Origin of the sequence: Streptomyces sp. Ag109_G2-15 (assembly GCF_900215565.1) — a bacterium.
GTDB classification, from domain to species: domain Bacteria; phylum Actinomycetota; class Actinomycetes; order Streptomycetales; family Streptomycetaceae; genus Streptomyces; species Streptomyces diastatochromogenes.
Genome location: NZ_OCNI01000001.1, coordinates 7,590,578 through 7,646,773, shown reverse-complemented (window position 1 = coordinate 7,646,773; position 56,196 = coordinate 7,590,578). Strand labels below are relative to the sequence as shown.

Here is a 56,196-nt window from a genome sequence, read left to right as displayed (position 1 = left end):
GCGAGCATGCCCTGGATCAGCTGGTACGACGCGATCGGCGCCCCGAACTGCTCCCGCTCCACCGCCCAGTCGCGCGCCAGTTGCAGGGCGCGCTCGGCCGCGCCGACGGTGCGTGCCGCGATCATCAGGCGTTCGTCGGTGAACCACTCCTTGGTCAGCTCGTAGCCGTTGCCGACACCGCCGAGGACGTCCTCGTCGGCCACGAAGACGTCGGTGAAGGTGAACTCGGGATGCCCGTTGACCGCGGAGTGCATGAAGTGCGGGACCCGTGTCATCTCGACTCCTGGTGCGGCCTTGTCCACGAAGAACAGCGTGGGCAGCCGCTCGGGGCCGGCGTCCGCCTGCACCAGCAGGAAGTCGGCGATGTCTCCGCAGGTGACGAACCACTTCTCCCCGTTGAGCAGCCAGCCTCCGTCGGTGCGGGTGGCCGTGGAGGTGCCGGCGGACGGGTCCGAGCCCGCGCCCGGCTCGGTGACGGCGAACGCGTCGAACTTCTCCGCGCGGATCACCGGCAGCAGGTACTTCTCGCGCTGCCGCTCGTCGCCGTACGCCAGGACGTTGGCGGGCCGCCAGGGAATGTCCCAGAGGCAGTTGGTGACCTTGCCGAACTCCTCCTCGACGATGACTTGGTCCAGGAGGCTGAGGCCGGCGCCGCCCCACTCGGCGGGCATGTTGATGGCGTAGACACCGGCGTCCATGGCGGCGCGGGTCAGTTCGGTGACGAGCTGCTGCGGCAGGGGCCCGCCGGCCTGCTCGGACTGGTCCTCGTAGCGCATGAGCAGGCGCGCGTACTCGGCGGCGCGGCGCTTCAGGTCGACCTGTTCGGGGGTGTAGCGCATGTCCATGGGGGCCTCTTCGGTCGGTGGGCGGCGTGCGGGTGGGTCAGGCGAGTACGGCGCGCGAGTCCAGGGCGAGGACGCCGCCGGGCTGTACGAGAAGGGGGTTGACCTCGATCTCGGCGATCTCGGGGTGGGCGGCTGCGAAGGCGGTGATCGTCTCGACGGCCGCCGCGGCCGCGGTGACGTCGACGGGCGGCCGGCCACGCACTCCGTCGAGCAGGGCGGCGGTGCGCAGTCCGCGCAGCAGGCTCAGGGCGCGGTCGGCGGGTACGGGGGCCAGGGTGAAGGCGACGTCGTGCAGTGCCTCGGCCAGTACTCCGCCCAGGCCCACCATGGCGACCGGGCCGAAGCGCGGGTCCCGGTTGACGCCGACGATCAGCTCGATGCCGTCGGTCAGGTCGGCCATCGCCTCCACGGAGTAGGAGGAGGCGCCGAGCCGGGCGTGCATCTCGCGGAACGCGGCGAGCAGTTCGCCGGGGCCGGCCAGGCCCAGTGCCACGCCGCCCGCGTCGGACTTGTGCAGCAGGTGCAGGGCCTTGAGGACGTAGGGGCCGGTGAACACGCCGGTGGCGGCGAGTAGTTCGGCCTCGTCGTGGATCTCCCGGGCGGCCGGGAAGGCGAGTCCGGCCGCTTCGAGGGCCCTGCGGGTCTCCATGTAGCCGCTCTCATGGAGCGGTGACGCGGCCCGGGGAAGCCGTGTGACACCGGTGTCCGGTGTTCCGGGTGCCGTCGCGGCGAGGGCGCGGGCGGCGTCCTCGGTGGCGGCGAAGACCGGGATGCCGGCCGAGGTGAGGGTGCGGCAGCTGGGGGACTCGGGGTACATCGACTGCACCACGAGGGGTTTCGCGGTGGCCCGGTGGCGGGCCGCGATGAGGCGCGCGGCCGCCTGTTCCCCGTCCGCGAGTACCGTACCGCCTCCCCCGAGCCCGCCGTCGGCGGCCGTGTAGCCGCCGAAGTAGCCGGTCATCAGGACGGCGTCGACCTCCTCGGCCGCGAGCAGCGCGGCGACGGTCTCCGCGTACGAGCCGGGGTCCTGCTCCCCCATTCCGGCGAGGTCCACCGGATTGGCGACGGCCGACTGTGCCCACAGGGCCTCCCGCAGGAGCTGCCGCGTCGGCTCCCGGAGTTCGGGCACGGTCAGGCCCGCCGCCTCGACGGCGTCGGCGGCGACCACGCCGTGGCCGCCGCCGTCCGTGAGGACGGCGACCCGGCGGCCGGCCGACCGCCGTGCGCTGTTCAACGCGGCCAGGACGACGGTGAGTTCACGGGGCGTGGCGACCAGTTCCACACCGGCGTCGCGGCAGGCCGCGGTGACGACGTCGGCGGAGGTGGTGAGCGCGCCGGTGTGCGACTGCGCGCTGCGTGCGGAGGCGTCGCCGCGTCCGGCGGTCAGCAGCACCACGGGCTTGCCGGCGTCGGCGGCCGCCTCGGCGAAGGCGCGTCCGTCGGCGAAGTCCTCCGCGTAGACCGCGATGGCGTGCGTGCCCTCGTGCCGGGCGCAGTCGGCGAGCAGGTCGACGAGGGTGACGTCGGCCTGGTTGCCGAGCGAGACGAAGCGGGAGAAGCCGAGGCCGTGCGGGCGGAAGCGGAGCTGGAGTTCGAGGGCGAGGTTGCCGCTCTGGCTGAGGAGCGCGATGCCGCCGGGTGCGAAGGTGTCGGAGGCCAGGAAGAGGTCGGTGGTGTTGTCGGCCAGGCCCAGGCAGTTGGGGCCGATCAGCACGGCACCGGCGGCGCGCACGCGTTCGGCGACGGCTCGCTGGCGGGTGCGCCCCGCTTCGCCGGTCTCGGCGAACCCGGCGGTGATCGCGACGATCGCCCGGGCCCCGCACCGCAGCGCCTCGTCGACGGCGTCCTCGAAGCCGGCGGCGGGCACGGAGACCACCGCCAGGTCGACGGGCTCGCCGATCGCGCTCAGGCTGGGGGCTGCGGTACGGCCGAGCACGGTGCCGCCACGCCGGTTGACCAGGTGCACGGGGCGGTGGCCGTTCGCGCGGATGGCCTGGGCGGCGATGGCATGGCCGTACTTGGCCGGGTCGTCGCTGGCTCCGACGACGGCGACGGAGACGGGGTCGAAGAGGGCCGACAGGTCACGTCCCATGTCACTTCACCAGCCGCAGCGCGGAGTTGGGGCAGGCGGCGACGGCTGCTTCGGCGGCGTCCGCGCCGCCCTGCGGGACGTCGTGCTCGCGCACCCGCGCGTAGCCCCACTCGTCGAGTTCGATCAGCTCGGGCGCGGGTTCCTGGCAGAGGCCGTAGCCCTGGCAGCGGGTGGAGTCCAGCAGGAGTTTCATGGTGCGGTCCTTTCGATGCGGCGGGGTGCGGGGGCGGGGCGGGGGTCCGGATGCGGCTCAGGAGGCCGGATGGGGCTCAGGCGTCCGGACGCGGCTCAGGGCCCGGAAGCGGCTCAAGGGCCCGGACGCGTCTCAGGGCACCGGCACCGTGAACCGGCGCCCGTCCTCGGGTGCCGCCTCTGCGCAGGCGGGGCAGGCGGAGCGGCGGTGGGCGTCGACGCGGTCGGGGAAGTGGGCGAGCAGGGTGGCGACGATGCGGGCGGCGGCGTCGAGCAGCCCGCAGGCCCCGCGGCCGGGCAGCTGCCGCGACCAGCGGTGCAGCTTGTCCGCCGCCTCGTCGCCCGCCTGGCCGCGAGCGACGGCCGTGAGGGTGCGGGCCAGTGCTCCGGTGCCGGAGACGCACACCCCGCACTGTCGGGCGCTCTGTGCCGCGAGGTAGGCGGCGGCCTCGGTGGCCACGGCGACCGGGCAGTCCTCCGGATGCAGGAAGTGCAGCGCCCCGCAGCCGAGGCCTCCGCCGGCCGCCCGCAGGCGGTCATGGTCGAGGGGGAGGTCCGTCCAGCCGGTGCCGTGCAGGCCGCCGAAGAGGCCGCCCAGCAGGACTGCCGGGGCTCTGCCGTGCCCGCACAGGTCGGCGAGGACCTTCAGGTGGGTACCGGCGGGCACCTCGGCCAGTGCGGACGCGCCACGGACCCCCGAGAGGGTCACCAGATGGGTTCCGGCGACGGCGCCCGCGGCCTCGGGACGCGAGTACATCAGCGCGATGCGTGCCAGCGTCTCGACATTGGCCACGAGGGTGGGCGCGCCGCCGACACCGCGCTCGTAGGGGCGCGGGGGTTTCGCCGTGGGCAGCGCCGGGCCGCCGTCGATGCGTCGTACGACCGCGGTCTCCTCCCCCGCGACGTAGGTGTGCTCCGTACGTACGACGTCGATGCGCAGCCTGGGGGGACACTCGGCGAGGGCCCGGCGCACGGCCCGCTCGGCGGGACCGTCGGAGAGGTACACACAGCCGCGCTCGGCGCCGGTCATGGCCGCGACCAGGCGGATGCCGTCCAGGACCACGTGCGGCCGGTGCCGCAGCAGCCAGCGGTCCTTCACCGAGCCCGGCTCGCCCTCCTCACCGTTGGCGACGACGACGGGCGGGCCCGGTGCGTCGCGGACGGCGTGGATCTTGACCGCGGTGGGGAACCCGGCCCCGCCGCGGCCGCGCAGCCCCACGGCGGCGATCCGGTCGAGCAACCGGTCGAGCAATCGGTCGGGCGCGGTCAGGGGTGCGTAGCCGCCCGCGGCCAGGTACCGGGAGGCGTCCTCGCTGCCGCCGGACAGCCAGGCGCCGGACAGCAGCGGGGCGAGGAGGCCCGGCCGGCCTTCGGGGAGGAGGGAGAAGACGCCGGTCATGCGGTGCTCCTGGGGTCGCGGTGGCTGGAGGGGACGGTGTGGTCGCGGTCTCTCAGCCGCACCAGCGCCCGTTCCAGATCCCGCCGTTGCGTGGCGGTGCGCACGTATCCGGCCCCGGGCAGGCCGATCAGCATGCGGTGGTGGTCGAGGACGACCTCGCCGGCCACCAGTGCCGGCCGCGGGTCGGCGGTGGCGGTCGGCGCGGCGGCCTCGACGACCAGGTCGGTGACCTCGCGGAGGTAGCGCAGCCAGCCGCGTTGCGTGCCGCGCAGCACCAGCCGCTCGACGCGGTGCCGCTCGGCGGCGACGAGGGCCGCCGGCGGGCGGTCGTCCACCGGGGCGCGCAGGGCGGCCACCGCGGCGGGCAGTTCCTGTTCGGGCTCCGGCGTGAGACCGAGCCAGACGAGACTTCGGCGAGCGCTCATGGGTGCCTCCGGGGGCGCACCGTCTCCGGGTGATCCGAAGAGCGGGGTGGCGCGGCGACGGCGTGGACGGGGATGCTCCGGCACCGCGACGTGAGGGGTGGGGAGCTGTGCGGGGCCCGGCCGGGACCGGGCAGGGCGTGGGCGGTGACGGGGGGTGTCCGGACCGGTGCGAGATGCACGGTCGTCGGCCCACCACGACACTAACTAACTAATTAGTCAGCCCACAAGTCTTGACTTGATCCCGCCGCGGTCGCACTCTGACTAACCAATCAGTCAGCCGGATCCCGGCAGGTCCTGACGGCTCAGCCGATGCGTACGCCTCGCCTGACCCGTACGCCTCGCCCGACGCCGTACCTGCCGTCCGTTCCGGGCACAGCCTCACCGCCCATCGCCGCCGCCGCGGCGCGGAGGAGGACCCCATGCACCCCTCGCCCACCCGGGCAGCCGACACCGTCTCCGCTGCCCCGCCGGAACCGCCCCCCGAGCACCCCGGGGAAGCCCTGCCGGCCCGCTACTACACGGATCCGGCCGTCGCCGAGGCCGAGACCGAGCGCATCTTCGCCAAGTCCTGGCAGCTCGTCTGCCACGAATCCGACCTCCCCGGACCCGGCGCACGCCTCACCGCAACCGCCGCCGGCCGGGAGGTGCTGGTCGTCCGCACCGAGGACGGCGGCCTCGCCGCCCACCTCAACGTCTGCCGGCACCGCGGCACCCGCCTGGTCACAGCCCCGGAGCCGTCCGGCAAGGCGATCCGCTGCCCGTACCACGGCTGGACCTACAAACTGGACGGACGCCTCGTCGGTGCCCCCGAGGCGCGCCGGATCCCCTGCCTGGACAAGCCCCGGCTCGGACTGCACCCGGTCAACGTGGAGTCCTTCCTCGGGTTCGTCTTCGTCAACCTCGACATGGAGGCGACCCCGCTCGCGGAGAGCTGCGCCGGGCTCGCCCAGGCCGTCGGCCACTACGCGGACCCCGGCCTCATCCCCGTCGGCAAGCACCGCATCCACGACCTGGCGGGCGGCGAGCAGCAGAACGCCAACTGGAAGGTGATCGTCGACAACTACCTCGAGGGCTACCACGTCCCCGTCGCCCACCCCGCGCTCATGCGGCTGCTGGACTACCAGGCGTACACGGTGGACGTTCAGGAGAACTACGTCCTGTTCGAGTCCCCGCTGCGCGACAAGGCCTCCTCAAACTGGACCGAGCGGCTCTACCAGCGCCTCGCGACCCCGATGCCAGGACTGACCGAGGCCGACCGGCGCGTGTGGCGGTACGCCGTGATCTATCCGAACACGCTCATCGACTTCTACCCTGACCACGTGCTCGCGTGGACCGCCCTGCCCACCGCCCAGGACCGGGCGGCGATCCCCGGCGGCTTCTACACCCGGCACGGGGAGAGCGTCCGCACCCGGCTGGCCCGGCGGCTGAACATCCACATCGGCTGGGTCACCAACGACGAGGACGCCGAGCTGGTGGAACGCGTGCAGGCCGGCCTGACCACGCCCGGTTTCGAGCCGGGACCGCTGTCGCAGCGCGAGGCCGCCGTCGGCTGGTTCGCCCGCCGGGTCCGGGACGACCTGGAGGGGGACACCCGGTGACGCCCTCCCGCACGCTGTACGCCGTACGCCTTCCGTCGGGCTTACCCCTCCCCTTCTGACGCACACCAGCACCCTCCCCAGACCGGTCTTCACTACGGAGTCAGGGCCTCCGTGAGCCGACCAGCCGGTCCGCCCTGGACTTGTGCCGTTCCTCGACGGAGAGGACGCTCCATGTCCCCCGAGGTATCCCCACCCCCGCCCCGCCGCGCCGTGCTACAGGCAGGCGCCTACGGCCTGCTCGGTGCGGCGGCCGCGGGCTGCGGGTTCATGCCCGCGAAAACACCCGACGCCCAGCAGCTCGCCCCGGTCAAGGCGCGCGTCGACGGCGATCTCGTCTACTTCAACTGGGCCGACTTCGTCGACCCGTCCGTGTTCAAGGGGTTCGAGAAGGAGTACGGCGTCAAGGTCATCCAGTCGAACTTCGACTCGATGGAAGGCATGGTCGCCAAGCTCAACGCCGGCAACCGCTACGACATCGTCTTCCCCACCGCCAAATGGGCTCAGCGCCTGGTCCGCGGCGGCCGGCTGCGCCGTATCGACCACTCCCAACTCACCAACGCACACGCCATATTCGGCACGTACGCGTACTTCGCCGACCCCTGGTACGACCCCGGCTCCGCGCACACGGTCCCCTTCACCGCGTACAAGACCGGCATCGGCTGGCGCCGCGACCGGATCGGTGAACTGACCGGATCCTGGCGGGACCTGTGGAGCGACAAGGCCGAGGGCAAGGTCTTCCTGCTCGACGACCGCGACGAGGTCCTCGGCATGGGCGCCCTCGCGCTCGGTCTGCCCGTCAGCACCGGGGGCACCGGTGACCTCGACCGCATCACCTCCCTGCTGAGCACGCTGCGCCCGCGGCTGCGCGGCTTCTCCAGCGACAGCTACAACAACCTCCTCAACGGCAACGCGGTCATCACCCAGGCCTGGAGCGGCGACATGGCCGCCATGCTCAACCAGGCCAAGGACCCCTCCGTGTTCGGCTTCGAGGCCCCGAGGGAGGGCACGCCGATCAACTCCGACTGCTACGCCATCCCCTGGAACGCCCCGCACCCCGGCACCGCGATGCTGTTCATCGACTACATGCTGCGGCCGGAGAACGTGAAGAAGAACATCGAGTACATCGGCTACCCGATGCCGGTGGCCGGCTCCGAGAAGACCTACGCCGAGCTGGTCAAGCCGTTCCCCGAGTGCCTGGTCACCGAGGACGACCTGAAGGCGGACCTGTTCTTCCGCAACGGCGGCCGCGCGGCGGAGGACGCCCGCGACACCGCCTGGACACATGTGAAGGCGGGCTGACCATGGCACTGTTGCGCCCCTCTTCCCGCACCGGCCGCCGGGACACCACCGGAAACCGGATGTGGGTCTGGTTCATGCTGCCGGGCACGCTGTGGATGACCGGCTTCCTGATCGCCTCGCTGGTCCTCGTCGCCGTCCTGGCGGTCGGCACCACCGACGACCTCGGCAACCCGCGCTTCGGCTTCGACCTGTCCGGCGTACGCGCCCTCGCCGATCCCGCCTACACCGAGGTCCTGGCCCGCTCGCTCGGCTACGCCCTGCTCACCTGCGCGATCTGCCTGCTGATCGCCTACCCGGTGGCGTACACCATCGCCCTGTACGGCGGACGGTACAAGCACGCGCTGATCGCCGCGATCGTGGTGCCGTTCTTCGCCAACTACCTGGTGCGGATGTACGGCTGGTCGGTCGTCCTCTCCGACGACGGGCCCGTGCTGCGCGCCCTGCGCGCGGTGGGGCTGGCCGACGGGAGCACGAAGATTCTCAACACCGGCGTCGGCGTCGTCGCGGGACTCGTCTACGGCTTCGTCGTCTTCATGATCATCCCGCTGTACGCGGCCCTGGAGCGGCTGGACGTCTCCCTCATCGAGGCCGGCCGCGACCTGTACGGGGGCCCGGTCCGCACCTTCCTCTACGTCACCCTGCCCGCCACGCGGCAGGGCGCGGCGGCCGGACTCGTGCTGGTCTTCCTGCCCGCCATGGGCGACTTCGTCAGCGCACAGCTCATGGGAGGACCGGACCAGATCATGATCGGCAACCTCATCCAGGACAAGTTCTTCCAGGGCCAGAACTGGCCGCTGGGCTCCGCGCTCACCATGCTGCTGATGCTGGTGCTGCTGATCGGGATGTTCGGCTACCTGCGGCGCACCCGCAAGGACGAGGCGGAGGCCCGCCGATGACCATGGTCAAGCTGCCCTCCGCCACCACCCCTTCCCGGCCGACCGCCCGTATCCGCACGCGGCGCGGCCGCGCCGACCGCAAGCCGCGGATCCTGATCGCCGTCACCGGCCTCTTCTTCGCCCTGCTCTATCTCCCCATCGCCGTCGTCGCCCTCTTCTCCCTCAACTCCAAGAAGTCCCTGACCGTCTTCGGCGGGTTCAGCCTGCGCTGGTACCGGGCCTTCGTCCACGACGACGTCCTCATCTCGTCGCTCGGCACCAGCCTGCGGATCTCCCTGGTGGCGATGGCCGGTTCGGTCGTCCTCGGCGTGGCGCTGGCGCTCGGTCTGGTCCGCTGCCGCACCCGGCTCGGCTCGCTGGCCGGCCTGATCATGCTGGTGCCGCTGATCACGCCGGAGATCGTCACGGGCGTGGCGTCGATGCTGCTGTTCAAGGGCCTGGGCGTGGCCCTGTCCACCGGCACGGTGATGCTCGCCGAGATCACCTTCTCGATCTCCTACGTGACGGTCATCCTCCGGTCCCGGGTGGCCGCGCTGAACCCGGAGGTGGAGGAGGCCGCGATGGACCTGGGCGCCACCCGCTGGCAGGCGGTCCGTCTGGTGACCCTGCCGGCCCTGCTCCCGGCCGTACTGGCCAGCGCCGTGCTGATCTTCGCGCTCGTCTTCGACGACTTCGTGCTCGCCTACTTCACCACCGGCGTCGACCCCCAGCCGCTGTCGGTGCGGATCTACTCGGCGATCCGCTTCGGGGTGCAGCCCACGATCAACGCGGTCGGCACGCTGATGCTCGCGGGATCGATCGCCCTGATCGCCCTGGCCCTGTTCATCCCGCGCCTCTTCGGCCGCCGCGGCGGCCTCGACATCCTCTCCGGAGAGTGATCCATGGACGCGACCCCCGCCGTCCGGCTCGACGGCGTCTCCAAGCGGTTCGCCGACTCCTACGCCGTCCACCGTCTCGACCTCGACATCGAGGCCGGCCACTTCTTCTCCCTGCTGGGCCCCTCCGGCTGCGGCAAGACCACCTCGCTGCGCATGATCGGCGGGTTCAGCGACCCCAGCGAGGGCTCGGTGCTGCTCGCCGGTGAGGACGTGACCGCGCTGCCGCCGAACCGGCGCAACGTCAACACGGTCTTCCAGAGTTACGCGCTGTTCGACCACCTCAGCGTCGCCGACAACGTCGCCTTCGGGCTGAAGCGCCAGGGCGTCGCCAAGGCCGAGATGCGGCAGCGGGTCGGCGAGATGCTGGACCTGGTCCAGCTCGCCGGCCTCGCCGACCGCAGACCCCGTACCCTCTCCGGCGGCCAGCGGCAGCGCGTCGCGCTCGCCCGCGCGCTCGTCAACCGTCCGGCCGTCCTGCTCCTCGACGAACCGCTGGCCGCCCTCGACCTGAAGCTGCGCCGGCAGATGCAGGTCGAGCTGAAGCAGATCCAGCGCGAGGTCGGCATCACCTTCGTCTTCGTCACCCACGACCAGGACGAGGCGCTGACCATGTCCGACCGGATCGCGGTCATGAACGAGGGCCGCATCGAACAGTGCGGCACCCCCGAGGACGTCTACGAACACCCCGCCACCCGCTTCGTCGCCTCCTTCATGGGCACCTCGAACCTGATGACCGGCACCTACCGGGGAGGTGAGGTCGCCCTGGAGCAGGGGCCCGCCCTGCCGGTCGGCGCCCGGACCGGCATCGCGGACGGCACCGCCGTGAGCGTGTCCGTGCGCCCCGAGAAGATCTGGCTGTCGGACTTCGAACCGGGCATGTCGATGCTGCGCGGGGTGATCCGCGAAACCGTCTACAGCGGCCCGACCACCACGTACCTGATCGAACTCGCCCCGGGCGTCACGCTGTCGGTGCTGGAGCAGAACACGGCCCGTGCGCGCATGGAGGACCGCTGGAGCGGCGGCGAGACGGTGGAGTTCGGCTGGCGGCCCGAACACTGCCTGGTCCTGGCCTGACCCCGTCCCTGACGAAAGCGAAGCTGATGCATCACGACGTGATCGTGCTCGGCGCGGGTCTTGCCGGGCTCGCCGCCGCCCGGGACCTGGCGGCCGCAGGCACCGACGTGCTCGTCCTGGAGGCCCGGGACCGCGTGGGCGGCCGGGTCGAGCAGACCCGCACGCCCGACGGCCGTACCGTCCAGCTGGGCGGCGAAGTGGTCGGCCATGCCCACACCGCATACCTGCGACTCGCCAAGGAACTCGGCCTGGAGCTGGTCGCGAGCTACGTCGCCGAACCCGGCCGTATCACCCGTTCCACACCCGAGGGTCTCTCGGCCGGCGACCCACCGCACTGGTTCGGCCCCGGCGACCTGGCCCGACACGAGGAACTCGGCAAGGAGTTCAGCGAACTCGCCGCCACGGTCGACCCCGACGATCCCTGGTCGCACCCGGAGGCGACCGCCCTGGACCGGCTGTCCGTGGCCGACTGGCTGCGCTCCCGCCACGCCACACCCGCCGTGGTGCGACTGTGGGACATAGGTCAACTGGCCCTGGCGGGAGGATCGTACGAGCGCATCTCGCTCCTGGCCGCGCTGCGCAAAAGCGCGGCGGTCCCCGGGACGGGCGACTACGACTACGACAACTGGGAGGGACTGCGACTGGCGGCAGGGTCGGCCACCCTCGCCGAGGTCATGGGCCGCGAGCTGGGGCCGCGCATACGCCTCGGCTCGCCGGTCGCCGCGCTGGACATACGCCCCGGCCACTGCGCCGTACACCTCGTCACCGGCGAAGTCCTCACCGCGGCGGCCGTGGTGAGCGCCCTGCCCGTGGGACCGCTGCGGTCCGTCGCCGTCAGCGGTGTGAGCGAGGCCCGGCTTGCCTCCCTGCACCGGCAACGCCAGGCGGTCGCCGCCAAGTTCGCCGCCGTGTACGACCGTCCCTTCTGGCGCGCCGACGGGCTCAACGGCCTGTCCGAGACCGAGGGGGTCCTGGGCAGCACCTGGCCACAGAACGAGGGCGTCCTGTCCGCGCTGATCCCGCCCGAGCGCTACGGCTTCCTGCTCGGCACCCCGCCCCAGCTGCGCACGCCCGAGCTGCTCGCCGAGATGGCCGCCATGTTCGGCGACGAGGCACTGCGGCCGACGGCCTGCCATCTGCGGTTGTGGGGCACCGACCCGTGGACCCAGGGCTACGTCACCCAGTGGCCGCCGGGCGAGGTCATGGCGGTCGGACCGCTGCACGGCACCCACGAGCCGCCGTTCTACGTCTGCGGCTCGGACCAGTGGGTCGCCGGATACATGGAGGGCGCGGTCCGCACCGGCCGCGCCGCCGCCGAGGAGGCGCTGCGCCGTGGCTGACCACGCCCGTCTCAACCACATCGACGGCAAGGAGGTACCGGCCGCCTCCGGAGCCACCGTGCGGCTGGTCGACCCGGCCACCGGACTCCCCCACGGCTCGGCCCCGCTCTCCGGTCCCGAGGACGTGGACGCGGCCTGCCGTGCGGCCGAACAGGCCTTTGACGGCTGGTCGGCCACGACTCCGGCGCGGCGGCAGACCGCGCTGCTGCGCATCGCCGACGCCCTGGAACGGGAGGCCGGCGCGCTGGCGAGCGCCGAGGTGGCCGACACCGGCAAGCCGCGTGCCCTGTTCCTGGCGGACGAACTGCCCGCGATCGTCGATGTGTTGCGGTACTTCGCCGGGGCCGCCCGGAACCTGCCGGGCGCCGCGGCCGCCGAGTACACGCCGGGCCGCACCTCGGTCCTGCGCCGCGAGCCGGTCGGCGTCTGCGCGCAGATCACCCCATGGAACTACCCGCTGATGATGGCCGTCTGGAAGGTCGCCCCCGCGCTGGCCGCCGGCAACACCGTCGTCCTGAAACCGTCCGACACCACGCCGTCGTCGGCCACGCTGCTGGCCCGGCTGGCCGCCGAGCATCTGCCGCCCGGGGTGCTCAACGTGGTGTGCGGCGACCGGGACACCGGGCGCGCCCTCGTGGCCCACCCGGACGTCCGGCTCGTCGCCGTCACCGGGAGCGTCCGCGCCGGGCAGGAGATCGCCGCCGCGGCGGCAGCCGACCTCAAGCGGCTGCACCTCGAACTCGGCGGCAACGCCCCGGTGTTGATCCACCAGGACGCCGACCTGGACGACGCGGTCGAGCAGTTGTCGTCGCTGGCCTTCTACAACGCGGGGCAGGACTGCACGGCGCCTACCCGGATCCTGGTCCACCACCGCCGCTACGAGGCCTTCCTGGATGCCTTCGCCGACCGGGCCGCCCGGCGGCTGCCCGGCGACCCCGACGACGAGCAGGCCGCCTTCGGCCCGCTCGCGAACGCCGCCCAACTCGCCCGCGTGCGCGGCCTGCTGGAGCGGCTCCCGGACCACGCCGAGGTCGTCACCGGGGGCGGTGCCCTGGACCGCCCCGGCTACTTCCACCAGGCCACGGTGGTCGCCGGAGCCCGGCAGGAGGACGAGATCGTACGGAGCGAGGTGTTCGGCCCGGTCGTCACCGTCCAGCCCTTCGCCGAGGAGTCCGAGGCCTTCCGGATGGCGAACGCCGTTCCCCAGGGGCTGGCCGCGAGTGTCTGGACCCGCGACCACGACCGGGCCATGCGCGCGAGCCGCGCACTGCACACCGGCATCGTCTGGGTCAACACCCATGGCACGACAGTCTCGGAGATGCCGCACGGCGGCGTGCGCCACTCCGGTTACGGCAGCGACCTGTCCCTGACCGGCCTGCTCGACTACACACAGGTCAAGCACGTCATGTTGTGAGCGGCGGCGGCACACGTCGAACGCCTCAGTTTCCTACAGGAGGCATCAGGATTCCCGCGCGACTGTGGCCGGATTGCGCATCTGACGGGTGTTCGAACGTCGCGATACTCAGGGCTGGGCGATCCGCCCCACACTCCCGCCTTCGGAGGCCACAGATGCCCCAGACCAGTGTTCAGACCGCGGCCGTGCTCGAAGCCTGGCTGTCGGGCGCCGAGAGCGCCTTCGGCCAGCTCAACCCCGCCGGGCCGCTCTACGTCGGCGGCGCCGCCGCGGAGGCCGCGCTCACCGACCCGAGCGACTCCCTGTACGGCTTCTGTTCCAGCCCGAGCGGGTCGCACGGCAGCTGGTGCTGCTGATCGTCCGCGGTGCCTTCGGGCACCGACCGGGGAACCGCGCGCTGCTCGCGCGGTTCCCCGCGTCTCGTTCGGTGAGGTCGAAGAGGGAGGGTGGAAGGTGAGCGGATCGGTACCGGACGGCGGGGACGAGGCTGAGTGGTTCGCCGCGCCCGTACGAGGCATCGCCCGGCCGTGGCGGGACGAGCTGGCCCGGCGCCTGGCGGCCGTGACCGCCCTGGACCGGGACGAGCGGGACGTGGTGCTGGAGGCCGGCCACACCGCCCTGCTCCGGTCCTTGCACGCCAAACTGTCCCGGCTCCTCCTGGTCGAACTGCACGCGCTGCGCCTGGCAGGGGGCGCCGGTCCGGACGCCGAGGGTGCGGCGGACACGCGAACGTGGGCCGCGTTCATCGAGCAGGCCGGTGCGGAGGGCTATCTCGACAAGCTGGCCGGCCGGTACCCGAGTGTCGGCCCGCGGATCGCTGCGGTGGCACGGATGTCGGTGGCGGCGACGGCCGGGTTCGCGCAGCGGCTCGCCGCGGACCGCGCACTGCTGCGACCGCTGCTCGGAGGACCCGCGGGGCCGGTGCACGCCGTGACGTTCGGGGCGGGCGACAGCCACCGGGGCGGCCTGACGGTGAGCCGGGTCGATTTCGCCGGCGGAAGCGTGATGTACAAGCCCCGGCCGTCCGAGGCCGACGTGGCTCTGGGCGCGCTGCTGGACGAGCTGTTCACGGACTTCCCCGGGGCCCCGGCGCCGGACGAACGGATCCGGGTGCCACGGACGGTGGCGCGCGAGGGACACGGCTGGGCCGAGTACGTGCACCACCGGTACTGCGCGGACGACGCCGAACTCGCCGCGTTCTACCGCAACGTGGGGCACTGGCTGGCCGTCCTCCGCTTCACCGGAGGCACCGACATGCACGCCGAGAACATGATCGCCGCGGGCCCGGTGCCGGTGATCGTGGACGCCGAGACACTCTTCGACTCCCCCGCGCCCTTCCCGCCCAGCGGCCGGGGCGACGCGGTGGACGTGGCAGCGGCGGCCATCCGCCGAACGGTGCTGCGCACCGGACTGCTGCCCGTGCGCGGCACCGGGTTCGCGCTCGGCGGCGTGGACATCTCCGGGGTGGGGGCACTGCCCGGCCAGCAGCCGCTGATCCCGAGCCCGGTGATCGCGGACGGCGGCACCGCGGCGGCCCGCTTCCACGTGGACCTGGTGGCGATGCCCACCGCGGGCAACCACCCGAGCCCGACCCCCGTGCTGAGCGCGTACTGGGACCGGATCCTGGCCGGCTTCCGCGAGATGACCGCGCACCTGCGCCGGCCCGGCGTGGACCCGTACCGTCTGCTGTCCCGCTTCGAAGGCGCGCAGGCCCGCCGGATCCTGCGCCCGACCCAGGCGTACGTCGACATCGGCCGCATGCTGTGGCATCCCGCGTCGTTGCACGACGAGGCCACGGCCGTCGAGCGGGCCCGGGACATCCTGCGGCGCAACGCCGAGGTGCTGCCCGGTGCGCCGACGGAGCGTACGGCCATCGACGGTGAGATCGCGGACCTCCTGGCCGGTGACGTGCCGTTGTTCGGCTTCACCGTGGACGCGGCCGCCGTACGGAACACGGTCCATGACTGGCGCACCGCCGATCTGGCGCTGGAGGAGTCGGTGATCCAGGACGCGCTGGTCGGCGCGTACCTGAACGAGCGTTCGCTGCCGGCGCGGGTGCAGGAAGCCGCCCGCGACCCGCACGCCCGCGACCGGGAGCGGCGCCGCCGGGAGCTGGCCGCGCGGATGGTGCGACGGCTGTGCGCCGGGGCGGTGCGCGGCGAGGACGGCACGGTGACCTGGATCAGCCCGGTCTTCACCCCCGCGGGGTGGTCCATCAGGGTGCTGCCCGCCGACCTCTACACCGGGCAGGGCGGGGTGGTGCTGACGCTCGCGGAGTACGCGGCCGAGGTGCGCGCCGGGCGGGCGGAGGAGGTACCGGGCGTCACCGAGACGTTCGAGGGCGCGCTGCGTGTCCTGATGAGCACCGAGGACCGGACGCCGACGCCGTCCGCCGGGGCGTTCAGCGGCGCCGCGTCGCAGGTGTGGACGTGGCTGGCGCTGCACCGGGTGCTCGGCGAGGACTGGCTGCTGGAGCGGGCCGCCGCGCGGGCGGTGCTGCTGGAGGGCCGACTGGTCGAGGACGACGTCGAGGTGGATCTCCTCAACGGAGCGGCCGGTGGCATCGTCCCTCTGCTCAACCTGGCCACGGCGACCGGGCAGGACCGCTGGCTCGCCGCGGCCGCACAGATCGGCCGTCGGCTGACCGGTCTGGCCACGGTGGACGCGAGCGGTGCCCGGTGGACGACCCGGCTCAACCCGGAGGGCATCGGCGGCTTCGCCCACGGCGCCACCGGCATCGGCTGGGCGCTGACCCGGCTCGCCCTGAGCGACGCGGGTGCCGCGGCCGAGCGGCACGGCTGGGCCCGCCTCGCCGAACTGGCCTTCGCCTACCAGGAGTCCCTCTACCAACCGGACCACGGCAACTGGCTGGACGTCCGCATCGGCGCCGAGGAGGACTTCTTCACCAGCTGGTGTCACGGCAGCGCGGGGATCGGGATCGGCATGCTCGACCTCCACCGGCGCACCGGCGATCCGGCCCACCTCGACATGGCCCGCCGCGCCGCGCGGGCCTGCGCGGCCGAGGGCTTCGGCTGGAGCCACACTCTGTGCCACGGCGACCTCGGCCTCTGGCAGTTCCTGACGTCCATGAACGTCGGCGACCCCTCCGGCCTCGACGGCGAGATCCTCACCAGCCTCGAACAGCGCGGGCCGGTCGGCGGCCTGGCCCGCGAGGCGTTCTCCCCCAGCCTCATGTCGGGCCTGTCAGGAGTCGTGCACACGCTCCTGCGCATGCACCGTTCGGCGTCCCTGCCGGATCCCCTCGTCCTCGACTGATCCGGGGATCAGACCACGGCGACCAGGGCCAGCGCCTGCTCCAGGTTGTGCTCGGCGATGTCCGCCATGGCCGCACGGTGGGGGAAGTCCCCGTCGAGCAGCCGTAGCGGACCCGCCGTCAGGGACAGACGCTGGGCGAGCGTGTAGAGCGCGAGCCGGTCCTCGTCCAGGCCGTCCACCGCCAGCGGGCGGTAGGCGTCGTGCAGCCGGATCCGCAGAAAGACGTGCTCCCACTCGACGTCGAAGTACATCGATCCCTCGATGTCGATCGCCACGGGGTTCCCGCCCGCGTCGACCAGCACATGGTCGGGGCCGAGTTCGCCGTGGACGACCGCGTACTCGGCGCGCGGCCGCACCGCCGCCGCGAGATCCGTCAGCCGCTCCTCCAGCCGGTCGCGGGCTCCCGCGATCCGCGGATCCCGGGACGCCGCCTCGGCGAGGTCGCGCAGCGCACGGTCCAGGACGACCCCCTCGCACGACGTCCCCCGCGAGGTGCCTCCCGCGTCGACCACGGCCACCTTGCCGTACCCGGACGCCCGATGACCCCGCATCGCCTCCAGCGCCTCCCCGAGCCGGTCCAGGACGGGGGCGGCCGCGCTCGGGTCACGTGCGAGCAGTTTCTCCAGGTTCTCGCCTGGGATGTCCTCGACGATCGCGAGGTCAGCCGGGCCGTGGGTGCCCTCGCGATCGACGAGACGGATGGCCGGGACGCGGACGCCGAGCGCGTCCAGCCGTGCGTGCGCGGCCTCGAACAGGTCGAGCCCGAGGCCGGGCGAGAACGGGTCGGTGAGGTCGTCGTCGCCCTCGGCCGCCGGCCAGTAGTTCTCGGCGTCGTGCCACAGGTAGGCGACAGCCGTCGTCGCGTCGTCCATCACCAGGCGGTACACGCCCTTCTTGCTGCCGCCCGCGACCCGCTCGACCGCCTCCAGCCGCCGCCCGCCGCCCAGCGCGGCCCGAGCCGCCCCCGCCAGCTGGAGTTCAGAGATCTCAGTCATGCTGTCCGATGCGGTCGACCACCTGAGTGTCCTGCAGAATCCTGGTCTCGTAGTACCAGTTGCTCTGCTTCCACTCGCCGTGCACCTTCTTCGGACTGCTCCCCTTGGTGCGCAGGCCCAAGTAGTCGTACGTCTTGCGATCGAAGAGGAACGTGAACGCCGTCTTGGGGTACGAGACTCCGACGGCGGACCGGCCGGCCACGTCCACGTCGTCGTAGTCCAGGCGGATCCGGGGAAGCTTCGCCAGCGCTTCGAAAGCGCCGGCCTGCAGGCCGGGGGGCATCACACGAGGTCCCATGAGCAGCATGGATCCTTCGAAGAACGCGAACATGTCGTTGTGGGTCGTGCTGGGTTGACCGCCCCTGAACTGGGCGAGGAGCTTGTCGGGGTCCGTCGGCATGGTCTTGAGCTTGGAGTAGACGGTGGGGGGCGAGCGCACCTCGTGCTTGCCGAGCGGCGGATCGTGGTGGATCTTCCCATGCTCCTGACGCAGGGACGGCTTGGAACCGTCCACCGACATCCAGCTCTCGTCGGTCCACGTCCTGGTCTTCCCGCCCTTCACCGGCGTCTGCGTGATGTACGTCTTGGTGTAGAAGTACTGGTCGTTGCGCGGAATCGGCAGATCGTTCCCCACGGCGCGTGACCTGTCAGCGGCCTTCTGCAGCACCTCCGTCGCGCTGATCGCGCCCAGCCGGGGCTTGTCGTCGTCCTTGGTGTCGTGGGCCACCACCACGGTGACACCCACCGCCGCCGCGGTCACGCCGACGAGCGCGGTACGGACCACAAGTCGTCGGCTGAGTGCACGCCCACGGGATGCACCACTGCGGGACTCCTCGACCATGGCGGCTCGGAGGCGGGCTCGGGCGGCGGCGCGGGCCTCGTCGGACAGCTCGTGCTGGTCCGTGTCCCATCCCCGCACCATCGTCAGTTCATCCATGATCCGTCTCCTCCTGAGGCGCGGTCGAGGTGGTGAGGTCCGGTCCGCCCAGTGCCCTGCGCAGCTTGGTGCGGGCCCTGTGCAGGCGGGAGCGCACGGTGCCGACGGGCACGCCGAGGGCCTGCGCGGCCTCCGCGTAGTCGAGTTCTCCCCAGGCGATCACCAGCAGCACGTCCCGGTGGCGGGCGGGCAGTTGGGCGAGAGCGCCGGCCAGAGTGCCGTGCGTCCCGGCGGCACTGTCGGTGATCCCGTCCTCAGGACCGGCGTGGTTCCGCTCCGAGGACAAGGACGCCATGCGCGACAGTGCCCGCAACCGGCGGGCCTCGTCCCTGCGGTGACGGCCGATCAGGTTGGTGGCTATCCCGTACAGCCAGGGCCGCGCGTGCGCGTGCGACGGGTCGTAGCGCCGACGACGCTGGAACGCGATCACGAACGTCTCCGCCATCAGGTCGTCGGCCGTGTCGGGACCCAGACGTCGTGCGATGTAGCGGTGGATGTCGTCGGCGTAGCGGTCGAAGATCACGGCGAACGCGTCGGGCGTCCCCCAGGATCGTTCGATGACCGAGCCGTCGGAGTCGCCGCTCGCATCCGTCGCCAGGGCGAGAGCGGCGCCGGTGTCCGGCAGCAGTGTCACGCCTTACCTCTGTGGTTCATGTCGTATCCCTCGAAAGCCGTGTCGTGGTCACCTCCTGTTCGCCGATGCCGGCCGTCGAGTTCCACTCCGTCAAGTGAGCTACCTCACATGCCACATCAGTCTTCGTTGGGCATGACCTTGAAGACCTTGCCCTGTTTGGTCGCCTGGAGGTAGCCGGTCTGGCCGTAGGCGTTGGCGAGATAGACGGACATTCCGGGTGGGTCACCGAAGACGTTGCCCGGAAGGGTCACCGACAGGTAGCGGGTCTGCACGTCATCGACCTTCAGTTTCCGCTCGGCTTCGGCCAGCAGGGCCGGGACCTTGTCCCAGTCGAAGTCGTCCAGGCTGACGGGCTTCTCCCCATCGCTGAGCGTGTCGCTGATGATGCCCTTCTGGACGCCCTGGCCGGGGCGATAGGTGTACGAGTCTTCCTTGGTGTCGCTGCCATTCCCCATCAAGTCGGCGGAGACGTATCCCGGATACACGACGAAAGACCCGAACCGGGTCCGGCCGGTCTGCTGCTTGAACGCGCTGATGGCGGTGCGGATGCCGGCCGGAGTCAGCACGTTCCCCTTGGTGCTCGCCGTGGCGCCGGTCGACTCCTTCGCCGACGGCGTGACGTCCGTGGCGGTCGAGCCGCCGCCCGACGGCGACTTGGTGGTGGAGTTGCCGGTCGCGCCGGAACCTGACGCCTTCGAGTCGCCGTCGGGGAGCAGCGTCCAGACGAGTACCCCGGCGAGCGCCACTCCGGCGACGGGCAGGCCCACCAGCGTCCAGCGCCGGGCACGGTTCGGCTGTACCGGGACGGTGGGGAACGCCGGACGCGCGTCCTGCGGGCCCTGAGACGTCGTCGGGGCCGCAGGAGCACCGTACGGCCCCCCTGACATGGCGGGCGCGGGGCCGAAGCCCGTGGGTGCCGTGGCAGGCCCGGGCACGTACGGTGCCGACGGGGGATGCAGTGGGTAGGAGGTGGGGGACTCGGGCTCGCGCGCGGCGTCGGCCAGCATCCGGTCCAGCTGCTCGGCATCGGGCCTCGCGGCGGGGTCCCGGACGAGGACCCGCATCAGGGCGTCCCGCAGCGGACCGGCATGGACCGGGGACGGGATCTCGTCGCTGAGGACGGCTGCCAGGGTGGCGAGTGTCGTGCCGCGGCGCAGCGGATGCTCGCCCTCCACGGCCGTGTAGAGCATCATCGCCAGCGACCACAGGTCCGAGGCGGGACCACCGTCCTTGCCGGAGACGCGTTCGGGCGCCATGTAGTCGGGGGTGCCGATGACCGACCCGGTGGCCGTGAGGGTGGTGGCCTCACGGATCGCCGCGATGCCGAAGTCCGTCAGCACCGGACGGCCGTCGGGACGCAGCAGGACGTTGGCCGGTTTCACGTCGCGGTGCTGGATGACCGCCTGGTGTGCGGCGCGCAGCGCGGCCAGCACCTCACGTCCGATCCGTGCCGCTTCCTGGGGGGACATCGGCCCGCGCGCCAGGCGGTCGGCCAGGGAGCCGCCGGTGACGAGTTCCATGACGATCCAGGGGTAGCTTCCCGGGCCGCCGTCGACCACATGATGGATGGTCACCACATTGGGGTGGTCGACCCGGGCCAGCGCGCGTGCTTCCCGCAGGACCCGCTCGCGCAGCGTCCGGGCGGCCTCCGGATCGTACTCGGCGAGGTCGGGATCGGGTGGCCGCACCTCCTTGACCGCCACGCTCCTGTGCAGCACCAGGTCCGTCGCGCGCCAGACCATGCCCATACCGCCACCGCCGAGCCGTGCTGCCAGCTCGAACCGCCCGTCGACAACCCGTCTACCGCTGTTGTCGCTGCCCTCTCCGTTCATGCGCGGGAGCTTAGTTGCCTCCGTCGTCCGCAGGCGGACCAGCCCCCACGCCTGCGCGAAGGGGCTTCGAGGACGCCCGGCATGCTCATGTGAGCCCTGTGTGCGCCCCGGTCCGTGCGGCGAGAATGCGCCATGCCGATGGGCGGGTGTCCGGTTCACGGCCCCGCCGCTCAACTCCCCAGAAAGGCAGGTCGGCTGCGATGCTCTTGCGACAGCCCAGCTCCGTGTCCGAGGCGCAGGAGTGCCTGGCCGAGGGAGCCGTGCCGATCGGTGGGGCGACGCTGGTGTGGGCCGAATGGCAGCGCGACGGGTTCCCCGCACAGGCCCTGTCGTTGCGCAGCCTCCCGGAGGCCAATGTCCTCGGGCGCGAGACGCTGGGCGCCGCCGTGGTGCTGAACCGGATCGACGACCGGGTCCCGGACGTCATACGCCTGGCCGCCGCTTCGGTGGGGACCGGCGCCGTACGCAGGACGGCGACGGTCGGCGGCAATCTCGTGGGCAGTACGCTGCGCTGCCTGCTGCCGGCGGCTCTCGTCCTGGACGCGCGGGCGTCGGTGCTGGGCCCCGAAGGCGTCCAGGAGATCGATCTGGCCGAGGCGATCGCCAAGCGTCCGCTGCTGCTGAGCATCCGTTGGCGTGAGCCCGTCGCCACCGCCTACCGCAAACTGCCGGCCGAGGCGGGCGGAGCGCCACCGCTCGTCGTCGCCACGGCTCTGCACGCCGACGCCGACGGACAGCACCGCCTCCGTGTCGCCGTGCGCGACGGATACGACGTGGTCAGCGGCAGCGCCAAGGGCAACACCGGTGGCGAGGACGCCGTACGGACGCTGCGGCGGACGGCGCTGAGTGATGTCCCGTCCGCCGCATGGGAGATCATCGGCGAACAGGCGACGGAGTTGCTGCGTCGCTGATCACTGCGGAGGCAGACTGCCTCGCGCGAGCAGCAGGAGGGCGTCGACCAGGTCCTCCGCGGGGCTGCCGGTGGCCAGACGCCGCAGTTGCAGGCCCATCACCAGGGCGACCGTGGTGGCCGCCAGGCGTTCCGCGTCCGGCACGCCCAGAGCGGTGAGGATCTGCGCGGCGAGCCGGTCGTAGGCCCGGAACGCCTCCGCCGCCGCCTCGCGCAGTCGCTCGTCGCGCCCGGCGTGGATGTACAGCTCGAAGGGCGCGAGATGGGCGCTGTCCAGTGCCGTGCCGCACGCGACCTGGCCGGCCAGGGACGCCGCGCCCTCGACGTCGATGTCCTCGGTCTTGCACTGGTCGGCCAGCTCGGTGAAGTACCGCGCCTCCTCGCGTACGAAGTGCAGCAGGCTCTCCCGCAGCAGATCGTGCTGGGTCTCGAAGTGGTACGTGACCGAGCCGAGTGACACTCCGGCTTCCTTGGCGATGCGCCGGTTGGTGACCGCCGCGACCCCGCCCTCGCCGATGATCTGCAGGACGGCGGTGATGATGCGCTGGCGCGTCGTGGCGGAGGGGGCGGCGTTCGGCATGCCATGCATTGTTCCATCCGCGTTCCGGTGGACAGTCCCTCCCGCCCTCTCTATTGTTCGTTCGAACGAACAGTACGGGAGGGTAGTCGTGCACATTGCCGGGGCAACTGTTCTGCTGACCGGGGTCACGGGCGGCATCGGCGGGGCGCTCGCCGCCGAAATGTCCGCTCGCGGCGCGGATCTCATACTCACCGGCCGGCGGCGCGAGGCGCTGGAGCCGCTGGCCGACCGCTACGGCGCGCGAACGATCCTGGCCGATCTCGGCGACGCCGATGACGTGCTCCGCCTCGCGGAGGAGGCCGCCGGGACCGACATCCTCATCGCCAACGCCGCCCTGCCCTCCAGCGGTGACGTGCTCGACTACACGCCGGAGCAGATCGACCGGGCGCTCGCGGTGAATCTGCGCGCGCCCGCGATGCTCGCGCGGCTGCTCGCTCCCGCCATGGTCACCGCCGGGCGCGGGCACATCTGCTTCGTCGGGTCGCTGTCGGGGATGGCCGCCACCAAGTCGTCGTCCATGTACAACGCGACGAAGTTCGGGCTGCGCGGCTTCTCGCTCGCCTTCCGCCAGGATCTGCACGGGACGGGCGTCGGTGTCTCGATCGTCCAGCCGGGCTTCGTACGCGAGCTGGGGATGTTCGCGAACACGGGCTCGCCGACGCCCGGCGGGGTGCGGACCGTCGCGCCGGAGCAGGTCGTCAAGGGCGTGACCCGGGCGATCGCGCGCGATGTCGCCGAAGTCAACGTGGCCCCGGTCGAGTTGAGGTTCCTCACCAAGATCGCGTCGCAGTTCCCGGGATTCGCGGAGCGGGTGCAGCGGCTGGCCGGGGCGGAGCAGACCATGAACACGATCGTGGCTTCCCAGAAGCCGAGCCGGTGAGGCCCGGAAGGAGCCGGTGAGGCCCGGAAGGAGCCGGTGAGGCCCGGGACGGAGCCCATGAGTCCCTGAAGGCACCGACCTCTCAAGCGGCGGGTTCGATCGTGACCTTGACGTGTTTCATCAGGGGCTGGTCGCTCTGCGTGCTGTAGTCGCCGAGCGCGCACAGCACGTTCATCTCCGGCATGTAGCCGGCCGCGCAGCCACGGGGGATGTCGTAGGGGATGGCGAGGAATCCGTTGAGGTGACGGTGGCTGCCGTCCTTGGCGGTGCTGGTGATGTCGACCGGGTCGAACTCGGAGATGCCGCGTTCCCGCATGTCGTCCTCGTTCATGAAGACGAGCGTGCGCAGGTTCTTGACGCCCCGGTAGCGGTCGTTGTCGGAGTAGATGGTCGTGTTCCACTGGTCGTGGGAGCGCATGGTGCCGAGGGCCAGGGTGCCCGGGGCGGGGACGACGTCGGGCAGCGGGGCGGCGGAGAACTCGGCGCGCCCCGTGGGGGTGAGGAAGACCAGTTCGCGGGCGGGCTGCTTGATGCGGAAGCCGAGCGGCAGGCGCACACGGCGGTTGCAGTCCTCGAACCCGTCGAGCACCCGGGCCATGGTGTCGCGGACACGGTCGTAGTCCTCGATGTACCACTCCCAGGGGGTGTCGCTGTCCGGGAGGGCGGCGCGGGCGATGCCGGCGATGACGGCGGGCTCGGACAGCAGGTGCTTGGAGGCGGGGCGCTTCATGCCGACCGAGAGGTGGACCATGCTCATCGAGTCCTCGACCGACGTGGCCTGGAGGCCGCCCTTCTGATGGTCCTTCTCGGTCCGGCCCAGGCACGGCAGGATGAGGGCCTGCCGGCCGTGGACCAGGTGGCTGCGGTTCAGCTTGGTGCTCACCTGGACCGTGAGGTCGCAGGAGCGCAACGCCTCGTAGGTGTACGGGGTGTCGGGCGCGGCGAGGGCGAAGTTGCCGCCCATGCCGACGAACACCTTCACGTCGCCGCTGTGCATGGCCTGGATCGTGCCGACGGTGTCCAGGCCGTGCTCGCGGGGCGGGTCGATCCCGCAGATCTCGGCGAGGCGGTCCAGGAACTCCTCGGTGGGCCGGTGGTCGATGCCGCAGGTCCGGTTGCCCTGGACGTTGCTGTGCCCGCGCACCGGTGAGGGACCGGCGCCCTCGCGGCCCAGATTGCCGCGCAGCAGAAGGAGGTTGACGATCTCCCGGACGGTGTCGACGCCGTGCTCGTGCTGGCTGACACCGAGGCACCAGCTGAAGATGGAGCGGTCGGCGTCGCGGTACACGCGCGCGGCCTTGAGGATGTCGTCGCGGCTGAGACCGGACTGGTGCTCGATCTCCGCCCAGGGGGTCGCCTCGCACAGGTCCCGGTACTCGTCGAAGTAGGCCGTGTGGCGGTCGACGAACTCCTGGTCGACGGCCTTGGGATCGGTCCTGGCCTGCTCCAGGACCGCCTTGGCCATGCCGCGCAGCAGCGCCATGTCGCCGCCGATGCGCGGCTGCAGGTTCAGGGTGCTGGTCCGGGTCGTCTTGAGGAGGGCCATGTCCGTGAAGTCGTGCGGCACGATGGTGCGCGTGGCGGCTGCTTCGACCAGCGGGTTGACGTGCACGATCTGGGCGCCGCGGCGGTAAGCCTCGGCGAGGGCGGTGAGCATCCTGGGCGCGTTGGAGGCCGCGTTGACGCCCATGATGAACAGGGCGTCGGTGGTCTCCCAGTCCTTGAGGTCGACGGTCCCCTTGCCGGTGCCCAGGGACGCCTCCAGGGCGCGACCGCTGGCCTCGTGGCACATGTTGGAGCAGTCGGGCAGGTTGTTCGTGCCCAGTTCGCGGGCCAGCAGCTGGTAGAGGAAGGTGGCCTCGTTGCCGAGGCGGCCGGAGGTGTAGAACGACGCCTGGTTCGGGTCGTCCAGTTCGCGCAGAGTGCGGCCGACCAGCTCGAAGGCGTCGTGCCAGCGGATCGGGACGTAGTGGTCCGACTCGGGGTCGTAGACCATCGGCTCGGTCAGCCGTCCCTGGTCCTCCAGGTCGAAGTCGCTCCAGCCGAACAGCTCCGTGACCGAGTGCGCGGCGAAGAAGTCGCGGCCGACCCGCTTGCCGGTCATCTCCCAGGTGACGTGCTTGATGCCGTTCTCGCAGATGTCCAGGTGGAGCCCTTTGGTGTCGTCGGGCCAGGCGCATCCCGGGCAGTCGAACCCGTCGCCCTCGTGGTTCATCCGCATGATCGCCCGGGGCCCGTCCACCAGGGCGCCCTCGCGCATCAGCACCCGGCTCACGCTCTTCGCGGCGCCCCAGCCCGCGGCCGGGTGGTGGTACGGGTGGAACTCCGGTTCCTCTTTGGGGACGGGGCCGACCCGGGGCTCCCGGTGCTTCTGGTCGTGCTCGGAGATGGCCACGGCTCTCACTCCTTCGGCACACGGAGGCCGACCGTCGTCGCTCTTTCCCAGGCTATGCCGGGGGGTTATCCGCAGCACCTCGACTAACATGACCGAAAGATCATGTTTTCGGCCAGTTCTTTCCTCTCCCCCACACCTGAGGAGCACGCATGACCAGCGAACCCGAGCCGATCAGCGCGGCTGCCCGTCAGGCGCTCGAGAAGGAACTCGCAGAAGTCCGCGCCGAACGCGCATCGGTCGCGGCGACCCTGCGCGACGGTGACACGACCGGCGACCGCGCCGACGAGGCCGACGAGTTGCAGCGCGTCGACGCGCTGGATCGCCTGGACGCCCGTATCTCGGAGATCACCACACGGCTGCGGCAGGCGGCCGAAGCGGGTCTGCCCTCCACCGACGTGGTCGGTGTCGGCAGCACGGTCACCGTGCGCTTCGAGGACGGCGAGGAGGACACGTTCCAGATCGGCGTGACGGTGGACGTACTGGACCCCACGCTGATCACGGCGGACAGTCCGCTGGGGCACGCGCTGCTCGGCCACCGGGCCGGCGACTCGGTGAGCTACCGCGCACCCGAGGGACAGCTGACCGCGGTGGTGGTGTCCCTCGGCGGGTGACCCGGCGGACCGGGCTGATCAGGAGCCGGGTTCGGGCTCAGCCGGGAGCGGCGGGCAGGTCGTCGAGGAAGGTGACGGTCGGTACGTGGAACAGGCACCCGGTGGTCGCGGTCGAGTAATCGAGGATGCGGTCGTACGGGGCTCGGCCGTCGCCCAGGAACATGTGCCTCAGCATCTGCTCGGTCACGTCCGGAGTACGCGCGTAGCCGATGAAGTACGTGCCGAACGCGCCCTCCGCGAGGCTGCCGAACGGCATGTTCTCGCGCACGATCTTGCGCTCGTCGCCGTTCTCGTCGGTGATGGTGTTGAGCGCCACGTGGGAGTCGGCGGGCTTGATGTCGTCGGGGAGTTCGACGTTGGCGAGCTTCGTCCGGCCGATGACCTTCTCCTGCCGGTCCGGGGGCAAGGCGTTCCACGCCGTCATGTCGTGCAGGTACTTCTGCACGATCACATAGCTGCCGCCGGTGAAGTCGGGGTCCTCGTCGCCGATGAACACCGCGTCGGCCGCGACCTGCCCTTCGGGGTTCTCACTGCCGTCCACGAACCCGAGCAGGTCGCGTTCGTCGAAGTACTTGAAGGCATGGACCTCGTCCACCACCGTGACCGCGCCGCGCAGCCGCTCCATGACCAGCCGGGCCAGTTCGAAACACAGGTCCATGCGGCGGGCGCGCACATGGAAGAGGAGGTCTCCCGGGGTGGCCGGGGCATGGTGGCGTGCGCCGTTCAGCTCCGCGAACGGGTGCAGTTCCCGTGGGCGCGGTCCACCGAAGAGCCGGTCCCAGGCCTCCGATCCGATGCCGACGACGCAGGTGAGCCGGTCGTCGGGTGCGCGGAAGGCGACCGAGCGGCGCAGACCCGAGACGTCCTCCAGCAGGTCGCGGACCGCCCCCTCGCCACCCGGATCGACCGTGACCACGAGGAAGACGGTGGCTCTGGTCGGTTCGACGACCACGGCCTGTGACTCGGGCACGAACCGGCCTCCTCCTGCGACGGTCCCGGATTTCGATGGTTCCTGATTCCGATGGTTCCTGTTCTCATCCTGCTGCGTCCGGCGCGGAACCGCGCGAGGACGTCAGCCGGTGACTAGGCCCGCGACGAGGTTGATGGCGGTGGCGAGAATGCTGGTGCCGAAGACGTACGACAGGAGTGTGTGCCGCAGCACGATCGCGCGGACGGTCGTACTCGAGACGGAGGTGTCCGACACCTGGTAGGTCATGCCGAGGTTGTAGCTGAAGTAGAAGAAGTCGCGGTACGCGGGCTGCTGGTCGGAGTTGAAGTCGATCCCGCCCCCGGCGGCGTAGTAGACGTAGGCGTAGCGGGTGGCGTACATCAGGTGCAGTGCGGCCCAGGCCATGAACACCCCGAACAGCGCGGTCGCGGCGCCGACATGGCCGGTGTCGGAGGCGCCGAGCAGGAGCAGCAGCACGATCGCGACCAGTCCGCACGAGGCGACCGCCACGACCACGAGTTCCTCTCCGACGGGCCGGAAGTCCTCGCGTCGGGCGTTGCGATGGGTGGCCGCGGCGTCCATGGGCCACAGCACCGCCCAGCCCGCCACCACGAAGGCGAGTTGCGTCACGGCGATCCCGGCCAGCGCACCCAGCAGCTCCCGAGACGACAGCCCGACGGCCACGCCGACCGCGGCGCCGAGGAGCACCGCACCGGCCAGGCGGGGCACGGCGTCCAGCGGCAACCAGGTGCTCATGCGCCACCAGGGTAGTTCCGTCGCCGCCTGCCGGCCCGCCGGAGCGCGCCGTCCCGGGCAACGGCATGTGGCCGCCCGCTCACCGCGCACCCGGCCGGAGCACGGGGTATACACCGAGCATGCCGGGTTCGCGCCGATTCTCCCCTCCCGTGCGTGGGCACGGCTGGCGCGGCTCGGTCGCCGGCGCGGGGCGGGCGCTCTCCCCACGCGGTGCGCTGGCCCTGCACGACGTGGACGGGGCGCTGCTGTTCGCCGTGCGGGCCGCCCTGGCCATGGGGCTGGTCGCCGTACCGATCGTGGCGGTGGGACGGCCCGATCTGGCGGTCTACGCCATGCTCGGATCCTTCACCACCACGTTCGGCCGCAATCTGCCCTACGCCCGTCGCGCCCGGGTGCTCGCGGGGGTGGCCGTGGCCATGACGGCGTGCGTGGGCTGTGGGTCGGCGCTCGCGGTGTGGGCCCGTCCCGGGGAGTCGGCGGCCGGTGCCGCCGTGGTGGCAGCGGCGACGGCCGTGGTCGCGGGCGTGGCCAAGTACGTCTGCGATGCCACCCGGCTCGGCGGGCTCGGCGCGGTGCTGCTCCTGTTCTCGTTCGCGGTGGCGGCCAACGCCTCTGCCACGTGGGCCGATGTGCTCCCCCACACGGCGCTGGCGGCGGCCGGGGCGGCGTTCGCGTGGCTGCTGGCGGTCTCCGGCCGGTTGGTGCATCCCGAGCGGCCGCAGCGTCTGGCGGTGGCCATGGCCCTGCGTCGGCTCGCCGAGGTGCTGGAGGCGTCCGCGGCGGGGGACGTACCGCGGCAGACCCGGCACGGGGCCACCGTCGCCGTCCTGCAGGCGTACCAGTGCCTCGGCTCTCCGCCGCCCGCTCGGGCTCGGCACGCAGGGCCTGGCCCCGACGCTGTCTTCCTGCGCCTGACCGACCTGTCCTGGACCCTGCTGGTCGGCTCCGCGCGGGGTGCGCCCGGTGCCCCGGCCGCGACGGCCGTGCAGCTGCGCCGGCAGGCCGCGCTCCTCACCGACCGGCGCCGCCGGACCCCCGCCGTGCTGCGTGAGCTGCCGTTCCTCCCTACGGCGTCGCCGTTGCCGCAGGACCGGGACGGTGGGGCCGGATGCGCGGCGGGGTCGGCCGCGGCGCGGGACGACGCCGCCGCGCTGCGTGCCACGGAGCTGCTGGTCGGGCGCCCGGGTGGCCCCGACCACCTCGCCGTCCTGGCCGTGCCCGCGCTGCGGATGGCCCTGGGCACCGGCGTGGCGGGCGGGCTGGCCGTCCTCCTGCACCTGGAGCACGGCTACTGGGCGGCGATCTCGGCCGCCGCCGTGCTGCATTCGGTCAACCTGCGTACGACGGCCCAGCGTGCCGTGCAGCGCACCCTGGGCACGCTCCTCGGGCTGCTGATCGCGCTCGGCGTGCTGGCCGCGCACCCGGAGCCCATGGCACTCGCCCTGGTCATCGTGGCCCTGGAGTTCCTGCTGGAGTTCGTGGTGGTCCGCAACTACGGCCTGGGCGTCGTCTTCCTGACCCCGATGGCGCTGCTGCTGAGCGACCTGGCCGCGCCCGCACCGACCGGTGAGCTGGTCCTCGACCGGGTGATCGGCAGCGTCGTGGGGATCGGCACGGGGCTGCTGTGCGCCCTGCTGGTGGTGCACGACCGGGCCGCGGTACGGGTGGAGCGTGCGCTGGACGCGTGCGTGGCGGCCGCCGACCGGGCCGAACGGTCACTGGGCCGTGCCGTCGGGCCGCCGCCCTCGCTCGTCCAGGTGCGTCTGGCGGTGGCGGTCGTCGAACTGCGCGACGCCGATGACGCCGCCGCCGGCGAGCTGTGGCCGGCCGGGATCGACCCCGCCGAACTCGCGGCCGCGGAGAAACGCGCCTACGTTCTGCTCGACCGGCTGCACCACCATCGCTGAGGCGTGATCGTGTCGTCGAGCACCGTGCGGCGTGACCGTTTCGTCGAGCACCGCGCAACCGACGAGAGATCCCGGGCAGGATGGGGTTTTCCTCCACTGTCCTCGCGCTCGGGGGCACACCCAGACTGCCTGTCATGACGCATCAGACGCATCAAGCGCCGTACATCGCATGACCGGTTCACTCGCCCGCCGCGTCGCCGCCGAAGCGGTCGGGACCGGGCTGCTCGTGGTCGTGGCCGTCGGTTCCGGGATCCAGGCCACCCAGCTGTCGCAGGACGCCGGTGTGCGGTTGCTGGCCTGTTCGCTCGCCGCCGTGTTCGGCCTGGGCGTGCTCATCACGCTGCTGGGACCGGTCTCCGGCGGGCACCTCAACCCTGCCGTCACGCTGTCCGCCTGGTACGCCGACCGCCGCCGGAGCACCGGACCGACCCTACGGGAGGTGGCCGCGTACATACCGGCGCAGGTGGCCGGGGCGATCGGCGGCGCGGTCCTCGCCGACGCCATGTTCGCCCGGCCCCTGGTGAAGCTGTCCACCCACGAGCGGTCCGCCGGACACCTGTGGCTGGGCGAGGTCGTCGCCACCGCCGGGCTGATCCTGCTCGTCCTGGGCCTGCAGCGCACCGGCCGTGCCCGGCTGGTACCGGCCGCGGTGGCCGCCTACATCGGGTCCGCGTACTGGTTCACGTCCTCGACCTCCTTCGCCAACCCCGCGCTGACGATCGGCCGCGTCGTCACCGACACGGCCGCGGGGATCGCCCCCGCCTCCGTCGTCCCGTTCGTCGCGGCCCAGCTGCTCGGCGCCGGGCTCGGACTGGGCGCCGCGACGCTGCTGTTCGGGCGCCCCGCGCAAACGGGAGACGACAACCACGCCACAGCCGCACGGACAGAGCCCGCCTCGCTCTGACCGACCGCCCGACCGGCCGGAGTCGCAGCAGACGACTCCGGCCGGCCTCTTGACCAACCCGTGTTCCGTACCGCCATACTGACGGCCAAATCGATTTGGCCACATCGATTTGGCCGCCGTCCACGGCCGGATCGTCGAGGCCTGAGCCGAGCGAGCCGAACGGAGCCCGCGCGTGTCCAGTCCCGTACACCCCGTCGACGAGTCCCGCCCCCTCGGACGGATCCTCCTCTTCGGCGTCCAGCACGTCCTCGTCATGGCGGCGACGCCGATCTCCGCGATCTTCCTGATGAGCGCCACCCTCCGGCTGAGCCCGCAGCTCACCGTCGACCTGCTCTCGGCGGCGCTGCTGCTGTCGGGGATCGGCTCGCTCGTGCAGTCCCTCGGGCCCTGGAAGTTCGGGCCGCGACTGCCGTTCGTGATGCTGCCCGGCGGTGCGCCGCTGATCCTGTTCATGGCCATCGCGCAACAGCACGGACTGCGCACGGCCACCGGAGCGGTGATCCTCACCGCGGCCTTCACCTTCCTGGTGCTCCCGCTGTTCTCACGGCTGCTGAAGTTCTTCCCGCCGCTGGTCATCGGCACGATGATCGTGATCGTCGGCGTGAATCTGGTGCGGGTCGGGGCACTGCTGGTCACCGGCCAGCCCGGCACACCCGGCTTCGGGGATCCGGCCCGGCTCGGGCTGGCCTTCGCCACGATCGGCCTGATCGTCGCCTTCACCCGGCTGCTGCGCGGGGTCCTGCGGCAACTCGCCGTCCTGCTGGGCCTGATCGGGGGCACGGGCCTGGCCTTCGCGGTCGGCCAGGTCCATCCGGGCGCACTGCTGGCGGGTCAACTGGTCAGTGTGCCGAGGCCGTTGCCCTACGGTGCGCCCGTCTTCGACGTCCTCGCCGCGCTGCCGCTGATGCTGTACAGCGTGGCGTCGATGGCGGAGGCGACCGGGCAGACCGTCATCAACGCGGAGGCGGTGGGCAAGGACATCGACATCCGGTCCGACGTGCCGCGCACGGTGCGCGGGGACGCCCTGACGTCGTTGCTCGGCGGATTCCTCGGGCTGCCGCTGATGGTCACCAGCGGCGAGAACATCGGCATCGTGCGGGTCACCGGCGTACGCAGCCGGTACGTGACTGCGGCTGCGGGCGTCGTGCTGGTCCTGCTCGGCTTCCTCACGCCCGTCGCGCGGGCGATCAGTGTGATGCCGTCGGCCGTGGTCGGGGGCGCCGCGATGGTCGTCTTCGCGGTGATCACCGTGCTGGGCGTCCAGATGCTGCACCGGGCCCGGCTGCAGGACCACACGTCGATGGTGACCTGCGCGGTCGCGCTCGCGCTCGGGTTGCTGCCGATCCTGGTTCCCGGGGTGTACGCCGGCTTCCCGTCCGGCGTACGGATCCTGCTGGAGAGCGGGGTGGCCGTGGGCGCCCTCGTCGCCGCCGTCCTCAACGTCCTCTTCCACCACCTGGGGCGCCGCACCGCGGACGCCGGCGCGCTGCCTGCCGAGGTGCCCTCCCCGGCCGCCCACGCATGACCGGCCGCCCCGACTGCCCGCCCGAAGTACGGAGAACCATGACCGACCTGTCCCCCGACCAACTCCGCCGGGAGGCGCTGCTGCTGGTCCCCGACGCGACGCTGACACCCGAAGGTCCCAGGGACCTGCACGCGGTGGTGGTGCGGGACGGCGGGTTCCTCGATGTCGGACCCGCCGAGCGGATCGTCCGCACCTACCCGTCGCTGACCCCCGTCCGACTGCCCGGGCACGTGCTGATGCCGGGATTCGTCGACGCCCACCACCATCTGACGCAAGGTTTCGGCGGTGCGCTCGCCTTCGGGGAGCCGTCGGAGATCTTCCGCCGGGTGTGGGTACCGCTGGAGGGCGCGCTCGACGAGGAATCGGCGTATGTCGCCGCGAAACTGGCCGCGTTGGAGTCGTTGCGGGGCGGGTTCACGACGGTCGCCGAGGCGGGCACCCGGGCCGCGGTCGACGTGGACGTGGTGGCCTCGGCGACGCGCGATGCGGGCATCCGCTGCGTGCTGGGACTCGTCTGCAACGACGCCCCGGACGGCACCGGCGAGGACACCGACCCGCACACCGTCCTCAGCGCCGCCGAGAAGCATCTGGCGCGCTTCGGCAGCGACGACCTCGTCCACCCGTCGCTCGCCGTCTCCGTGCCGGAGGCCGCGACCACCGGCACCCTGGCGGCCACCGCGCGACTCGCCGCCGAGGCGGGCCGTGTCGTACAGATCCATGTGAACGAACACCTCGTCGCCGTCGAACGCTCCCTGGTACGGCATGGGCTACGACCGCTGGAGTACCTGCACCACGCGGGCGCGCTGGGCCCGCAGTTGCTGGCCGCGCACGCGACGCTGCTCACCCCGTCCGAGGTCACACTGCTCGCCGACAGCGGGGCCGCGGTGAGCTACAACCCGGTCGCCAGTGCCTGGAAGGGCAACGCGGTCGCCCCGGCCACGACGTTCGCCGAGCGCGGCATCCGGTTCGGGCTGGGCACGGACGGGACACGGGGGGACGGCTTCCGGCTCGCGGACGCAGCGGAGTTCGCGCAGCGGCTCGGCTACGGTCTGGCCAGCGGCGACTCCTCCTGCGGCGCGGGCTGGACCTGGCTGGACCGGGCCACCGCGGGCGGCGCGGACGCGGCCGGTCTCGGTCGGCTCACCGGACGGGTGGCGGCCGGTGCCGCCGCCGACTTCCTGCTGGTGGACGTCACCGGGCCGGAGATGCAGCCGTCCTGGGACCGGCCGTGGGAGCTGGTCAGACGCGGCAACCGGGACCAGATCACCGCCGTGTTCGTCGCCGGGCGGCTGCGGTTGTGGCGGGGCTGGCCGCTGGACTGGGACGGGCCCGGGCTGGTCCGGCGGGCTGCGGAACTGGCCCCGCAGGTGGTGCGGCGCGCCCGGATCACGCGGACCCATCCGACGTCGGCGGCGGTGTGGCCGCAAGGCCGGGACGGTGGGCGATGAGCGGCGGTGCGCTGACGGTGCTGGCGCTGGCCGTGGCAGCGGCCGCGTTCGTGCAGGGGACGAGCGGGCTCGGGTTCGCGCTGATCGTCGCTCCGGTCGCGGGGCTGCTCGATCCGGGGCTGCTGCCCGGGTTCGTCCTCACCGCGATGATCCCGCTCAATCTGTACGTCGCCTGGCGGGAGCGGCACAGCCTCGACGTGCGCGGCGCCGGGTGGATCACGGCGGCGCGGCTGGCGGCGACGCCGGCGGGGCTGGCCCTCCTGTGGGTGATCCCCGAGGGCGATCTCGGGGCAGTCGTCGGTGCGTCGACGGTGCTCGCCGCGCTGGTGAGCCTCGTCGTGCCCGCCTTCACGCCGGGGCGCGGTGCCTATCTGGGCGCGGGAGTCCTCACGGGGCTGACGGAGACGGCGACCGGCGTGGGCGGCCCGCCGCTCGCCCTCGTCTACCAGCACCGGCCACCCGGCGAGCTGCGCGCCACGGTCGCCGTCTGCTTCCTGACCGGCGAAATCGCCTCGCTCGCCCTGCTGTTCGCCACCGGGCGGGGTCATCCGGCGGACGTGGGCAGGGCCGCACTGCTGCTGCCCGCTCTGGCGGCGGGGGCATGGCTGAGCCGCCTGGTCCACCGCCGCGTCGACGCGAAGAAAATGCGCGGCTTCGTCCTCGTCTTCGCCCTGGTATCGGGGGTGGTTCTGATGGCGGGGACCTGACGCGGCGCCAGGCGGGAGGGGACGGATTCAGCCCGTAGGTGTCCGCTGACCCGTGGCCGCGCCCCCTCCGTCGCCGTCTGCGGCTGACGCAGGGACGAGACCTCGCCTTCACCCTGGCGTCAGGGGGCCTGATGACAGATGCCTGACGCGACGTCAGGCAGCAGGGGACGGATTCAACCCGCAGGCGTCCGCCGACCCGTGACCGTGCCCGCCTCCGTGGCCGTCTGCGGACGGCGCAAGGACGAGGTGCGGAGGACGAGGCCGGGCTCGGGGGCGGGCACCCCGTGTCCGGGCGTCGGCGTCTCGCCGTCGGCGGGTGTCTGGCCACTCAGCCGTGCGAGCAGCAGCTCCACCGCGGCCGTGGCGGCCCGGTCCAGGCGTAGGTCGACCGCGGTGAGGGGTGGTTCGCAGGTGCGGGCGCGCAGGCCGTCGTAGCGGGTGGCGACCAGCACGTCGTCGGGGATGCGCCTGCCCGCGTCCCGTAGCGCCCGTACGGCCCCGACGGCGAAGGCGTCGACGAGTACGCACAGTGCGTCGATGCCGGGGTGCTCCGTGAGCAGGGCGGCGCAGCGGTCGTACCCGGCCTGCTCACCGCCCTCCTCCGGTGCGGTGGCGACGAGCGGTGTCCAGCCGTGCGCGTGCGCCGCGCGTTCGTAGGCGGCGCGGGCGTCGAGTGAGGAGTGGCGGGTGCTCTCGCCCACGATGAGCGCCGGGCGTCGGGCACCCTGGGCGCGCAGGTGGTCCAGGAGGAGTTCGGCCACGCGGCCGCCGTGCAGGTCCACGTACGGGGCGTCGTCGTCGGGGGCGGTGGGCCGGCCCAGCGCCACATAGGGCAGCCCGCGCTCCCGCAGCTGGGCCACGGCCGGGTCGTCCGCCTCGGGCTCGACGACGATCGCGCCGTCGATGTCGACGGAGTACAGCGCGGCCCCGGACTGCACGGGCGGGATCAGCACGAGCGCGTACTCGTGGACGAGGGCCCGTTCGGCCGCGGCGGCGGCCACCTCCATGTAGAAGCCTAGCCGTGAGGGGCCGCCGGCCACCGCGAACGGCATCGAGGAGACCAGCGCGATCGCCCTGGCCTGGCCCCGCCGCAGCCGCTGGGCCCGGAGGTTGGGGCGGTAGCCCAGTTCGGCGGCGACCCCCTTGATGCGCTCGCGGGTACGCGGATCGACCTTGCCGATGCCGTTGAGGGCGTGGGAGACCGTCGTCCGCGAGACCCCCGCCGCCTGGGCCACATCGGCGATCGTGGGCCGGCGGGCGCCCTGGGACATGGTCATGCGCCCATCTTCGCAACCACCGCGCCCAGGATCCACCCCCTCCCCCGTCACCCGCTCAGTGGACGGGAGCCCACTCAGTGGACGGGAGCCGAGATCTCCCGCTTGAGGATCTTGCCGCTCGGGCCCATGGGCAGCGCGTCCACCAGCCACACCTGGCGCGGATACTTGTAGGCCGCCACCCGGTCCCGCACGTACTCCTGGAGTTCCGCGGGGCTCGCCTCGGCTCCCGGGCGCAGGACGACCGCTGCCGCGATCTCCTCGCCGAGCCTCTCGTCGGGCACGCCGACGACGGCCGCGAGGGCGACGGCGGGGTGCTCGTGCAGGACCTCCTCGATCTCGCGCGGGTAGACGTTGTAGCCGCCGCGGATGATGAGGTCCTTCTTGCGGTCGACGATGTACAGGTAGCCGTCCTCGTCCTGCCGGGCCAGGTCGCCGGTGCGCAGCCAGCCGTCGGGAATGGTGGCGGCGGTCTCCTCCGGGCGGTTCCAGTAACCCTTCATCACGTTCGGTCCGCGCACCGCGAGTTCGCCGACCTCTCCCAGGGTCACGTCCCGGCCGGTGTCGTCGAGCAGCCGCACCTCGACGTCCCGGATGGGGGTCCCGATGGATCCGGCCTTGCGCGGGCGGTCGGAGTGGTTGAAGGAGACGACCGGGCTGGTCTCGGACATGCCGAAGCCCTCCAGCACCACGCAGCCGAAGCGCCGCTCGAAGCCGTGCAGGATCTCCACCGGCAGGGACGCGCCGCCCGAGACGCACAGGCGCAGGGTGGACACGTCGGCCTCGCCGGCACCCGGATGCTGGAGCAGCGCCGCGTACATGGTGGGCACGCCCGCGAAGACGGTCGCGCGCTCGCGCGCGATGGCGTCGAGCACGGTCTGCGGGTCGAACCGGGGAACGAGGACGAGCGCGGCGCCGCTGTACACCGCGACGCTCATCGTGCAGACCTGCCCGAAGATGTGGAACAGCGGCAGACAGCCGACGATGACGTCCTCGGGTGTCATCTGCTGCACATGGACGACGTTGACCTCGGTGTTGTGGCGAAGTCCCGCGTGGGTCAGCGAGGCGCCCTTGGGGCGGCCGGTGGTGCCGGAGGTGTAGAGCAGTACGGCGACGTCGTCGCCGGCGACGGTGGCGATCTCGTACTGCGGCTCCAGCCGCGCCAGGTCGGCGGCGAAGGCGGCGGGTTCGACCGCGATGTGCCGTACTCCGGCCGCGTCCGCGCCCTGGGCGCCCTCACCGGGTGCCTGGTGCCACTCGAAGAGCAGCACGGCGCCGGAGTCGCGCAGGTGGTACTCGGTCTCCCGCGCCTTGAGCAGCGGGTTCATCGGCACCACGATGCCGCCGGCGCGCAGGATGCCGTAGTACAGGACGACGAACTCGGGCGCGTTCGGCAGCATCAGCGCGACCCGGTCGCCGGCCCGCAGGCCCTCGGTGCGCAGCAGGGCGGCGGCCTGGGCGCTCAGCCGGTCCAGCTCGGCGTACGTGGTGGTCGCCGTCCCCAGCCGCAGGGCCGCGCTCTCGGGGTGCCGGCCCGCCGTCTCCGCCAGGAATTCCGCCAGATTGGCCATGATGCCTCCTCGCATGCATGCTCGCTGCGCTCGCCGGGCTCCCCCGCCTGCGCTCACGGCATGGTCGCCTCCGGGCCCGGGGGCGTCCATGGCCGCGCGGACAGCTCACACCTCCGGGGATTGTTCCGGGAGACAAAAAGCACGCCGTACGCTGCACGTATGAGTCTCTCGGACGTGAGTGCGGCCCTGCGGGGGCGGCTGCCGGAACTGGGTGAGCGGATGGCGCGGCGCATCCGCGCGGAGGTCGAGTCCTACGCCGACGAGTCGCTGATCCCCTTCGCGTCGCTGCGGGAGTCCTGCACGGCCAACGCGGACCAGTTGCTCGGGCGTTTCGCGCTCGACATGCAACCCGATGTACGGCCCGCGGACCAGACCGGTCGTCTCCGGGCCGAGCAGGGCGTGCCCCTCGCGGACACCCTGCACGCCTACCGGATCGGGTTCGGGTACCTGTGGGCGCAGATGGTCGACGAGGCCCAGCGGCATCCGGGGGTCACGGACGCCCACCTGGTGGCGGGTTCGTCGGAGATCTGGGCGCAGTTCGGCCGTTATGCGGAGGCTGTCGCGGCGGCCTACCGGGAGGCCAGCGCCGAGCTGGCGCTCCAGCGCGAGGCGCGCCGTTCGGCGCTGGTCGAGGCGCTGTTCACGGGCGCGCTCGCGGACCGGACGACCCTGTGGGAGACGGCGCGGCAACTCGGTCTGCCGGAGCGGGGACCGTACGCGGTCGTGGCCGCCTCCGTACCGGATCCGGGCGGGGAGTCGCTGCCGGGTATCGAGGCGGACCTGCGGCAGACCGGTGTGCTGTCCGCCTGGCGGCTGCTGCCCGGCGAGCAGATCGGGCTGCTCTCGCTGGCTCATCCCGACGCCGAGGCTCTGACCCGTCGGGCGCTGCGGCACCGTCAGGCACGGGTGGGGATGAGCCCCCGGTTCGACTCGCTGCGCGACACACCGCAGGCGCTGCGCTTCGCCCGGCTGGCGCTGGCCGGGCTGCCGGGCGACGGACCGGGTGTGGCCCGCTTCGACGACAGCCCGCTCGCCATGCTGGTCGCCGCCGCGCCCGCCGAGGCCGCACGCCTGGTCGAGGTCGTCCTGGGGCCGGTCCTGGAACTGCCGGCGCCTGAACGGGCCCGGCTCCTGCAGACGCTCGGGCACTGGTTCACGGCCGGGGGCGTCGCCGCCGAGGCGGCGAACCAGCTCTTCATCCACCCGAACACGGTGCGCTACCGGCTCCGGCGGATAGAGAAGCTGACGGGCCGTTCACTCGCCGACCCCGCCGCCCTCGCCGACCTCGGCTCCGCCCTGCACGCGCTGCGACTCGTTCCGCGGTCTGCGAGCCGTCACTGAAAGTTCCTGGTCAGCCCATTCCCTTACGGCGCCATTTCAGCGGCTCGAAGATTTCGGAACCGCGCATGGGATTGTCCGCTGTTTCGGGGCACTCGCAGGGAGGAAACTTCCGGTATCAGCAGGAGGCACACATCATGCTTATCCTCGGAATCATCCTGCTCATCCTCGGATTCGTCACCGGCATTTCGATCCTGTGGACCATAGGCATCATTCTCGTGGTGATCGGCGCGGTCCTGTGGATCATGGGCTCCATGGGCCACGCACTCGCGGGCCGACGACACTATTGGTGAGCGTCAATGGTCACCAGCCGCTCGAACGTGGTCACTCCTGGGTTTCCAGGAGTGACTTGAGGGTGGACAGTTCTGTGTCGACCAGTGCGCTCTGCTCGTCGAAGAACTGGTCGCTGAAGCCCGGCGGCTGATAGAAGGTGATCATGAATTCGGCTCCGTCGCCGTTGGCGACGACGCGGGCGGGGACACGCCAGGACGCGGTGTCGTCCAGGTAGTCGTGGTCCAGGATGCCGAACTCGGCATCGGCACGGAGGCGGAGCCGGGCCGGGCCCACCGGGGTGGCCATGGCCCACCAGCCGGGGTCCTCGGTGGGCTCGATCGACTTGATGTTGACGACGGCCCACTTCGACCAGTTCGCCGGGTCGGCCAGGAAATCGAAGACCTCGGCGACGGGGCGGTCGATGCCGACGGTCTTGGTGCGAGAACGCGCGATCATGACGACTCCTCAGGGGTGTGGTGCGAGGGCGCGGGGTGGGGTTCTCCCACGAGGCGGCGGATCCAGCTCTCCAGCTGGTCTCGCTGCGGAGCGTCGAGCGAGCCGAAGAAGTAGGCGTCGTTCCGGTCGGCGAGCGCGGCCAGCACCGGGACCAGTGCGCGGCCCTCTTCGGTGAGGACGAGCAGCACGGTGCGCCGGGAGGCCGGGTCGGGTTCGCGGCGGATCAGGCCCTTGGCGACCAGGCGGTCCACGAGCCGGGAGACGGCTCCGGGGTCGATGGCCATGTGCTGTGCCACCGCCTTGGTGGTGGTGTGACCGTGGAACACGCTCGCCATCACCCCCCACTGGGAGACGGTGACGCCATGCCTGCCGATCTCGGCTTCGAAGCGGGCGTGGACCTCGTCCGAGAGCCGCCGCAGCCAGTAGCCGAGGTGGTCGTGCAGTCCGTGTGTCGTAGTCACACATCCATCGTTATTGCCTAGGCAACTGTTGTCAAGGCAATCGTTAGCGCGCGCGGAGCACCCGCAGATCAGGGTCGGCGAAGGCCGGCCGCCCGGGATCCCGGCATCCTGCCCTAGAGGCGCACGGCCATCTCCACCGTCACGTCGTCGCCCTCGGCAAGACCCTGCGGCTTGCGCACGGCGTTCTTGAGCGGCAGCAGGTAGGAGCCGTCCTTCGGGAAGAGCGACGTCGTGAAGGCGGTCTCGCCGATCCGGGCCTCGACGGGAATCACGCCCCAGCCGTACGAGGCCGCCGTGGCCACCTCGCGGATGTCGGCGGACTCCTCGTCCGGCACGGCGACGAAGTAGTAGGGCGACGGCCCACGCCACTCGATCACACGGCCGGAGAAGACGAGTTCCATGAGGTCGGGTCCCGTTCGTGGAGGAGGGCAGGGCCCGCTCAGCGTACCTGCGGTGCCACGACCTCAACGGCTCCTGAACGGATGCCAGTTGCCTCCGGCGGTCAGAGCTTGGCGCCGAAGTCCTGGGTCCACCAGGGGCCGCCCGAACCCTTGTGGACGCCCACGCCGATGTCCTTGAACGAGCAGTTGAGGATGTTGGCCCGGTGGCCGGGGCTGTTCATCCAGGAGTCCATCACGGCCTGCGGGGTCTGCTGGCCCTGGGCGATGTTCTCCCCGTACGTGGACCAGCGGTAGCCCGCGGCGGTGATGCGCTGCCCGGGGTCGGCGCCGTCCGGGTTGGTGTGGTCGAAGAAGTTGCGGGCGGCCATGTCGTCGGAGTGGCCCTGCGCGGCCTTCTCCAGTTGAGGATCCTCGGTGAGCGGTCCGCAGCCGGCGGCCGCGCGCTCCTTGTTCACCAGCGCGACCACCTGCGTCACGGTGTCCGAGGGGGTCGACTGGGCCTGCGGTGTGCTGGGCGCGCTCTGCGGGGGCCGAGCGGACCGCACGGGAGCGGACGCGGACTTCTTCGCCGGGTGGGGCGTCTTCTTGGCGCTCTTCGCCTTTTTCGAGGCCGACGGGGACGGAGTCGGAGAGGCCGAGGGCGACTGCGAGGTCTCGACGACGCGGGGTGCGGAGAGGTCCACCACGGGATCGCCGGCGCTCCGCGCGGCGGTCGCCCCCTCGTTCCCCGCCCCGGAGTCCGTCCCGAAGTACCAGAGGCCGCCGCCCGCGACGCAGGCCGCCACGACGGCACCGCCGACAGCCCGGCGCCGGATGCGCCGACGCCGCCGGGCCTCGCCCCGGGAAGCCGACCGGCCGCGTGCGGCGCGCCGGCCGGACGCCGGGCCCGTACCGGTGTGGCCCGCGGACGCGTCCAGCCGGGACGCCGAACCGGCCATGGCCATCCCGCCCGAGCCGGGGCCCATCTTCGCCAGCAGCGCGGTCGACACCGAGACCAGTGCCAGGCCGGCCAGCAGTCCCTCAGCGGGCATCAAGCCGCTCCACAGGCCGGAGCAGCGCGCACAGCCGCGAGCGTGCCGGGCTATGCGCTTGCGCCACAGCGTCGAGGGCCGGTTGTCCCAGGAGGCCAGCACGCCCTGCAGTTCCGCGCACGGCGGTTGCGCGTCCAGCGCCCGTACCACCACGCGGGCCGCCTCCAGCTGGGCCTTCATCCGCTGTACGCGGACCGCGGTGTGCTGGGGCGACAGCTCCAGGGCCGCCGCCACCTCGCCGCGGGTCAGCTCACCGGCGCACTCCAGCCACCACAGCGACAGCAGTCCTCGGTCGTCGGGCTCCAGCCAGCGGGTGGCACGCGCCGTCTCCTGGCGCTGGCCGGACAGCTGCAGTTGCACCATCGTCAGATCCACGAAGTCCGCGCCCGGATCGGCGAGTTCCTCGGCCTCCTCGACGGCGCCCGGAGCGAACTGCCGGTCCTGCCAGTGTGCCCGGACCTGGTTCATCGCGATCGCCACGAGCCAGGAGCGGAAGCTCTCGGGAGTACGCAGACCGCCCAGCGCGTCCAGGGCGCGGAGCATGGTCTCCTGCACCACGTCGTCGACATCGACCGAGCCGTTCAAAGCACGTCCCACGATGTTGTAGACCAGCGGGAGGTATGCGCTGACCAGGGCGTCCTGGGCCGCCGCGTCACCCGCCCGGGCAGCGGTCACCAGTGCCGCCGACTCCACCGTGTGCTCTGTACTCATCAATCGCTTCCCTGTCCTCGATGCCGAACGGTGCTGTCCGATATCTGGGAGACAGCTCGGCGAGCCCCCGATAACAGTTCTTCGGAGATTCGTTCGACGAGAGGGTGGTCGCATCGACCCGGCGGTCGCAATGGGAGAGATCACACAGGGCACGGACTCGGCGGTTCCGGTTCTTGGCGCAGGCCCGCGCTCAGGCCCGCGCCCCGCCGTCGACTCGAAGGACCGTGCCGGTCACGAAGGAGGAGCGGTCGCTGAGGAGCCAGGCGGCGGCCCCGGCGATCTCGTCGGGGTCGGCGGTGCGGCGCAGCGGGGTCTGTGCCTTGATCCGGTCGAGGACTCCCGGCGATTCCGCTTCCCAGGTACGGATCATTTCGGTCAGCGTGCCGCCGGGGGCGATCGCGTTGACGCGGATGCCCTCCGGGCCGTAGGTGACGGCGGCCGACTCGGTGAGGCTGTTGACGGCCCGCTTCGTCGCGCCGTAGACGGGCAGTTCGGGGTTTCCTCTCAGGCTGCCGACGGACGAGTTGTTGACGATGGCGCCGCTCCCGGCAGTGGCCCGGATGGCGGCGACCTCGGCGACCATGGCCACCCAGACGCTCTTGAGGTTCACAGTGCAGACATGGTCGAATCCGGCCTCCGGGAGCTGGTCCATGGGGCCGGGCCGCTGGATGGTCGCACCGTTGTTGAAGGCGACGTCGAGGCGGCCGTACAGGTCGACGGCGCGGTCCACGGCTGCGCGCACACCGGCCGCGCCGGCCAGATCGCACACCACGTAGTCCGCGGTGCCGCCCGCCGCCCTGACCTCCTCGGTCACCGCCTTGAGCTGTTCCTCGGTCCGGGCCGCGAGCAGTACCTCGGCGCCCTCCCGGGCGAACAAGCGGGCTGCCGCGGCACCGTTTGCGCCACCTCCTCACGGCGCAGCCCAGGGGTGCGGCGGCGCGGCCCGGTGGGCAGCCCGGCCTCGGCGGGGGTGGTGGTGGAGGTGGTCGCGCTCCGCGTCCGACAGACGCAGTGGCATGCGCGAACAACACATCCACCGACTCCACCTCGGGCCTGCTGGCCGGCAAGGTCGCCTTCATCACCGGTGCCGGGCGCGGCGGATCGGCTCCCCTGCCCCCGCGCACACTGAGGGCGTGGACAGACGAGAACTGGCGGCCTTCCTGCGCAGCAGGCGCGAGCGGATCGGCCCGGGCCAGCCCACCCAGCACCTCGCGCGAGGGACGCGGGCCGTGCGCCTGCTCGAGCCGTGTGTAGTACTCGGTCGAGATGAACGCCAGTGCGACTCGGCGGGCGGCTGCTGCGTTGCCGCGAACAACCGTGATCGGGAGCTGTAGTTGAGCCACCCCAACGGGTGCGATCCGGGTCATGGGCAGCGACGCCGACACCAATCCCGTTGCGCGAAGCGGCATTTCGTGGCCTGTTCCAGAGGCCGATACGGTCGGATTCATGGACTGGAATTTTCAGACGGCCGAAAAACTCGCGGCTGCCTTGCGTGCCGGTGAAGTGACCTCGGCGGAACTGACCGACCAGGCGATCGCCCGTATCGAGCGTGACGACAAGGCGATCAACGCGATCTGTGTGCCGGACTTCGACCGTGCACGGGCCGCCGCGCGCGGTGCCGACCAGGCGCGCGCCCGCGGTGAGGACCGGCCGCTGCTCGGCATTCCGGTGACGGTCAAAGAGTCGTACAACATCGCCGGGCTGCCCACGACCTGGGGCATGCCGCCACACCGGAACTTCATGCCGGCCGAGGACGCGGTGCAGGTGTCGCGGCTCAAGGCCGCGGGCGCGGTGGTGCTAGGTAAGACCAATGTGCCCTTGGGGCTGCAAGATATACAGAGCTTCAACGAGATCTACGGCACCACCAACAACCCGTGGGACCACCGTCGTACGTCGGGCGGATCCTCCGGCGGCTCGGCGGCGGCCCTGGCGTCCGGATTCGGCGCGCTGTCCATCGGCTCCGACCTCGCCGGTTCGTTGCGCACCCCCGCGCATTTCTGCGGCATTTACGCGCACAAGCCGACACTCGGGCTGGCGGCCAGCCGCGGCATGGTCCCGCCGCCGGGGCCGGCCCTACCGGTCGAGCACGACCTCGCCGTCGTCGGTCCGATGGCGCGCACCGCTCGCGACCTCACGCTCCTGCTCGACGTCATGGCCGGACCGGACCCGCTGACGCTCGGTGTGGCGTACCACCTGACGCTGCCGCCCGCGCGCCACGAACGGCTCCGCGACTTCCGGGTCCTGGTCCTCGACGAGCATCCGCTCATTCCGACCGGGTCTGCCGTGCGGGCGGGCGTGGGCCGGGTGGCCGACGCGCTTGTCGACGGCGGTGCCCGCGTCGAGCGGGACAGTCCGCTGCTGCCCGATCTGACCGAAGCCGCGGTGCTCTACAGGCAGTTGCTGTTTTCGGGCTCCGTTGCACGTTTTCCTGTCGAAGAGTACGAGAAGCTGCAGGCCCGCGCAGCCGGACTGAGCGCAGACGACCAGAGTCTCGATGCGGCGCTGCTGCGCGGCATGGTGTTCAGCCACCGCGACTGGATCCAGGCGAACAGCTTTCGCGAGCTCCACCGCCATGGCTGGCGGCAGTTCTTCGCCGAGTTCGACGCCGTGGTGTGTCCCATCACGCCCACTCCCGCGTTCCCGCACGACCACAACCCCGATCCGAGGGAACGCCGGATCGACATCGACGGCGTCGAGTATCCGTACTTCGACCAGCTCGTCTGGGCCGGTCTGGCCACTATGCCCGGTCTACCCGCCACCGCTATACCAGCGGGCCGGTCCCCCGAGGGTCTGCCGGTGGGAGTGCAGCTCATCGGTCCGATGTTCGAGGACCGCACCCCGCTGCAGCTGGCCGAACTGCTCGAGCAGAAGATCGGCGGCTTCCAGGCACCGAAGTAGGGCGTACTACCGGATGTCCGTCGAGGAATGTCGTGTACCGCTCGCTACGCAACACCACCAGTACGACGGCCGGCGGACTCAACGGCACAGCTCGTCCCCCAGGGCCGTGCGCGCGTACCGCACCGTGCGGCCGCTGCGGGTGCGGCTGAGCAGGCCCGCGTCATAGAGGACGGCCAGGTGCTGGCTGACCGCGCCGGGGGTGACGTTGAGGCGGTGGGCCAGTTCGGTCGTGGAGGCCGGTTCGGCGAGGAGGCTCAGCAGGCGAGCGCGGGGGTGGCCGAGGAGCCGTATCAGGGCGCGGTCGGTGACCGGTGGTGGTGCCTCGGAGAGGGTGGCGCGGCCGCGGGCCGGATAGATGAGCACCGGCGGGCGCGACGGGTCGATCACCGTCTGGGCGCCGCGGGCGAAGACCGTCGGCATCAGCACCAGGCCGCGCCCGGCGATGCGGATGTCGGCCGGCGGCCAGGGGGCGGTGTCGCGTGTGCGGGTCAGCCGCAGCTGTTCGCCGGTCCACACGAGTCGCGAGTCGAGGCCGACGAAGAGTGCCGCCGCCCCTTGCTCCGCCAACACCCGTGCCTGGTGGGCGAGATCGGCCTCCAGGATGCTCTGCACGCGCGGCCACCAGCCGTCGTTGAGGCAGGTGTGCCAGTAGGCGTCGACGGCGTCGGCGAGCCGGGCGAGAAAGGCCGCGGGGTCGGCCAGGCCCCGCGCGACGACCGGTGGGAGCGCGTCGCCGGTGCGGTACGTGGCGCGGAAGTCGGCGGTGACGACGTCCGGCGGGGTGCTGCGGACCTCGTCGAGTTCCTCGGCGAACGTGGGGCGGGCGCGGGCGGGGCGCGGAGTGAGGAAGTCGGGCACCCACAGCCAGGGGGCGATGAGTGCGGTGAGCAGTTCGCGGTCGAGGGTCTCCAGGCGTGGGCGGATGCGGCGCAGCCACGGCCGGTGATGCGGGTAGCGGGCCGGGTCGTGCAGGCAGCGCAGCGAGAACACCGCCTCCTGGAGCGGGGAGTAGGCGAAGGAGGTGGTGGCGAGGTCGCCGACGGCGAAGCGGAACTCGATCATTGAGCGCCACGCTAAATCATTGTCGGACGCCGGTGAAGACGGGGTTGGCTGTCGGACATGACCACGACACCTGTCTCATCCGCCTCTGACCAGCACGACAGTCCCGAGGCGAGTCGCGCGACCCGTGCGGGCGGGCTGCTGCCGGCCGACCCGGTCCTGCGTCTCGCCACCGTGCTGACCGTCGTCAACTCCCTCGGCAACGGGCTCTACTTCCCGCTCGGCATCCTGTACTTCACACGCATCGTCGGCCTGGACGCGACCGCGGTCGGCGTCGGGATGACGGTCGCGGGTCTGGTGGGTGTCGCCGCCGGGGTGCCGGCCGGGCGGGCGGCGGACCGGTGGGGCGCGCGGCGGGTCGGGGCCCTGATGTGGGGCGGCACCGGAATCGCCACGGCCGCGTACACCCTGGTGCACTCCTACGCCGGGTTCCTTGTGACGGTGATCTGTGCGACGGCGTTTCAGATGGCGAGCCGCGGGGTGCAGGGCGCGCTCTACGCCGATGTGCTGCCGGCGGCCACCCGGGTGGAGGCACGGGCGTATCTGCGGATGGTGACGAACGTCGGGATGGGCGTGGGCGGCGCGCTCGGCGCGGTCGCTCTCCAACTGGACACGCGGGGCGCGTATCTGGCGGTGATCGTGCTGAACGCGCTGTCCTTCGCGGGCCCCGCGCTGCTGGTGCCGCGGATGCCGCTGGCCTCGCATGTGCGCGAGCGGGCTGCGCTGGACGCCGACGCCCCCGCCGTCGATCGCTGGCGGGCGGTGCGTGACCTGCCGTTCCTGGCGGTGACCGTGCTCAACGCGGTGCTGGTCGTGCAGTACACGCTGTCCGAGGTCGGGCTGCCGCTGTGGATCGTGGAACGGACCGAGGCGCCGCGCTGGACGGCGGCCCTGCTGATGATCGTCAACTGTGTGCTGGTGGCGCTCCTGCAGGTGCGGGTCGCCCGCCGTGCCTCCCAAGTGCCCAGCGCGGTACGGGCGATGGGCTGGTCGGGACTGCTGCTGGCCGCGTCCTGCGCGGTGTACGCCCTGTCCGCCGGCCTCTCCCCCGTGTGGGCGGTGCTGTCGCTGACCGCCGGTGCGGTGGTGCAGGTCTTCGCCGAGGTGCTGTCGGCGGCCGGCGGCTGGACCCTCGGGTACGAACTGGCCGACGCCCGCGCGCACGGCGTCTACCAGGGGGTGTTCGGCGCCGGGATGTCGGCCGGGATGATGGCGGGACCGGCCCTGGTCACAGTCACCGCCATCGCCCACGGCACCCTCGGCTGGGCGGTGCTCGGCGTGGTGTTCGCCCTGGCCGGACTCGCGGTGACCCCTGCCGTCCGCTGGGCCCAGCGCGACGGCGCCTGGCGAGGCGAACCGGCCTGACGCCGCACATCCGCCGGTCACGCGGGCGGCTGCGCCCGCTCCGGCGTGTCGAGGCCAAGGGCTGCGGCGCGGAGGGTGGTTGCCACGCGGGTGACCGCTTCGACAGGGGGCCAGGAGCAGGCAGCGCTGCGTCTACGGGCGGCCACGGAACCATGCCGTTCGCCGTGGCCGGGCTCGCGGTGGCCCCCTCGTGCGCTGACGCCTGGCGCGGCGAACCCGCCTGATGCCCCCACCCACCGGTCACACGGACGGCTGCGACCCGTCCGGCGTGTCGAAACCAAGGACCGCAACACGAAGAGCCATTGCCACCCGAGTGACCGCTTCAGCAGGCGGCGCAGCTGATGCGGACCTCCACGGACCATTCTGTCCGCCCTGGCCGAACTCGCGGCGCCCCCTCGTGCGCTGACGCCTGGCCCGGCGAACCCGCCTGACGCCCCACACCCACCGGTCACGCGGGCCGCTGCGCCCGCTCCGGCGTGTCGAGGTCAAGAGCCGCCGCGCGGAGGGCCGTTGCCACCCGGGTGACCGCTTCGCTCGGCGGGTGCGGTAGGCGGGCCACGAGGAGGCGGCGTTGCTCCTGGGGGCCGCCGCGGACCGGGAGGATGCGTACGCCCGGTGGTGCGGCGGGAGCGAGGGAGGCCGGGACGGTGGTCAGTCCGCAGCCGGCGGCGACCAGGTGGAGCTTGGCCAGCCAGTCACGGGCGGTGTGGGCGATGTCGGGTCGCTCGTCCAGGCCCGGCCACACGCCCATGAGCCCGTCGTCCCCGGAGGTGGAACCGGTGATCCAGCGCTGACCGCGCAGGTCGGCCACGTCGACGAAGTCGCCGCGGGCGAGCGGGTGGGTGGCGGGCACCGCGAGGCACAGGGCGCGCTCGGTGAGCGTTCGCAGCTCCAGCGGGGGTGACTCGGCGTCCGGCGGCCGGAATGGCGGCGCTGACGCGAGCAGTGCCAGGTCCAGGCTGCCGGCGCGCAGGGCACGTACCAGGGCGGGGGTGCTGCCCTCCCGGCCGACGACGTTCAGGCCGGGGTCCGTGCGGCGCAGTGCGGTCAGGGCCCTGGGTACCAGCACCGCTCCGGCGCTGGGGAACCAGCCGAGCCGGACCGTCCCGGCCTGCCCGGGAAGGCCGGACAGTTCGCGCGCGGCCGCGTCGATCTCGTCGAGCACGACCGTCGCCCGGCGCATGACGAGATGGCCCGCCGCGGTCAGCCGTACACCGTCACGCCTGCGTTCCAGCAGCTCGGCGCCCGCCACCCGTTCGATCGCGGCGATCTGCCGGGACACCGCCGACTGGGTGTAGCCCAGCGAGGCCGCGGCCGCGGTGAAGGTCCCCTGCTCGGCCACCGCGCGGAAGACGCGCAGCGCGGTCAGCGACACATCGGTGAAGTCCATGACGATTACGCATACCAGGCTTGCGTGACTTTCGTTGGACTCATAGTCCGCGCGTTTCTAGCGTGGCAGGCATGAACGCTTCACGCATCGCCCTCGTCACGGGCGCCAACCAGGGGCTCGGCCGCGCTCTCGTCGAGGGGCTGGCGGCCCGGACGGGCCCCGACGACCTGGTCCTGCTCACCGGCCGCAACCCGCAGCGCGTCGCCGAGGCGGCCGACCAGGTGGCCCAACTGCCCGGCACCCGCGGTCAGGTGCGGGGCCTGGTCCTGGACGTCACCGACACCGGCGCCGTCGACCGCTTGGCCGGCGAACTCCAGAAGCAGTACGGCGGGGTCGACGTCGTGATCTCCAACGCGGTGGCCCGGGTGCTGCCCGACGAGTCACAGGCCGCGCGCGCCGACGAGTTCATCGATGTCTCCAACACGGCCACGCACGCGATCCTGCGCTCGTTCGGGCCGGTCCTGCGCCCGGGCGGCCGGCTGCTCGTCGTGGCCAGCAGTCTGGGCACCCTCGGCCACCTCGACGCGCGGCTGCACCACCTGTTCGACGGCGCGAGCCTCGACCAGGTCGAGCACGCCGTCGAGTCCTGGCGCGGCGCCGTCCACGACGGGACCGCGGAGGAGGCGGGCTGGCCGCGTTGGCTGAACGTGCCCTCCAAGGTGGCCCAGGTCGCCGCCGTCCGGGCGGTCGCGGCCGAACGCCGCGCGGACGATCTCGCCACTGGCACCCTGATCGCCTCCGTCTGCCCCGGCATGGTCGACACCGCCACCTCCCGCCCCTGGTTCGGCGACCACAGCCACGCCCAGTCCCCCGCCGAGGCCGCCCGGGCCGTGCTCGACCTGGTCCTCGCCGACGGTGTCGATCCGGCGCTGTACGGCGAGCTGGTCCGCTTCGGCAAGCCCCTGAACTGGTACGACGGCACGCCCCCGGTGGAGCAGGACCGGATGCTCACGCCCTGAGTCAGGGTTCGCGGTGTTCGTGTGCCGCCTGCTCCAGCGCCGCCGCCTCCGCCTCCGCCACGCGCGTCTCGGCCTCCACGTCGATCGAGCGGGTCAGCCACCAGTACAGCAGCGCGGAGACCGGCAGACCGATGAACAGGGAGATGTCGGCTCCGCCGAGCGCGTCGGCGGCGGGGCCGACGTACAGGGTTCCGACGGAGAAGAACGGGATCATGACGGCGAAGCCGACCAGGTACGCGATGATGCCGTGCCAGCCCCAGCGCCCGTAGATGCCGTTCGGGTTGAAGATCTCGGCGACGGCGTAGTGCCCGCGGCGTACGACGTAGTAGTCCATGAGGTTCACCGCGGTCCACGGGATGAACAGGTAGAGCACCAGCAGCAGGAAGTTGTTGAAGTTCGCGAGGAAGTTGGAGGTCGCGGCGAGCGCGCCGACCAGGGAGAGCGCCGCGGTCAGCCCGATGGTCAGCAGACGTACGCCGAGCGTGGGCTGCACCCGCTTGAACGAGTCGATGGCGCTGATGAGGGTCAGGGAGCCGCCGTACATGTTCAGCGCGGTGACGGACACCAGGCCCAGGGCGGAGAAGAGCAGCACGATCGCGCCGAATCCGCTGAACACCTTGTCGCCGGCGGCGTTGATCGAGGGGATCGTGTCGAAGTTCTTGCCGGCCCAGGCGGCCAGCAGTGCTCCGAGCACCATCAGCCAGATACCGCCGAGCGCGGAGCCGAAGTACGTCCAGTAGAAGGTCTTGCGGACCGTCACGTCCGGCGGGAGGTAGCGCGAGTAGTCCGAGACGTAGATGGCCCAGCTGATCTGGTAGCCGGCGACCACGCCGAACTGGGCCAGGAACGGCGTCCACTTGAAGGCGCCGAGGTCGAAGGAGCCCGCCGGGTAGTGCATGGTGACCAGGATGCCGACGGTGAAGACCCCGAAGATGACGAGGAAGGTGTACGTCAGGAACCGCTCGGCCTTGTGGATGACGTCGTAGCCCACGAGTGCGATGACAAGTGCGACCACGGTGACCACGACGATCCACAGCTTCACGCCGCCGTGCACCGTGGTGTGCATGGCGTCGGCGGCGAGGACGCTGTTGAAGACGTTGAATCCCGCGTACTGGACGTAGGCGAAGACCCACACCAGGAGGGCGCCGACATAGCCGAACTGGGGCCGCGACTGGATCATCTGGGGCAGGCCCAGCTGGGGCCCCTGGGCCGAGTGGAAGGCCATGAAGAAGGTGCCGATCAAGGTACCGGCGACGATGGCCAGCAGCGACCAGATGAGGTTGCCGCCCTCGGTGATGCTGATCAGCCCCACCGCGAGGGTGGCGATCTGGGCGTTGGACATGAACCACAGGGGGCCCAGATGCCACAGCTTGCCGTGCCGCTCGTCCAGGGGGACGTAGTCGATGGACCGGATCTCCAGGCCCGACACTCTCGGCTCAGCTGATGTGCTCATGACGCCTCCCGGGCCCGGTGTGCCTCTCTGGTCACTTTCTTCCCCTTGGGCGACGAGAGCAAGCCGGTCCGGCGACCACGCGGCGCGACGACCGGTCACGTTCGGTTCACCTGTTGCTCTGCTCACAATTCGCGCCAAAAGGGCCCTGTCGTGGCAGCGGTCACTTCGCTGAGCGGGCGTTTTGTTTAGGTTCGCAGTTCTGTGTCCCCGCACCCCGAACTGCCGAGGTCCCTCACCATGGCGTACCGAATCCGCTCCTTGTCGCTCGCGGCCGCGGTGTCGACGCTGCTCTCGGCCGGTGCGCTCGCCCCGGCATCGGCGGCCGCGGCCACCACGTCGACACGGTCCGGCTCCGCCCCGGCCGACTTCCCCACGTCGGTGGGGGCGCAGGGCAAGGCGCGGGTGACGGCAGCGGTGCTCGACCTGGACGGTACGGGCCGGACGCCCGCGGTGTACGGCGACGACGCCCCCTACGACACGGCGAGCATCATCAAGGTCGACATCCTTGCCTCGGTGCTGCTCCAGGTGCAGGACTCCGGGAAGGCCCTGACCGCGAAGGAGCGCGCCCAGGCCGAGGCGATGATCGAGCACAGCGACAACGCGGCGGCGAACTCCCTGTGGCGGCGCATCGGCCTCGCACCGGGCCTCAAGGCGGCGAACAAGCGGCTGGGGCTGACCGCGACGCAGGGCGGCCCCGACGTCAGGTGGGGGCTGACCCGGACCACGGCGAGCGACCAGATACGGCTGCTGCGCGCGGTGTTCGACACCGGTCCCGCCCCGAAGGCGGGCTCGGCGCCGGCCCTCGGTGACGCGTCCCGCGGCTACATCCGCACCCTGATGAGCCGCATCGCCGACGACCAGTCCTGGGGCGTCTCGGCGGCCGCCGGCTCCGAGTGGGCCCTGAAGAACGGCTGGCTGCAGCGCAACACGACCGGGCTGTGGGACGTCAACAGCGTCGGCCGGATCACGACCGGCGGACACCACTACCTCGTCGCGGTCCTGTCGGACGGCAACACCTCGATGAAGGACGGCGTCGCACTGGTGGAACGGGCGGCCCGGGCCGCCGTCACCTCGACGACGGCCCACTGACGCCGACCCGGCTCCCGACGAGGTCGGGAAGACGCGGTCAGGAAGGCTTCACCGCCGACACCGCGGTCGCGGTGACCTTGTTGTCGCACTCGGCGATCTCACCGTCCGACAGGGCGACCTGGTGGGCCCCCGACCCGGGAAGGCCGACCACCAGCGTCGGGTACACGGTGGGCTTCGCGCCGGACGCGCAGTAGCCGTCCCCCTCGCCCTGCACCTGGACGAAGGTCAGCTTCACCCATGCCTTGCCGCCCGGCGCGACCTTCACGCTCGCCGCGGAACCGGTAGGGGTGACCGTCAGCGGAGCGTTGTGGTCGGGCGAGCCGTTGCCCGCCCCCGCCACCGTCGGGTGGCCCTGCAGTACGCAGGCCTTGCCGGAGACGTTGGTGAACTCGACGATCGCGGCTCCGGTGCCGGTGCCGTTCGGGCGGTTGGCAGCCTGGTACGCGGTCGCCTCCAGAGCGGTGACCGGACACGTCGGCGCGGTACCGCCCGACGGGTCGGACGCCGGCGTGGCAGTCGCGCCCGAGGGGGTGGAGGTGCCGCCGCCGGCGGGCTTCGAGGCAGTGGTGGCCGGGCTGGTGGGAGAGGAGGCCGTGGGGGAAGCGGCCGCGGTGGCCGGGGCCTGGGACGACTTCTCGGCCGCCGGTTCGCCGCCACCCGACTGGCACGCGGTCAGCGACAGGGCGGCCGCGATCGTGGCCATCGCCGACATGGTGACGCGGATGGTGTTTCGGTGCTGCATGGGGTCCCCCGATTTCGGAAGTAAGCCGGTCGACCGGCTCTGTGCCGGTGTTCACGCACTGAGACAGACTCATCTGACCAGGAGTTCCGCTGTGGATCAGCTGTGACACGGCAGTGACACGAACCGGGCCGGATCGGCACGGAAGCACACGGCGTGGCGTGGGAGGTGCGGGCCGAGGATCGTGGTGAGGAGGGTCCTGTGGTCGAGCCGGCTTGGAGGCGGGTATGACGGTGAACCGGATCGGCCTGGTCGTGCACGGCGGGCGGGCGGAGGCCGTGGCCGCCGCGCGCGCCGTGCGTGAGTGGAGCGCCGAGCACGCCGTCGGGTGTGCCGACATCGACGTGTGGCAGGAGGGGGCGCGGCACAGCGCCCGGGAGGAGCTGGACGCCGCGGGCGATCCGGATCTCATCGTCACCCTGGGCGGCGACGGAACCTTCCTGCGCGGGGCCCGGCTGGCGGCCGAGAACGACGCCCTGGTCCTCGGCGTCGACCTCGGACGGGTGGGCTTCCTGACGGAGGTCCCCGCCACGGCCGTCCGCGAAGCGCTGGACGCCGTACGGGAGGAGCGGATCACCGTCGAGAGCCGGATGCTCCTGACCATGCGGGCGTCCTGCCGGCTGGAGGTGCCCGAGCAGATGGAGGCGCTGGTGCACTACGCCCGTGGACCGATGCTGCCCCCGCCCCCGGTGCGCATGGAGTGCGAGACCGGTGACGACTGGGGCGTCGCCCTGAACATCACCGCGCTGAACGACATCGTCCTGGAGAAGCTGGCCAGGGACCGGCAGGTGTCCGTGGGCGTCTACCTGGCCGGCCGGCTCCTCGCGTCGTACTCCGCCGACGCGCTGCTGGTGGCCACGCCCACGGGTTCGACCGCGTACAGTTTCGCCGCCGGTGGTCCGGTCGTCTCGCCCCGTGCGGAGGGCCTCATCTTCACGCCGGTGGCCCCGCACATGACGTTCAACCGGTCGGTCGTGGCCGCTCCGGACGAGCCCATCGCGCTACGGGTCCTGGATCGTTCGGGCCAGGCCGCCGTCAGCGTCGACGGCCAGGTGCGCGGGGTGCTCAACCCCGGGGACTGGATCGGCGTGTACGCCGCTCCCCGCCGGCTCAAGGCGGTCCGGCTCGGCCCCATGGACTTCTACGGCCGGCTGCGCGAGCGCATGAACCTCACCGACGCGCCGGCCGCGCTCGCCGACGGGGTCGCCGCTCCGCTGTGGCCGGTGACCTCGCCCCCGCCCGGCGACCTGGCGCACCTGGCGCTGCCCACCGCTCCCCGCTAGTCGCCGCGGCTTTCCTGAGGTCTGCGGCACGCGCCTCGGGGGTTTCGTAACGCCTCCGATTTCATCGGTCGTCCGTACGATCCCAGGGCCTGGCGCATGCGCCATCGTCGCAGCATGACTGACACCCCCCACCACAACGCCGCGCAGCCGCAGCGCGCCCCCGAGCCGGCCGACGCTCCGGCCGGCGCCACCCGCAGGTCCGTCATCGCCACCCTGGGCGGGGCCACCCTCGGCGTGGCCGCACTGGGTCTCGCCGCCACACAGTCGGCGGCCGCCTCGGACACCCGCACCGCGCCCCGGCTCGCCGCCGCGTGCGTCCTGACGCCCGAGCAGACCGAGGGGCCCTACTACCTGGACCTGGAGACGGTCCGCAAGGACATCACCGAGGGCAAGGCGGGCGTCCCCTCACCCTGCGCGTCACGGTGACCGACAGCATCACCTGCGCCCCGCTGCCCAACACCGCGGTCGACATCTGGCACTGCGACGCGCTCGGGGTCTACTCCGGATACGTGGCCGGCGGTTCCACCCCGGACACGACCTTTCTGCGCGGTGTGCAGCTGACCGACGCCACCGGCGTCGCGGAGTTCACCACCGTCTACCCGGGCTGGTACGTCGGCCGGGCCCTGCACATCCACGTCAAGACGCATGCGGGCGGCACGGTGTCCAACGGGACGTATCACGGAGGCCATGTGTCCCACACGGGCCAGCTCTACTTCCCGGAGACGTACAACACCCGCGTCGCCGCCCTGTCCCCGTACCGGAACAACACGGCGACCCGCACGCTCAACGCCCGGGACGGCATCTACCGCAACGGCGGGTCCTCGACCCTGCTGACCCTGACCCAGGCGGGCAGCGACCTCGGCAAGGGGGTGACCGGAACCGTCGTCCTCGGGATCAACCCCGCCGCCACGCCCTGAGGCGATGGTTTCGTCCCGGGAACGGGCGGCCAGGAAACGGGGATGACCCGGAGTCGAACGTGTGAGGTATGCGGCGCGGCACTCATCACGAGACCGCACGGCGGTCGGCCGGCTCGGTACTGTTCCAACGCCTGCAGACAACGGGCGCTCAGGCGACGACTGGCGGCACAGCGCGCCGCGCCGGCCGCACCACCGGCCACGTCGGCCACCACCGCTCACGACCGGGTCCCGCTGTCGGCGCTCGACTCCTTCGTCGGCCGGCGGCAGGAGTTGTCCCGCCTGCGCGCGCTGCTGAGGGGCACGCGTCTGCTCACGCTCACCGGCGCGGGCGGGGTCGGCAAGACGCGGCTGGCGCTGGAGTTCGCCAGGGGGTTACCGAACCGCTTCGCCCGGGTCGACCTCGTGGAGCTGGACTCGCTGCGGGACGGCACGGTGCTGGCGCAGTCCGTGGCCACCGCGCTGGGCGTGGGCGAACGCGCGGGCCGGACCGGTGTCGACGGTCTGGTCCGGGCGATCGGTGACACCTCGCGGCTGCTGGTCCTGGACAACTGCGAGCATCTGGCCGAGCCGTGCGCCCGGCTGGTCGCGAGTCTGCTCGGCCGCTGCCCTCGGCTGCGGATCCTGGCCACCAGCCGGGAGGCCCTGCGGGTACCCGGAGAGACGGTGTTCCGGGTCGGCGAGCTGTCCCTGCCCCCGGCCGACGCCGGGGACGACGTGGCGGCCCTGCTGCGGGCGGATGCCGTACGACTGTTCGTCGAACGTGCCTCGAACCGCTCGCCCGGCTTCTCGCTCGACCGTGGCAACGCCCGTCCGATCGCCGAGATCTGCCG

The 56,196-nt window shown here is 72.0% G+C and carries 50 protein-coding genes and 1 pseudogene (2 of these 51 only partly in view); 27 read left to right on the top strand and 24 right to left on the bottom strand.

The genetic code is table 11. The features are described 5' to 3' along the window. The 5 genes from CRP49_RS34405 to CRP49_RS34385 all read right to left on the bottom strand — a co-directional run. Window positions 1–845, bottom strand: partial view of an acyl-CoA dehydrogenase family protein gene (locus CRP49_RS34405; RefSeq protein WP_097256867.1) — the 5' portion only. Its footprint begins 328 nt before the window's first position; only the first 845 of its 1,173 coding nucleotides appear in the window; it begins with the start codon at window positions 843–845; the stop codon falls past the left edge of the window. Between the two features lie 37 nt (window positions 846–882). Next, complete coding sequence (locus CRP49_RS34400) at window positions 883–2,937, bottom strand: acetate--CoA ligase family protein (RefSeq protein WP_097256866.1); 2,055 nt, start codon at window positions 2,935–2,937, stop codon at window positions 883–885. A 1-nt stretch (window position 2,938) separates the two neighbouring features. Next, complete coding sequence (locus tag CRP49_RS34395; protein ID WP_097256865.1) at window positions 2,939–3,130, bottom strand: ferredoxin; 192 nt, start codon at window positions 3,128–3,130, stop codon at window positions 2,939–2,941. Window positions 3,131–3,262: 132 nt separating this feature from the next. Continuing rightward, a complete protein-coding gene (locus CRP49_RS34390) occupies window positions 3,263–4,528 on the bottom strand; it encodes an NADH-ubiquinone oxidoreductase-F iron-sulfur binding region domain-containing protein (protein WP_097256864.1) in 1,266 nt (421 codons plus the stop codon). Next, window positions 4,525–4,953, bottom strand: coding sequence for a hypothetical protein (locus tag CRP49_RS34385; protein ID WP_097256863.1), 429 nt, complete (start codon window positions 4,951–4,953; stop codon window positions 4,525–4,527). The genes CRP49_RS34390 and CRP49_RS34385 overlap by 4 nt, the downstream gene beginning before the upstream one ends. A 419-nt stretch (window positions 4,954–5,372) precedes the next feature. On the opposite strand from CRP49_RS34385, the gene CRP49_RS34380 reads away from it, so the two are divergent. The 9 genes from CRP49_RS34380 (at window position 5,373) to CRP49_RS34340 (ending at window position 16,728) form a co-directional block, all read left to right on the top strand. Next, on the top strand, window positions 5,373–6,551 hold the full coding sequence (locus CRP49_RS34380; RefSeq protein ID WP_097256862.1) for an aromatic ring-hydroxylating dioxygenase subunit alpha: 1,179 nt from the start codon (window positions 5,373–5,375) through the stop codon (window positions 6,549–6,551). Window positions 6,552–6,722: 171 nt separating this feature from the next. Next, window positions 6,723–7,850, top strand: a complete 1,128-nt coding sequence (locus tag CRP49_RS34375) for a spermidine/putrescine ABC transporter substrate-binding protein (RefSeq protein ID WP_097256861.1) — start codon at window positions 6,723–6,725, stop codon at window positions 7,848–7,850. A 2-nt stretch (window positions 7,851–7,852) separates the two neighbouring features. Continuing rightward, a complete protein-coding gene (locus CRP49_RS34370) occupies window positions 7,853–8,746 on the top strand; it encodes an ABC transporter permease (protein WP_097256860.1) in 894 nt (297 codons plus the stop codon). Further along, a complete protein-coding gene (locus tag CRP49_RS34365) occupies window positions 8,743–9,624 on the top strand; it encodes an ABC transporter permease (RefSeq protein WP_097256859.1) in 882 nt (293 codons plus the stop codon). Before CRP49_RS34370 ends, CRP49_RS34365 begins: the two co-directional genes overlap by 4 nt. Window positions 9,625–9,627: 3 nt before the next feature. Next, a complete protein-coding gene (locus tag CRP49_RS34360) occupies window positions 9,628–10,698 on the top strand; it encodes an ABC transporter ATP-binding protein (RefSeq protein WP_097256858.1) in 1,071 nt (356 codons plus the stop codon). Window positions 10,699–10,724: 26 nt separating this feature from the next. Continuing rightward, window positions 10,725–12,038: an NAD(P)/FAD-dependent oxidoreductase gene (locus tag CRP49_RS34355; RefSeq protein WP_097256857.1), complete on the top strand. Its 1,314-nt coding sequence runs from the start codon at window positions 10,725–10,727 to the stop codon at window positions 12,036–12,038. Next, window positions 12,031–13,452, top strand: a complete 1,422-nt coding sequence (locus CRP49_RS34350; RefSeq protein ID WP_097256856.1) for an aminobutyraldehyde dehydrogenase — start codon at window positions 12,031–12,033, stop codon at window positions 13,450–13,452. Before CRP49_RS34355 ends, CRP49_RS34350 begins: the two co-directional genes overlap by 8 nt. A gap of 155 nt (window positions 13,453–13,607) precedes the next feature. Beyond that, window positions 13,608–13,808 carry a DUF6229 family protein gene (locus CRP49_RS34345; RefSeq protein WP_094220088.1) on the top strand — a complete coding sequence of 67 codons (201 nt, stop codon included), beginning with the start codon at window positions 13,608–13,610 and terminating at the stop codon, window positions 13,806–13,808. Window positions 13,809–13,905: 97 nt separating this feature from the next. Beyond that, window positions 13,906–16,728, top strand: coding sequence for a type 2 lanthipeptide synthetase LanM family protein (locus CRP49_RS34340; RefSeq protein WP_097256855.1), 2,823 nt, complete (start codon window positions 13,906–13,908; stop codon window positions 16,726–16,728). An 8-nt stretch (window positions 16,729–16,736) separates the two neighbouring features. Here the strand turns inward: CRP49_RS34340 and CRP49_RS34335 are convergent, their stop codons facing one another. The 4 genes from CRP49_RS34335 to CRP49_RS34320 all read right to left on the bottom strand — a co-directional run bounded on the left by CRP49_RS34335 (window position 16,737) and on the right by CRP49_RS34320 (window position 21,126). Then, a complete protein-coding gene (locus CRP49_RS34335) occupies window positions 16,737–17,723 on the bottom strand; it encodes a phosphotransferase family protein (protein ID WP_179851841.1) in 987 nt (328 codons plus the stop codon). Further along, on the bottom strand, window positions 17,716–18,660 hold the full coding sequence (locus CRP49_RS34330) for a CU044_5270 family protein (protein ID WP_097256854.1): 945 nt from the start codon (window positions 18,658–18,660) through the stop codon (window positions 17,716–17,718). The genes CRP49_RS34335 and CRP49_RS34330 overlap by 8 nt, the downstream gene beginning before the upstream one ends. After that, a complete protein-coding gene (locus CRP49_RS34325) occupies window positions 18,653–19,288 on the bottom strand; it encodes an RNA polymerase sigma factor (protein WP_373560406.1) in 636 nt (211 codons plus the stop codon). The genes CRP49_RS34330 and CRP49_RS34325 overlap by 8 nt, the downstream gene beginning before the upstream one ends. 122 nt (window positions 19,289–19,410) lie before the next feature. Further along, on the bottom strand, window positions 19,411–21,126 hold the full coding sequence (locus CRP49_RS34320) for a serine/threonine-protein kinase (protein WP_097256853.1): 1,716 nt from the start codon (window positions 21,124–21,126) through the stop codon (window positions 19,411–19,413). Between the two features lie 200 nt (window positions 21,127–21,326). Here CRP49_RS34320 and CRP49_RS34315 point away from each other — a divergent pair, with 200 nt between their 5' ends. Beyond that, entirely contained in the window at window positions 21,327–22,037 is a 711-nt protein-coding gene (locus CRP49_RS34315) for an FAD binding domain-containing protein (RefSeq protein WP_097256852.1), read from the top strand. On the opposite strand, the gene CRP49_RS34310 is transcribed toward CRP49_RS34315, so the two are convergent. Then, window positions 22,038–22,616 (bottom strand): TetR/AcrR family transcriptional regulator, encoded by a 579-nt coding sequence (locus tag CRP49_RS34310; protein ID WP_097256851.1) that lies wholly within the window; start codon window positions 22,614–22,616, stop codon window positions 22,038–22,040. It abuts the gene before it with no gap. Window positions 22,617–22,704: 88 nt separating this feature from the next. On the opposite strand from CRP49_RS34310, the gene CRP49_RS34305 reads away from it, so the two are divergent. Next, on the top strand, window positions 22,705–23,496 hold the full coding sequence (locus tag CRP49_RS34305) for an SDR family oxidoreductase (RefSeq protein ID WP_097256850.1): 792 nt from the start codon (window positions 22,705–22,707) through the stop codon (window positions 23,494–23,496). Window positions 23,497–23,578: 82 nt separating this feature from the next. Here the strand turns inward: CRP49_RS34305 and CRP49_RS34300 are convergent, their stop codons facing one another. Further along, a complete protein-coding gene (locus CRP49_RS34300) occupies window positions 23,579–25,891 on the bottom strand; it encodes an FdhF/YdeP family oxidoreductase (RefSeq protein ID WP_373560379.1) in 2,313 nt (770 codons plus the stop codon). 149 nt (window positions 25,892–26,040) lie between these two features. Here CRP49_RS34300 and CRP49_RS34295 point away from each other — a divergent pair, with 149 nt between their 5' ends. Next, window positions 26,041–26,502, top strand: a complete 462-nt coding sequence (locus CRP49_RS34295; protein WP_097256849.1) for a GreA/GreB family elongation factor — start codon at window positions 26,041–26,043, stop codon at window positions 26,500–26,502. Window positions 26,503–26,539: 37 nt separating this feature from the next. On the opposite strand, the gene CRP49_RS34290 is transcribed toward CRP49_RS34295, so the two are convergent. Both CRP49_RS34290 and CRP49_RS34285 read right to left on the bottom strand, forming a co-directional pair. Beyond that, window positions 26,540–27,472 (bottom strand): Dyp-type peroxidase, encoded by a 933-nt coding sequence (locus tag CRP49_RS34290; protein ID WP_097256848.1) that lies wholly within the window; start codon window positions 27,470–27,472, stop codon window positions 26,540–26,542. Window positions 27,473–27,574: 102 nt separating this feature from the next. Next, window positions 27,575–28,207 (bottom strand): DUF1345 domain-containing protein, encoded by a 633-nt coding sequence (locus tag CRP49_RS34285; protein ID WP_097256847.1) that lies wholly within the window; start codon window positions 28,205–28,207, stop codon window positions 27,575–27,577. Window positions 28,208–28,326: 119 nt separating this feature from the next. Between CRP49_RS34285 and CRP49_RS34280 the strand changes: the two genes are divergently transcribed. The 5 genes from CRP49_RS34280 (at window position 28,327) to CRP49_RS34260 (ending at window position 34,698) form a co-directional block, all read left to right on the top strand. Then, entirely contained in the window at window positions 28,327–30,114 is a 1,788-nt protein-coding gene (locus tag CRP49_RS34280; RefSeq protein ID WP_097256846.1) for an FUSC family protein, read from the top strand. Window positions 30,115–30,283: 169 nt separating this feature from the next. Then, on the top strand, window positions 30,284–31,018 hold the full coding sequence (locus tag CRP49_RS34275) for an aquaporin (RefSeq protein ID WP_097256845.1): 735 nt from the start codon (window positions 30,284–30,286) through the stop codon (window positions 31,016–31,018). Between the two features lie 172 nt (window positions 31,019–31,190). Beyond that, window positions 31,191–32,543, top strand: coding sequence for a uracil-xanthine permease family protein (locus CRP49_RS34270; protein WP_179851840.1), 1,353 nt, complete (start codon window positions 31,191–31,193; stop codon window positions 32,541–32,543). 38 nt (window positions 32,544–32,581) lie between these two features. Beyond that, window positions 32,582–33,991, top strand: a complete 1,410-nt coding sequence (locus CRP49_RS34265) for an amidohydrolase family protein (protein WP_097256844.1) — start codon at window positions 32,582–32,584, stop codon at window positions 33,989–33,991. Beyond that, window positions 33,988–34,698, top strand: coding sequence for a sulfite exporter TauE/SafE family protein (locus CRP49_RS34260; RefSeq protein ID WP_097256843.1), 711 nt, complete (start codon window positions 33,988–33,990; stop codon window positions 34,696–34,698). The genes CRP49_RS34265 and CRP49_RS34260 overlap by 4 nt, the downstream gene beginning before the upstream one ends. A 173-nt stretch (window positions 34,699–34,871) precedes the next feature. Here CRP49_RS34260 and CRP49_RS34255 read toward each other — a convergent pair whose 3' ends face one another. Together CRP49_RS34255 and CRP49_RS34250 are read right to left on the bottom strand one after the other, a co-directional pair. Further along, on the bottom strand, window positions 34,872–35,975 hold the full coding sequence (locus tag CRP49_RS34255) for a LacI family DNA-binding transcriptional regulator (protein WP_097256842.1): 1,104 nt from the start codon (window positions 35,973–35,975) through the stop codon (window positions 34,872–34,874). 74 nt (window positions 35,976–36,049) lie between these two features. Then, the gene (locus CRP49_RS34250) at window positions 36,050–37,543 is read right to left on the bottom strand and encodes a long-chain fatty acid--CoA ligase (protein ID WP_097256841.1); all 1,494 of its coding nucleotides are present in this window, start codon (window positions 37,541–37,543) and stop codon (window positions 36,050–36,052) included. A 159-nt stretch (window positions 37,544–37,702) separates the two neighbouring features. Here CRP49_RS34250 and CRP49_RS34245 point away from each other — a divergent pair, with 159 nt between their 5' ends. Further along, window positions 37,703–38,884: a CdaR family transcriptional regulator gene (locus tag CRP49_RS34245; protein WP_257033584.1), complete on the top strand. Its 1,182-nt coding sequence runs from the start codon at window positions 37,703–37,705 to the stop codon at window positions 38,882–38,884. Between the two features lie 134 nt (window positions 38,885–39,018). Continuing rightward, a complete protein-coding gene (locus tag CRP49_RS47040; protein ID WP_097256840.1) occupies window positions 39,019–39,174 on the top strand; it encodes a DUF6131 family protein in 156 nt (51 codons plus the stop codon). Between the two features lie 31 nt (window positions 39,175–39,205). On the opposite strand, the gene CRP49_RS34235 is transcribed toward CRP49_RS47040, so the two are convergent. The 5 genes and pseudogenes from CRP49_RS34235 to CRP49_RS34215 form a co-directional block, all read right to left on the bottom strand. Next, window positions 39,206–39,610: a polyketide cyclase gene (locus CRP49_RS34235; protein ID WP_097256839.1), complete on the bottom strand. Its 405-nt coding sequence runs from the start codon at window positions 39,608–39,610 to the stop codon at window positions 39,206–39,208. Further along, window positions 39,607–40,071: a MarR family winged helix-turn-helix transcriptional regulator gene (locus tag CRP49_RS34230; protein WP_097256838.1), complete on the bottom strand. Its 465-nt coding sequence runs from the start codon at window positions 40,069–40,071 to the stop codon at window positions 39,607–39,609. The genes CRP49_RS34235 and CRP49_RS34230 overlap by 4 nt, the downstream gene beginning before the upstream one ends. Window positions 40,072–40,184: 113 nt before the next feature. Beyond that, window positions 40,185–40,472, bottom strand: a complete 288-nt coding sequence (locus CRP49_RS34225; protein ID WP_097256837.1) for a DUF1905 domain-containing protein — start codon at window positions 40,470–40,472, stop codon at window positions 40,185–40,187. A gap of 101 nt (window positions 40,473–40,573) precedes the next feature. Next, complete coding sequence (locus tag CRP49_RS34220; RefSeq protein ID WP_097256836.1) at window positions 40,574–42,214, bottom strand: sigma-70 family RNA polymerase sigma factor; 1,641 nt, start codon at window positions 42,212–42,214, stop codon at window positions 40,574–40,576. A 190-nt stretch (window positions 42,215–42,404) separates the two neighbouring features. Further along, window positions 42,405–43,121 (bottom strand): annotated as a pseudogene (locus CRP49_RS34215) (SDR family NAD(P)-dependent oxidoreductase); the annotation flags it as partial. 539 nt (window positions 43,122–43,660) lie between these two features. Here CRP49_RS34215 and CRP49_RS34205 point away from each other — a divergent pair. Further along, window positions 43,661–45,112, top strand: a complete 1,452-nt coding sequence (locus CRP49_RS34205; protein ID WP_097256834.1) for an amidase — start codon at window positions 43,661–43,663, stop codon at window positions 45,110–45,112. Window positions 45,113–45,190: 78 nt separating this feature from the next. On the opposite strand, the gene CRP49_RS34200 is transcribed toward CRP49_RS34205, so the two are convergent. Beyond that, window positions 45,191–46,174: a helix-turn-helix domain-containing protein gene (locus tag CRP49_RS34200; RefSeq protein WP_218892975.1), complete on the bottom strand. Its 984-nt coding sequence runs from the start codon at window positions 46,172–46,174 to the stop codon at window positions 45,191–45,193. 57 nt (window positions 46,175–46,231) lie between these two features. On the opposite strand from CRP49_RS34200, the gene CRP49_RS34195 reads away from it, so the two are divergent. Next, window positions 46,232–47,536: an MFS transporter gene (locus tag CRP49_RS34195; protein WP_097256833.1), complete on the top strand. Its 1,305-nt coding sequence runs from the start codon at window positions 46,232–46,234 to the stop codon at window positions 47,534–47,536. A 448-nt stretch (window positions 47,537–47,984) separates the two neighbouring features. Here the strand turns inward: CRP49_RS34195 and CRP49_RS34190 are convergent, their stop codons facing one another. Continuing rightward, window positions 47,985–48,926 carry a LysR family transcriptional regulator gene (locus tag CRP49_RS34190; RefSeq protein WP_097256832.1) on the bottom strand — a complete coding sequence of 314 codons (942 nt, stop codon included), beginning with the start codon at window positions 48,924–48,926 and terminating at the stop codon, window positions 47,985–47,987. Between the two features lie 71 nt (window positions 48,927–48,997). Here CRP49_RS34190 and CRP49_RS34185 point away from each other — a divergent pair, with 71 nt between their 5' ends. Beyond that, on the top strand, window positions 48,998–49,885 hold the full coding sequence (locus CRP49_RS34185) for an SDR family NAD(P)-dependent oxidoreductase (protein ID WP_097256831.1): 888 nt from the start codon (window positions 48,998–49,000) through the stop codon (window positions 49,883–49,885). Between the two features lies 1 nt (window position 49,886). Here CRP49_RS34185 and CRP49_RS34180 read toward each other — a convergent pair whose 3' ends face one another. Continuing rightward, window positions 49,887–51,338, bottom strand: a complete 1,452-nt coding sequence (locus tag CRP49_RS34180) for a cytosine permease (protein ID WP_179851839.1) — start codon at window positions 51,336–51,338, stop codon at window positions 49,887–49,889. Window positions 51,339–51,575: 237 nt separating this feature from the next. Between CRP49_RS34180 and CRP49_RS34175 the strand changes: the two genes are divergently transcribed. After that, window positions 51,576–52,427, top strand: coding sequence for a serine hydrolase (locus CRP49_RS34175; RefSeq protein ID WP_097256829.1), 852 nt, complete (start codon window positions 51,576–51,578; stop codon window positions 52,425–52,427). Window positions 52,428–52,464: 37 nt separating this feature from the next. Here CRP49_RS34175 and CRP49_RS34170 read toward each other — a convergent pair whose 3' ends face one another. Continuing rightward, a complete protein-coding gene (locus tag CRP49_RS34170; RefSeq protein ID WP_097256828.1) occupies window positions 52,465–53,169 on the bottom strand; it encodes a DUF4232 domain-containing protein in 705 nt (234 codons plus the stop codon). Between the two features lie 224 nt (window positions 53,170–53,393). On the opposite strand from CRP49_RS34170, the gene CRP49_RS34165 reads away from it, so the two are divergent. The 4 genes from CRP49_RS34165 to CRP49_RS34155 all read left to right on the top strand — a co-directional run. After that, the gene (locus tag CRP49_RS34165) at window positions 53,394–54,449 is read left to right on the top strand and encodes an NAD(+)/NADH kinase (RefSeq protein WP_097256827.1); all 1,056 of its coding nucleotides are present in this window, start codon (window positions 53,394–53,396) and stop codon (window positions 54,447–54,449) included. Between the two features lie 114 nt (window positions 54,450–54,563). Next, a complete protein-coding gene (locus CRP49_RS48900; protein ID WP_306459761.1) occupies window positions 54,564–54,875 on the top strand; it encodes a hypothetical protein in 312 nt (103 codons plus the stop codon). Further along, window positions 54,872–55,366, top strand: coding sequence for an intradiol ring-cleavage dioxygenase (locus CRP49_RS34160; RefSeq protein WP_306459760.1), 495 nt, complete (start codon window positions 54,872–54,874; stop codon window positions 55,364–55,366). Before CRP49_RS48900 ends, CRP49_RS34160 begins: the two co-directional genes overlap by 4 nt. Window positions 55,367–55,408: 42 nt before the next feature. Further along, on the top strand, window positions 55,409–56,196 hold the start of the coding sequence (locus CRP49_RS34155) for a LuxR C-terminal-related transcriptional regulator (RefSeq protein ID WP_097256826.1). Its footprint extends 1,684 nt past the window's final position; only the first 788 of its 2,472 coding nucleotides appear in the window; the start codon lies at window positions 55,409–55,411; its stop codon lies off the right edge, out of view.

What these genes read in the sequence shown, in the direction of transcription:
- CRP49_RS34400 (WP_097256866.1), bottom strand. Translation starts at nt 2,937, where the DNA reads ATGGGACGTGACCTGTCGGCCCTCTTCGACCCCGTCTCCGTCGCCGTC.
- CRP49_RS34395 (WP_097256865.1), bottom strand. Translation starts at nt 3,130, where the DNA reads ATGAAACTCCTGCTGGACTCCACCCGCTGCCAGGGCTACGGCCTCTGC.
- CRP49_RS34390 (WP_097256864.1), bottom strand. Translation starts at nt 4,528, where the DNA reads ATGACCGGCGTCTTCTCCCTCCTCCCCGAAGGCCGGCCGGGCCTCCTC.
- CRP49_RS34385 (WP_097256863.1), bottom strand. Translation starts at nt 4,953, where the DNA reads ATGAGCGCTCGCCGAAGTCTCGTCTGGCTCGGTCTCACGCCGGAGCCC.
- CRP49_RS34380 (WP_097256862.1), top strand. Translation starts at nt 5,373, where the DNA reads ATGCACCCCTCGCCCACCCGGGCAGCCGACACCGTCTCCGCTGCCCCG.
- CRP49_RS34375 (WP_097256861.1), top strand. Translation starts at nt 6,723, where the DNA reads ATGTCCCCCGAGGTATCCCCACCCCCGCCCCGCCGCGCCGTGCTACAG.
- CRP49_RS34370 (WP_097256860.1), top strand. Translation starts at nt 7,853, where the DNA reads ATGGCACTGTTGCGCCCCTCTTCCCGCACCGGCCGCCGGGACACCACC.
- CRP49_RS34365 (WP_097256859.1), top strand. Translation starts at nt 8,743, where the DNA reads ATGACCATGGTCAAGCTGCCCTCCGCCACCACCCCTTCCCGGCCGACC.
- CRP49_RS34360 (WP_097256858.1), top strand. Translation starts at nt 9,628, where the DNA reads ATGGACGCGACCCCCGCCGTCCGGCTCGACGGCGTCTCCAAGCGGTTC.
- CRP49_RS34355 (WP_097256857.1), top strand. Translation starts at nt 10,725, where the DNA reads ATGCATCACGACGTGATCGTGCTCGGCGCGGGTCTTGCCGGGCTCGCC.
- CRP49_RS34345 (WP_094220088.1), top strand. Translation starts at nt 13,608, where the DNA reads ATGCCCCAGACCAGTGTTCAGACCGCGGCCGTGCTCGAAGCCTGGCTG.
- CRP49_RS34335 (WP_179851841.1), bottom strand. Translation starts at nt 17,723, where the DNA reads ATGACTGAGATCTCTGAACTCCAGCTGGCGGGGGCGGCTCGGGCCGCG.
- CRP49_RS34330 (WP_097256854.1), bottom strand. Translation starts at nt 18,660, where the DNA reads ATGGATGAACTGACGATGGTGCGGGGATGGGACACGGACCAGCACGAG.
- CRP49_RS34320 (WP_097256853.1), bottom strand. Translation starts at nt 21,126, where the DNA reads ATGAACGGAGAGGGCAGCGACAACAGCGGTAGACGGGTTGTCGACGGG.
- CRP49_RS34315 (WP_097256852.1), top strand. Translation starts at nt 21,327, where the DNA reads ATGCTCTTGCGACAGCCCAGCTCCGTGTCCGAGGCGCAGGAGTGCCTG.
- CRP49_RS34310 (WP_097256851.1), bottom strand. Translation starts at nt 22,616, where the DNA reads ATGCCGAACGCCGCCCCCTCCGCCACGACGCGCCAGCGCATCATCACC.
- CRP49_RS34295 (WP_097256849.1), top strand. Translation starts at nt 26,041, where the DNA reads ATGACCAGCGAACCCGAGCCGATCAGCGCGGCTGCCCGTCAGGCGCTC.
- CRP49_RS34285 (WP_097256847.1), bottom strand. Translation starts at nt 28,207, where the DNA reads ATGAGCACCTGGTTGCCGCTGGACGCCGTGCCCCGCCTGGCCGGTGCG.
- CRP49_RS34280 (WP_097256846.1), top strand. Translation starts at nt 28,327, where the DNA reads ATGCCGGGTTCGCGCCGATTCTCCCCTCCCGTGCGTGGGCACGGCTGG.
- CRP49_RS34275 (WP_097256845.1), top strand. Translation starts at nt 30,284, where the DNA reads ATGACCGGTTCACTCGCCCGCCGCGTCGCCGCCGAAGCGGTCGGGACC.
- CRP49_RS34265 (WP_097256844.1), top strand. Translation starts at nt 32,582, where the DNA reads ATGACCGACCTGTCCCCCGACCAACTCCGCCGGGAGGCGCTGCTGCTG.
- CRP49_RS34260 (WP_097256843.1), top strand. Translation starts at nt 33,988, where the DNA reads ATGAGCGGCGGTGCGCTGACGGTGCTGGCGCTGGCCGTGGCAGCGGCC.
- CRP49_RS34255 (WP_097256842.1), bottom strand. Translation starts at nt 35,975, where the DNA reads ATGACCATGTCCCAGGGCGCCCGCCGGCCCACGATCGCCGATGTGGCC.
- CRP49_RS34250 (WP_097256841.1), bottom strand. Translation starts at nt 37,543, where the DNA reads ATGGCCAATCTGGCGGAATTCCTGGCGGAGACGGCGGGCCGGCACCCC.
- CRP49_RS34245 (WP_257033584.1), top strand. Translation starts at nt 37,703, where the DNA reads ATGAGTCTCTCGGACGTGAGTGCGGCCCTGCGGGGGCGGCTGCCGGAA.
- CRP49_RS47040 (WP_097256840.1), top strand. Translation starts at nt 39,019, where the DNA reads ATGCTTATCCTCGGAATCATCCTGCTCATCCTCGGATTCGTCACCGGC.
- CRP49_RS34235 (WP_097256839.1), bottom strand. Translation starts at nt 39,610, where the DNA reads ATGATCGCGCGTTCTCGCACCAAGACCGTCGGCATCGACCGCCCCGTC.
- CRP49_RS34225 (WP_097256837.1), bottom strand. Translation starts at nt 40,472, where the DNA reads ATGGAACTCGTCTTCTCCGGCCGTGTGATCGAGTGGCGTGGGCCGTCG.
- CRP49_RS34220 (WP_097256836.1), bottom strand. Translation starts at nt 42,214, where the DNA reads ATGAGTACAGAGCACACGGTGGAGTCGGCGGCACTGGTGACCGCTGCC.
- CRP49_RS34205 (WP_097256834.1), top strand. Translation starts at nt 43,661, where the DNA reads ATGGACTGGAATTTTCAGACGGCCGAAAAACTCGCGGCTGCCTTGCGT.
- CRP49_RS34200 (WP_218892975.1), bottom strand. Translation starts at nt 46,174, where the DNA reads ATGATCGAGTTCCGCTTCGCCGTCGGCGACCTCGCCACCACCTCCTTC.
- CRP49_RS34195 (WP_097256833.1), top strand. Translation starts at nt 46,232, where the DNA reads ATGACCACGACACCTGTCTCATCCGCCTCTGACCAGCACGACAGTCCC.
- CRP49_RS34190 (WP_097256832.1), bottom strand. Translation starts at nt 48,926, where the DNA reads ATGGACTTCACCGATGTGTCGCTGACCGCGCTGCGCGTCTTCCGCGCG.
- CRP49_RS34185 (WP_097256831.1), top strand. Translation starts at nt 48,998, where the DNA reads ATGAACGCTTCACGCATCGCCCTCGTCACGGGCGCCAACCAGGGGCTC.
- CRP49_RS34180 (WP_179851839.1), bottom strand. Translation starts at nt 51,338, where the DNA reads ATGAGCACATCAGCTGAGCCGAGAGTGTCGGGCCTGGAGATCCGGTCC.
- CRP49_RS34175 (WP_097256829.1), top strand. Translation starts at nt 51,576, where the DNA reads ATGGCGTACCGAATCCGCTCCTTGTCGCTCGCGGCCGCGGTGTCGACG.
- CRP49_RS34170 (WP_097256828.1), bottom strand. Translation starts at nt 53,169, where the DNA reads ATGCAGCACCGAAACACCATCCGCGTCACCATGTCGGCGATGGCCACG.
- CRP49_RS34165 (WP_097256827.1), top strand. Translation starts at nt 53,394, where the DNA reads ATGACGGTGAACCGGATCGGCCTGGTCGTGCACGGCGGGCGGGCGGAG.
- CRP49_RS48900 (WP_306459761.1), top strand. Translation starts at nt 54,564, where the DNA reads ATGACTGACACCCCCCACCACAACGCCGCGCAGCCGCAGCGCGCCCCC.